The sequence below is a fragment of the Parazoarcus communis genome (assembly GCF_003111645.1).
GTDB lineage: Bacteria > Pseudomonadota > Gammaproteobacteria > Burkholderiales > Rhodocyclaceae > Parazoarcus > Parazoarcus communis_A.
Genome location: NZ_CP022187.1, coordinates 283,795 through 339,058 on the forward strand (window position 1 = coordinate 283,795; position 55,264 = coordinate 339,058).

The window sequence follows — 55,264 nt, forward strand, 5'->3', positions numbered from 1 at the left end:
GCGGATCTGTCGCGCAGCTTCAACGTCGGTTCCTTCCACGGCTTCTCGACCGAGCGCGCCACGCTGCGCGAGATCCTCGAAGCCGTGCGCCAGACGTATTGCGGCTCGATCGGCTCCGAGTACATGTACATCACGGACATCGCCCAGAAGCGCTGGATCCAGAGCCGTCTGGAAAGCGTGCGCGGCACGCCGAAGTTCTCCGCCGACATGAAGCGCCGCATCCTCGAGCGCACGACTGCGGCCGAGACGCTTGAGCGTTATCTGCATACCAAGTACGTCGGCCAGAAGCGCTTCTCGCTCGAAGGTGGTGAATCCACCATCGTCGCGATGGACGAACTGATCCGCGTTGCCGGCAGCCTTGGCGTTGCCGAGACCGTGATCGGCATGGCCCACCGCGGGCGTCTGAACGTGCTGGTCAACACCCTGGGCAAGTCGCCGTCGATGCTGTTCTCGGAATTCGAGGGCAAGGCCGCTTCGGACCTGACCGCGGGTGACGTGAAGTACCACATGGGTTTCTCGAGCGACGTCATGACGCCGGGCGGCCCGATGCACCTGACGCTGGCCTTCAACCCGTCCCACCTCGAGATCATCAATCCGGTGGTTGCGGGTTCGGTCTATGCACGCCAGGTGCGCCGCAAGGACAAGGAGAAGAACCAGGTGCTGGCCGTGCTGGTGCATGGCGACTCCGCCGTTGCCGGCCAGGGTGTCAACCAGGAGATGCTGAACTTCTCCCAGACCCGCGGCTACGGCACGGGCGGTACGGTTCACCTGGTGGTGAACAACCAGATCGGCTTCACCACGTCCGATCCGCGCGACTACCGTTCTTCGCTGTACTGCACCGACATCTTCAAGATGGTCGAAGCACCGATTTTCCACGTCAATGGTGACGATCCGGAGGCCGTGTCCTTCGTGACCGCGCTGGCGCTTGAGTTCCGCCAGGAGTTCAAGAAGGACGTGGTCATCGACATCGTCTGCTACCGCAAGCTCGGCCACAATGAGCAGGACGAGCCGATGGTCACCCAGCCGCTGATGTATCGCAAGATTCAGCAGCATCCGGGCACGCGCAAGATCTACGCCGATCGCCTGGTTGCCGAAGGCACGCTGGCGACTGACGAGCCGGAGAAGATGATCGCCGAGTACCGCGAACATCTGGACAAGGGCGAGCTCCTCTACAACCCGGTGCTGTCCGGTCACAACCGTCAGTTCTCGGTGGATTGGAGTCCCTATCTCAAGAAGCCCTACACCGACGAAGCGGTTACCTCGATTCCGGTGCAGGAAGTCAAGCGCCTGTCCGAGCGCCTGACGGCGATTCCGGACAATTTCACCCTGCAGTCGCGCGTCAAGAAGATCATCCAGGATCGCGCAGCGATGGGCCGCGGCGAGTTGCCGCTGGACTGGGGCATGGGCGAGAACCTCGCCTACGCCAGTCTGCTGGCGCAGGGCTTCGCTGTTCGCATCTCGGGTGAAGACGTCGGCCGCAGCACCTTCTTCCACCGTCATGCGGTGCTCCACGACCAGCTGCGCGAGCGTTGGGATGAAGGCACTTACATACCGCTGGCTCACATTCAGGAAGGCCAGGCCGGCTTCCAGTGTTTCGACTCCGTGCTGTCCGAAGAGGCGGTGCTCGGTTTCGAATATGGCTACTCCACTGCCGAGCCCAACGAGCTCGTGGTCTGGGAAGCGCAGTTCGGCGACTTCGTGAACGGTGCGCAGGTCGTGATCGACCAGTTCATCAGTTCTGGTGAGGCCAAGTGGGGGCGTCTGAGCGGTCTGGTAATGATGCTGCCGCACGGCTACGAAGGCCAGGGTCCGGAGCACTCGTCTGCACGTCCCGAGCGCTTCATGAACATGGCCGCCGAGAACAACTGGCAGGTCTGCGTTCCGACCACGCCGGCTCAGATCTTCCATCTGCTGCGTCGTCAGATGATTCGCAAGCTGCGCAAGCCGCTGATCATCATCACGCCGAAATCGCTGCTTCGTCACAAGGAAGCGATCTCGTCGATGGAAGAGCTCGCCAACGGCCACTTCCAGACCGTGATTCCCGAAGTGGAGAAGCTCGAGCCGAAGAAGGTGAAGCGCGTGGTGATCTGCCAGGGCAAGATCTACTACGAACTGCTTGCCTACCGTCGCGAACACAACATCACCGATACCGCACTGGTGCGTCTGGAGCAGCTGTATCCGTTCCCGGCCGAAGAGTTCGGCAAGGCGATCAATCAGTTCCCGAGCGCCAAGGAAGTGGTGTGGGTTCAGGAAGAGCCGCGTAACCAGGGGGCATGGTACTGGCTGGCTTCGCGTCAGCACCTGGTCAACGTGCTCGGCACCAAGCGCAAGCTGCTACTGGTGAGCCGACCGGCTGCCGCGTCGCCTGCCGTGGGTTACTACGCCAAGCACAACCAGCAACAGAAAGAAGTGATTGAGAACGCCTTTGGTCCGATTCAGGACGCCACGCCTCAGTCACCCAACGTATAAGCACAAAGGGGAGAAAACCACATGCTGATCGAAGTCAAAGTACCGCAACTGTCCGAGTCCGTTTCTGAAGCCACGCTGGTGACCTGGCACAAGAAGGAAGGCGAAGCGGTTTCACGCGACGAAAACCTGATCGACATCGAGACCGACAAGGTCGTGCTCGAAACGCCGGCGCCTGCTGATGGCGTGCTGGTCAAGATCATCAAGGGTGACGGTGATACCGTTGCTTCTGGTGACCTGATTGCCCAGATCGACACCGAAGCCAAGGCTTCAGCCGGTGCTGCGCCTGCCGCGGCAGCCGCCCCGGTTCAGCCGGTTACGCCGCCGCCCGCCGCTGCGACCTCAAGCGCTGCTGGTGCTGCAAGCCCGGCCGCACGCAAGATCCTCGACGAGAAAGGCGTGTCTGCTGCCGACGTGTCCGGTACCGGTCGCGGTGGTCGTGTGACCAAGGAAGACGCCGTTGGTGCTCAGCCCAAGGCCGCCGCCGCGGCTGCAGTTGCCCCGGCTGTCGTGGCGACTGGCGACCGTGCCGAAGAGCGCGTGCCGATGACGCGTCTGCGTGCTCGTATCGCCGAGCGCCTGCTGCAGTCGAAGAACGAAAATGCCATCCTGACCACGTTCAACGAAGTGAACATGGCGCCGGTGATGGCCCTGCGCAAGCAGTACGGCGAGAAGTTCGAGAAGGCGCACGGCGTGCGTCTGGGCTTCATGGGCTTCTTCGTCAAGGCCGCAGTGGCCGCACTGAAGAAGTACCCGATCCTGAACGCTTCGGTTGACGGTAACGACATCGTCTACCACGGCTACATCGACATCGGTATCGCTGTCGGTTCGCCGCGTGGCCTGGTTGTGCCGATCCTGCGCAACGTCGAGTCGATGTCGATCGCCGACATCGAGAAGAAGATTGCCGAGTTCGGCCAGAAGGCCAAGGACGGCAAGCTGTCGCTCGAGGAGCTGACCGGCGGCACGTTCTCGATCTCCAACGGTGGCGTGTTCGGTTCGATGATGTCGACCCCGATCATCAACCCGCCGCAGTCCGCCATCCTCGGCATCCACGCCACCAAGGATCGTGCCGTGGTCGAGAACGGGCAGGTTGTGGTGCGTCCGATCAACTACCTGGCCATGTCCTACGACCACCGCATCATCGACGGTCGCGAGGCCGTGCTGGGCCTGGTGGCGATGAAGGAAGCGATGGAAGATCCGGCTCGCCTGATCCTCGACGTATAACAACAACACGCTTCAGGGGCACATTCGAACCGGCCGTTTTCGCCGTGAGCGGGTGTGCCCCTTTTTGATTCTGCAAGGGAGATTTTCATGGCACATGAATACGATGTACTCGTCATCGGCGGTGGTCCCGGCGGTTACGTAGCGGCCATCCGCGCTGCTCAACTGGGTTTCAAGACCGCCTGCTGCGAGTCGAACCCCTATGCCGACCCCAAGGGCGAGCCGCGTCTTGGCGGTACCTGCCTGAACGTGGGCTGCATCCCCTCCAAGGCACTGCTGCACACCTCGCACCTGTTCGAAGAAGCCGGTCACAGCTTCGCAGCCCAAGGCATCAACGTCGGTACGCCCAAGATCGACGTCACCAAGATGGTCGCCCGCAAGAGCACCATCGTCGACCAGCTTACCGGCGGCATCAAGGGCCTGTTCAAGAAGAACAAGGTCACCCTGATCAACGGTCACGGCTCCTTCATCGGCAAGTCCGATGCAGGCTGGCAGGTCAAGGTTGGTGAAGAGCTGGTCGTGGCCAAGCAGGTCATCATCGCCACGGGTTCGTCGGCGCGTCACCTGCCGGGCATTCCGGTCGATAACAAGATCGTCTGCGACAACGTCGGTGCGCTCGATATCGATGCGGTACCGAAGAAGCTGGCAGTCATCGGGGCCGGCGTGATCGGCCTCGAAATGGGCTCGGTGTGGCGTCGTGTGGGTGCGGACGTGACGGTACTGGAAGCCATGCCCGACTTCCTTGCCGCAGCCGATCAGGATGTGGCCAAGGAAGCGCTCAAGGTCTTCACCAAGCAGGGGCTGAAGTTCAACTTCGGCGTCCAGATCGGTGAGGTCAAGGTTGGCAAGAAGGGCGTCGTCATTTCCTACAAGGACAAGGACGGCGCGGATCAGAAGCTCGAAGCCGATCGTCTGATCGTGTCAGTAGGTCGTGTGCCCAATACCGACGGTCTCAACGCCGAAGCGGTAGAGCTGAAGATTACCGAGCGTGGCATGATCGAAGTCGACGACCACTGCCGTACCAACCTGCCGGGCGTATGGGCGGTTGGCGACGTGGTGCGCGGCCCGATGCTGGCACACAAGGCAATGGAAGAAGCCGTGATGGTCGCCGAACTGATGGCGGGTCAGGCCGGTCACTGCAACTTCGACACCGTGCCCTGGGTCATCTACACCAGCCCGGAGATTGCCTGGGTGGGCAAGACCGAACAGCAACTCAAGGCTGCCGGTGTCGCATACAAGGTCGGCAAGATCCCGTTCCTCGCCAACGGCCGCGCGCTTGGCATGGGCGAGCCCACGGGCTTCGTCAAGATGCTGGCCGATGCCAACACCGACCGCATCCTCGGCGTGCATATCATTGGTGCCGGCGCTTCGGAGCTGATCTCCGAAGCAGTGGTGGCGATGGAGTTTGCCGGTTGCTCCGAAGATCTGGCGCGTATCTGCCACGCTCACCCGACGATGTCGGAAGTGGTGCACGAAGCAGCGCTCGCCTGCGACAAGCGCCCGCTGCACTTCTAAGCGTTCGCTTAAGCAAGCAGGGGGTGGGAAACAGGGGCGCTGTCCCTGTTTTTCACCCCTTGTGCTTTTTTACCCATGCACTCCGCTTCGCGGGCTGCATGATTGTGCTCATCATTCGTCAATCATTTAGCGGTCACTTCGATGCCTCACCGTACCCTCAATGTTCCCGAACGGGGCATGCTCGATGCCTACGATGCGCAGCTCAAGGCGCGGGGATACAAATCCGACCCGGCGCAACGCGCTGCCGTTCAGCGCCTGCAGCAGCTCTACACCGAGCTGGTGACTTTCAAGGCCGCACGACGCACGGCCCTGCGCAAGGTGTTCGCGCGGCCGCGCATGCCGCGCAGCGTGTATTTCTGGGGCGGCGTGGGGCGTGGCAAGAGCTTTCTGATGGATTGCTTCTACGACTCGGTTCCGTATCAGCGCAAACGCAGGGTGCACTTCCATGCGTTCATGCAGGAAGTGCAGAACGACCTGAAGGATCACAATCAGGAAGCGGATCCGCTGCAGAAGGTTGCCGACCGTATCGCCCGGCAGACACGCCTGCTGTGTTTCGACGAGTTCCACGTTTCCGACATTGCCGATGCAATGATTCTCGGCCGCTTGCTCGACGCCTTGTTCGCGCGTGGCGTGATCTTCGTCATGACCTCGAACTACCCGCCCGAGGGGCTTTACCCGAACGGTCTGATGCGGGTGAATTTCCTGCCCACCATCGAGATGATGAAGCGTCGCTTCGATGTGTTTGAAGTTGACCACGGCACCGATTACCGCCTGCGCACGCTGGAGAAGATCGAGATCTATCTGGTGCCTGCCGACGAGGCAGCGGATCAGAAGATGCGCGACGACTTCAAGCGACTCGCAGCGACCGACGTCGTGCCGGGCGAGATCGAAGTCTTCGGCCGCAGCCTGCCGGTGCTTGGAAGCGCGGCGGGCGTGATCTGGTTCGACTTCGCCACGCTGTGCCGTGGCAACCGCTCGCAGAACGACTATCTCGAGATCGCCCGCGAGCATCACACCGTGCTGCTCTCCGGTGTGCCACGGATGCGCGGTGGGGAGGCGTCCGAGGCGCGGCGTCTGACCTGGCTGATCGATGTGCTCTACGATCATCGGGTCAAGCTCATCATGAGCGCGGAGGTCGAAGCTCACGACCTGTACACCGAAGGGCACAACGCACATGAGTTCGTGCGTACCGTCAGTCGGCTGATGGAAATGCGGACCCGCGACTACCTCGCGGAACCGCACCGCGTGGAGTAAGCCGCGCGCGCTTGCGGGTCTGTCACGGTGATCTGATCCGCAGGCGTGTGCCATCGCGTTGCGCGATGCTGTTGATCAGCGGTGCGAGGCGGTCGATGATGGCCGGCTTGCCATCCAGGGTCAGGTCAAGCGCCGGTGACAGGCCTGCACTCAGGTCGATGTGGCCACTGATCTGGAGCGGGCTGCCTGCTGTGCTTGACAGTTGCAGGTTCAGCGACCTGCCGTCCGCGTCGACTTCGGCCCGGTAGTCACCCAGACGGGGTTCGAGCAGGATGTCGGTGCTGGCTGCGCGCCAGCTCAGGGCGAAATTGCCCGTGCACACGCTTTGCCAGTCGCATTCGAGACCCTTGCCGTCTGCCTCCAGCCACCCCTGCCATCCAAAATGAAAGGCGGGGTGGGCCAGTGCACTGAACAGGGGCTGCGCCGGCAAGGTGATCTCAAGCCCCTCCATTCGCCAGCCATCCAGGCCAAGTATGATGCGCGCGGCGGACTTCCCGTCGGCCTCCACGTCCCACGCGCCTTCACCGTGCACCAGGGCAGGCGGGTCAAAACGCCATCCGAGCTTGAGCCAGGGCTTGAATTGTTTGCCTTCGCCTGCTTGCGCAAGGTAGCCCTGCCCATGCCACAGGCTGCCAGCGGGCGATGCGAGCCGGACACGGCCTTCGCTTGCCGATGCCAGTGCAGCGTCCAGCAGCACGGACGGTGCGGCGGCGACAGTCATGCACAGGAGCGCAAGGACAAAGAGTGCAAACCGTTTCATCCGCCGTTCAGTCCTGCGTCGTCATACGCTTGCAGGACCACCTCGAACTGTCCGTCGCCACCGGGCGTCGTCTTCATGCGGATCGGGCGCAGGCGCAGGTCGGCCTGAATGCTTGCGAGCCAGTCCACCAGTGCGGGAAGTGTGGCGCTGCCTTTGACGACCACGCCTTCGGCGCTCATTGCGGCAGAGACACGCAGTCCGCGCGCTTCCGCTGCAGTGCTTGTCGCAGCAACAAGTGCAGCGGATGAGACGGCAGTGACCGGGGGCAGCGTGCGCAGACGGGCGAGCGCGGCTGCGTCCTCCTGCATGCGCTCGAAGCTGGCCCGTGCAGCGGGCAGACGCAGGGCAAGGCGCTGCTGTTCAGACCACGTCCAGTCGAACGTGGCCCACGCCGCGGCGAGCGGCAGGAGCAAGCCGGCCACCCGCATTAACTGACGTTCGCGCGGTGCGCGTGCTGCGAGCCACGCCTGAAGGGAGGCGTACAGGCGTGAGCGTGAGAGGTTGATCATGATCGGTCCGGAAGGTGTGTTTGCGGTTGCGGCGCTCAGGGCTGAGGTGCGGCGCTCAACAGCAGGCTGCCGTCGCGCGCCTGTGCATTGATGCCGTGCAGCGAGAGGCGGGTGAGCAGTACGCTGAGTTCGGTTTGGGGTGGCAGTGCAAGGCTCAGCGTGCCGGCTTCGTATGAGACCGTCAGCGGTGTCACGCCGGTGGCAACAAGGTGGCCGTGCAGCAGCGCAAGCAGATCGTCGGTGCCGAGCTGGCCCGCCTGCCTGCGCGCCCGGTCCAGTGCGCGGCCGAGCTGTGCCGCGGGCGCGACGGCCGGTGTGCCGGGCAGGGCTTGTTCAAACAGCCGCGCGCTGCGTGCTTCGAGTTCCGCCAGGGCCTGGCGCTGACCCAGAACGTGAGTGAGGTTGACGACGAACAGGGCGACTGCGCTGATGGCGACGATTGTTGCGGGCGCCCGAAACCGCCGCCACTGTGCGTCGTGACCCTGCCGTGAGGCGAACTCGCCGTGCAGCAGATTGCTGGTGGCATCGACGTGTTCCCACCAGTGCCAGGCCGGACCCGGTTCGATGCGCAGTGGGAGCGACGCAGTAGTGCCCGTATCGGGTGTGGTGCACCTGTCTGCGATACGGATTTGCAGTGCTGCCGGAAGCGCGGCGCTGGCACGACGGCGCGCGAGCGCGATGGGCAGAGCGGATGACAGCGCGGCCAGTAACGCCTCGGGCGTGGATCCGTCGAACGCAATCGCGGGTTCAAGGCCCGGACGCAGGATGGTGCAGTGTGCTTCGACCGCCAACACCCAGTGTGCTTCCGCAGCCGGAACCGTTTCCAGCGCACTGCAGAGGCGCCGCAGAGGACGACCGATCTGCGCGAACTGGGCGAGGACCTGCGTCATGCGTGCGCGTGCGACGGCGATGACCCCGGTGCGATTCAGCTTGTCTTCGGGCTGGCTGTGGGTCACGGTCAAATGCTGCGTGTCCGGGTCGCCAACCAGATGCTCCTCAAGCGCAAAGGACAGCAGGCGTGGGCGCTCGCGTCGCGGGCTTGCGGGCAGCAGCACTTCAAGCCAGGTGCTCTGCGCGCCGGCGAGCACGGCCTCGCACACATCCGCCACCGGCCAGTGCGCGGGGCCGCTGTGGCCTTGTTGCACTACCGTGTTTGCTGCGTCGAGCAGAACCCAGTGGGTAGCCGGGTCGCGTGGCCAGTGTTCATCGATGCGGATGCGCAGGCGTGTCGTCATGGGATGCGGTACCACAGGAGTTCGGGCCAGGGTTTCTGGCGATCGAGAAGGGCTTCGAGACGGGTGACGGAGATGCCGTAACTGGCGTGTATCGTGACCAGGAAGTGGCGGCTGCTGACACTGGCGAGCTGCGCCGCAGGCGGTGTTGTGCCTTGCGGCAGCCGCGCGTTGAAGTCGGCCAGGTCGCGGAACCATGCGCGCTCACGTTCGGCAACCAGCACTCGGGCAGAATCGATGCCGAGGCCCGGGACCAGGCTGGACAGAACCTCGGCCGCAGCCGTGTTCACATTCACGGGCGCCGGTGCCGGCACCGCGGTGACATAGGGTCTGAGCCGCGCCAGCAGCGCGTGATCGATGCCCGGAATGGAAGCCACTTCGTCGGCAACGACCAGTGCTGAGTGCGGGGCGTGGTCAGTGTCTCCACGCGGGGCTGTTGCGATCCATTCGGTCATTGCGATCACGCTTGCGCGCGCTGACTCGGGGGACGTGCCGAGCAGCTCCATCAGGCGCTGCAGTCGCGCGCCTGCCGCACTGCTGCGCAGGCCAGCGGGCGCGAGGTCGTTCAGATTGAAGCGCCCCGAGAGGTCGATGATCTCGCCTGCAATCGTCCCGTCTGCAGCGTCTTCGCCGAGTTGCGTCGGCGGAATCCTGATGGTCCAGTTTTCGCCACCGTGATCCACATTGCTTTCCAGCATGTCCAGGGCGAGGACCTGGCGTGCCCAGTCCACTGCGGCGCGGGCAAGCTGGCGTGACTGTGCCTGATCGCGGCGGCCGGTGACCGCTTCGAGGCCGCGCCCGAAATCGGCCAGCGCGGCGGCGGCCAGCATCGCGGCAAAGGTGACCGTGAGCAGGGCGAGCACGACGGCGGCGCCGCGCTGACGTTCAGCGCAGCGCGAACAGACGGGTGATCGTGCCGGCATCGGACAGGTCCAGTTCGAGTTCGATCGCGGCCGGCAAGGTGTCGCCCTTGCCGCCTGCGAGCGGCCAGTGCGCGCTTCGTGTTTGCGTGCTGCCCACGTCGGTGGTCAGGAAGTACCAGCGCACGGCTTGGACATCCTGTAGCAGGGGGTAGGTCTCGGGCGCGCCAAGGGCTTCACGGTCGGGCCAGATCAGCCATTCGAGCTGTGCGTTGCTGAAGCGGAATCCTACCCGGCGCGCACCTTCTCCCTCGCCGCCGAGCGCGATCAGCCGCAGCTCGCTGTCGGCCCCGTTTGCACTGCGCAGCAGCGCCAGTGCCGGCGATGCCGTGCTGGTAGCGGGGAGTGCAGGCGCGGCGACCTGAAGAATCTCGAGTTCAATCAGGTGTATCGCACGCGCGATGCTGCGCCAGCGCTCAACCTCGCTGCTGACCCGTGCCTGTGTGTCGATCATCTGCGCAGTGGCGCGCCAGGTCAGCATGCCGAGCACCGAGAACAGGGCGAGGGCGACCAGCAGTTCGATCAGGGTCATGCCGCGCGCGGCTTTGCGCAGGGGTGTGCTCATTGCGGCACCCGGGTGGTGTAGCCGGTGGCGCGGGCCAGGACATGGCCGCTTTCCGTGTCCATGACCTCGACGTCGATGCGGCGAAACGAGCGGTTCGATGCAGAGGCGATGCGCTCTCGCCACTGAAACTCCAGCGGCCCCTGGCGCGTCCGCCCGTGGTGCACACCGGTGGCAGGGAAGCTCGCGCTGGCACGATATGCTGCGAGCCGGTCGTGGGCCACCCAGTCGGCGAGGGTGCGATCGCGCAGCTCGGCGCTTGCCAGTGCCGTGCTGCCCATGGCGCGCAGCGCCGACACAAGGGCAATGGCGACAATGGCGAGGGCGACCAGGGTTTCGAGCAGCGTGAAGCCCCGTGCCGGGCGGGCTATCCGGTGTGTGGCAGCAGTCATCGCATCGCCTCGCCACGACGAATCCGCGTCACCTGGCCATTTGGCTGTCCGCGCAACAGTTCGCTGCCGTGTCCGGTGAGCACGACGAGATCGAAGCGCGGCGCGCGGGACCCGAAAATCAGGCGCCGGCGTTCCTGATCCGCGGGCTGGGTGTTCAGTGCGGGCACGCGCTGATGTACCTGCAGCGCGCCGAGACTGAGTGGATCGGGCAGCGTGCGCGGGGCGAAGAGCGGATCGCCGTCCACGACACGCCAGCGGCCATCCGCGTCTAGCTGTGCGAAGCGGTAGCCGTCGCTCAGAAACTCCACCGCGAGTGGGCGACCCTGGACCGCAGCGCGTTCGGCTCCGGCTTCGAGCACGCTGCGCAGGCGTTCGACGGCAAGATCCGCGTCGTTGGCGCGGAAGCCGTCGATTGCAAGGCTGGCGCCGCCGGTAATGATGCCGGCAATCGCGAGCACCACCATCAGTTCGACGAGCGAGAAGCCGCGTGCGAGGCGGCGGGTGTGGGTCAGAACTGCCACGACCCGATGTCTGCGTCGAATCCTTCGCCGCCGGTCTTGCCATCGGCACCGAAGCTCATGACGTCGACGTCGCCATTGATGCCCGGGTTGAGGTACTGGTAGTCACCGCCCCAGGGGTCGGCCGGCAGGCGCTCGAGATAGGGCTTCCAGTTGTCGGGGATCGGCGTCGTGTCCGGCTTCCTGACCAGGGCCGAGAGCCCCTGCGACGCCGTGGGGTAACGCCGGTTGTCAAGACGGTACAGTTTGAGCGCCTGCATGATGGAGGCGAGGTCCTGGCGGGCGGCAACCACGCGCGCTTCATCCGGCCGGCTCATGACGCGGGGCACGACGAGTGCGGCGAGCACACCGAGGATCACGATCACCACCATGACCTCGATCAGGGTGAAGCCGCGCTGGCGCAGTGTCTGCGGGCCGTTTGCGCGGCAGGACGGGGGGAGGGCTATCTTCATGGTCTTCACTTCATCAGGGTGTTGATTTCGATGATCGGCTGCATCACCGCCAGCACGATCACCAGCACGACGCCGCCCATTGCCAGCAGCAGTGCGGGTTCTAGCAGGCTCGCGAGCACGGCGCCGCGGCTTTCGAGTTCCTGTTGCTGAAGGCGGGCGGCACGCGCCAGCAGTTCGTCGAGCCGGCCGGTGGTCTCACCGCTGGCGATCATGTGCACCAGCAGCGGTGGAAAGGCGCGCGTGGCACCGAGCGCCCGCGCCAGGCTCTGTCCCTCGCGCACGCGGGCGGCCGCAGCCTCGACTGCATCGCGGATCGGCAGGCGCGCGATCACGCGGCCCCCGGCTTCGAGCGCGGTCAGCAGGGGCACGCCGCTGCCGGCGAGGATGGACAGCGTGCTGGCAAAGCGTGCCGCGTCCAGCGTGCGCAGGTGGCGGCCGATGACGGGAAGGGCGAGCAGGCGGGTTTCCCAGCGTCTGCGTACGGCGGTGTTGCGCAAGGCGAGATGGGCGCAGAGGCCGGCGCCGGCGAGCGCGAGCATCAGCAGCCAGCCCCAGTCGCGCAGAAGGTCAGAGACGGCGATCAGGCCGCGCGTCAGCGGCGGCAGCGCCTGTTTGGTCTGTGCGAATACGCCGACGACCTGGGGCACCACATGGGTCATCAGGCCGATCACCACCAGCAGGGCAACGGCGGCGACGATCAACGGATAGAGCAGGGCCTGCATCGTCTTCTGCTGCAGTTGCCCGTGCTGCTCCAGATAGTCGGCAAGCTGGTTCATGACCTCGGCAAGTTCGCCCGACTTCTCTCCGGCCGCAACCGAGGCGCGGTAGATCGCGGGGAAGGCGGCGGGGTAGCGGTCCAGCGCCGCTCGCAGGCTGTAGCCGGACAGGATCTCTGAGCGCAGGCCTGCAAGCAGCTGACGGGGACCTTCATCCTCGGCCTGCTCGATCAGCGCGGCGAGCGCCTGTTCCACGGTGAGGCCTGCGGCGAGCAGGGTGGCCCACTGACGGGTGAGCAGCGCGAGCGCAGCGTCCTTGAGCCGGCGCGGCCGCCGGCCACTGCCGGGTGTGGCAGACACGGTGACCACATCGAGCGGGAACAGCCCGCGTTCGCGCAGCAGGGTGCGCGCGGCACGGCCGCTCTCGGCCTCGATCACCCCCTGGGTGGATTGGCCGCTGGTATCGAGTGCGCTGTAGCGGAAGGCTGTCATCCGGGCCTCAGTCGCGGGTGGCGCGCAGCAGTTCTTCGACCGTGGTCGTGCCGTCGGCGAGCAGTCGAAGGCCGTCCTCGCGCAGTCCGCGGGCGCCACCCTTGCGCGCATGGGCGCGCAAGGCAGCTTCGCCGGCGTCGTCATGGATCAGGCGGGCAGCCTCGGCGTCCACCGTCAGCAACTCGTAGATGCCACTGCGGCGCTGATAGCCGGTATGCCCGCACTCGGCGCAGCCGCTGGCCTGCCACAGCGTCTCCGGGCAGTCGGCACCGATCAGGGTACGTTCGCTGTCGCTGGCAGACTGCGGACTGCGGCAGGTCGGGCACAGGCGCCGCACCAGTCGCTGCGCGAGCACGCCGCGGATGCTGGAAGCGAGCAGGAAAGGCTCGATGCCCATGTCGACCAGACGGGTGATGGCCGACGCCGCGTCGTTGGTGTGCAGCGTGGCGAGCACGAGGTGGCCGGTGAGGCTGGCCTGAACGGCGATGCGCGCGGTTTCGACGTCGCGGATTTCGCCGATCAGGATCACGTCCGGGTCCTGGCGAAGGATGGCGCGGAGGGCCCGCGCAAAGTCGAGTTCGATGCGTGGATTGACCTGGATCTGGGCGACGCCGGGGAGGTCGTATTCGACCGGATCCTCGACAGTGACGATGTTCTGGCGATCGCAGTCCATGGTCTGCAGTGCGGCGTACAGCGTGGTGCTCTTGCCCGAGCCGGTGGGGCCGGTGACGAGCAGGATGCCGTGGGGCTGCGTGAGCAGGTCCGCGAAGCGGGCGCGGATGTCGTCTGCCATGCCGATGCGTTCGAGCCCAATCAGCGCGTTGCCCTTGTCCAGCAGACGCAGCACCAGGCGTTCGCCGTGTGTGGTGGGCAGCGTGGAGACGCGCACGTCCACCTGGCGGCCTGCAAGGCGCAGCGTGATGCGGCCGTCCTGTGGCAGACGCTTCTCGGCGATGTCGAGGCTGGCCATGATCTTGATGCGCGAGGCCATCGCCGCATGCAGGCCACGGTGCGGGCGCGCGATGTCACGCAGCACGCCGTCTCGGCGCAGGCGCACCACCGAATGATGCTCGTAGGGTTCGATATGCACGTCCGAAGCCGCTTCGCGCACCGCTTGGGTCAGCAGCGCATTGATCATGCGGATCACCGGCGCATCGTCCTGCGATTCGAGCAGGTCTTCGACCGCGGGCAACTCAGTCATCAGCTGCGCAAGATCGACCTCGAGCCCGACGTCGGCAACGATCTCGGCGGCGCTGCCGTCTCCGGCGCTGTAGGTTTCCGCCAGATGCGTGTCGAAGCTCGCCTTTGGCACCGTCGCGAGCTGCAGCGGCAGGCCGAGGTGGCGGCGCACCTCGGCCACTGCGGCGAGGCTGGCGTCCTCGCGCAGCAGCACGTCGGCGTGTTCGGTGCCGATCGCGGTGACAAGCACGCCGTGGCGACGGGCAAAGGCGTAGGGCAGGTTGGGCGCCATGTTCATCGCCTAGTCGATGCGACGGACTTCGGCTTCCTCGACCGGTGCCGGCGCGGTGCGCGGAACAGCCGGGGCGGGGCTGTCGAAGGCGGGCAGCTCCGGCGTGCCGGGTTCGCCACGCAGCAGATCGCGCTTGCTGGCGGAGGCGCGTTGTTCGCCGATCACGTAGTCGTAGCGCGAGCGGGTGATGCCGGCGTAGTCCTCGCGCTCGCGCAGGATGACCGGACGCAGGAACACGACCAGGTTGGTCTTGGTGCGCTTGCGCGTGTCGTAGCGGAACAGGGCGCCGGCCACCGGCACGTCGCCCAGCAGCGGAATCTTCTCCTCTCCGCCGCTGTAGCTGTCCTCTACCAGCCCGCCGAGCGCGATGATGGCGCCGTCGTCGATCATGACCATGGACTCGATCGAACGTTTGGTGGTGGTGGGGCCGTTGCCGGTGTCGGTGCTGGCGACCACGGCCGAGGCTTCCTGGTAGATCGCCAGGCGGATCGAGCCCCCTTCCGAGATCTGCGGCTTGACCTTGAGCGTGAGACCGACGTCCTTGCGCTCGATGGTCTGGAACGGGTTGCTGACGGTGCTGCCTGAGCCGGTGTTGGTGTATTGGCCGGTGACGAAGGGCACGTTGCGGCCGACGACGATCTTGGCCTCCTCGTTGTCGAGGGTGACGATGTTGGGCGTGGACAGGATGTTGGCGCTCACTTCGTTTTCGAGGAAGCGGGCAAGCATGCCGAGGCGGATGATCTCGCCAACACCGGGAATGGTCACCTTGCCGTTGCCTACGGCGAGTGTCAGGCCGTTGCCGGGCGTGGCCATGGTGCCACTTGCTGCGCCGGTGATGAGTTGCATCAGGTTGTTGCCGCCGCTGCTGAACGAGGTGCCGCCGACAATGGCTGCGCTGCCGCTGTTGTCGCCCGCCGCCCACTGGATGCCGAACTCCGCGGCGCGCTCGGTCGAGATCTCGGCGATCAGCGCTTCGATGTACACCTGTGCGCGGCGACGGTCGAGCTGGTCGATCACCACTCTCAGATTGCGGTAGATGGCCTCAGGGGCGTTGATGATCAGCGCGTTGTTGACCGGGTCTGCCTGGACTGCGCCGCCCGTGCCGGTGTCACTTCGCGTGCGCTTGTTCGTCGAACTGCTGCGGGAGGCCGACGCGGCGATGCCCATCGCGTCGCCGCCCGCTGCTGCGCTGGCGCTGCTCGCACCCGTGCTGCTCAGCATGGCACTGCCCTGCGTATCGGTGACGCCGCTGCCGCTCAGCGTGGCATTGAGCGTGTCGGCGACCTGGACTGCGTCGGCGTTCTTCAGGTAGACGACATGGATGTTTCCTGCGGCGCCGGGGCGGTCGAGGCTCGCCACGAGCTGGCGCACTGCGGAGATGCGGCTGGGCGTGTCGGCGCGCACCAGCAGGCTGTTGCTGTTGGGTTCGGCGAGGATCTGCACTGCGCCGGCGCCGGCGCCGGTGCCGCTGGCCGCTGCGCCGCGTTCGGCGAGGAGACGTGACAGCAGGGGCGCGAGGTCGACGGCCGCAGCGTGCCGCAGTTCGATCACGCCGAGGTCGCCCTGCACGACGTCGAGCGATTCGATGACGCTGGCGATGCGGGCAATGTTGCCGGCGTAATCGGTGACCACGAGTACGTTGTTCGCGGGAAACGCGCTCACCGAATTGTTCGGCGCAACCAGCGGGCGAATGACCGACACCATCTGCGCTGCCGACTCATGGCGGAGTGCGAATACCTGTGTCACCAGGCGATCGCCCCCGGCTGCTGCGACGTCTCTGCCCACCGGTACGGCATGCAGCTTGGCATCGGCCTCGGGGACGATCTTGGTCACCCCCTTGTCCTCGACGGCGGTATAGCCCTGCAGGCGTAGCGCCGAGAGCAGGATCTGATACGCAAGCTCGCGTGCCACCGGCGTGTTGGTGACGATGTTGATCTTGCCTTTTACCCGGGGATCAACGAGGAAGTTCGTACCGGAGAGCTTGCCGATGGCCTGAATGACCGCATCGATGTCGGCGTTCTGGAAGTTGAGCGACACCGGGTCGTCGGCCGCGAACAATGGCAAGGGCAGAAAGGCGGCAAGCAGGACGAGACGACGCAGGCGGGAGACAAGCAGCATGGTGGTTTGGGTTCAATCCGTTGAGATGGCATCGGTGCGGGTGTCGCTGGTGGCGACCGGCGAGGTCGTGCTGTCCGCCCCTGTCATGTGCAACGCCACGGTGCGTCCGTCCGCAGCGAGTTCGATCCGGTCAGGCAGGATTCGCACCAGGCGCAGCCCGTCTGCCAGCGTTTCGTCCTGCAGGAGTGCAAGTGTTTCTCCGTCTGGTCTGCGCAGCAGGGCGAAGCCCGGTCGCTGGCCGAAGCCGGTCGCGAGGCCGATCAGCTGGTAGTCGGTGTGCACTTGCGTGTGGGGCGCGGGTTCGCTTTCGCCGCTGCCGAGCGCACGCACGATGTCGCGCGCCGCGCTTCTGGGGTCTGCAGTGTGCGACGGCAGTGCGCTGACCGGATCGGGTGCGGTGAGTTGCCAGAAGACCGTCGCGCACGTCCACGCCGCGACACTCAGCGCAAGGCCCCAGGCCAGCACAGGCAGCCAGGCCTCAAGGCGACGGACGATGGCGGGCAGGGAGATCATTGCGATGCATGGGGCTGCCGGGCTTGCAGCAGGGTGGAGCAAGCACATGAAGGCATGGGTTGAAAATGGGTTGAGAATGGGGGGGCGCCGGGCTGGGGTTCAGGAGCGCAGGAATACCCGGTGCTGCATCCCCTTCTTCGGGAATGCAGCACCGGGCTCGGCCCTTGGCCCTGCGGAGGCAAGGGAGCGGGCTGGGACGATCAGGTGCCGATCACGCCACCGTCGTTCTTGGTGATGATGATCGTGGCCGAACGCGGGCGTGCGCTGCCGCCCTCCGGCCAGTTGCTGTTGCCGCCTTCACCCGGATGCTGGATGTTGATGAACATGGTCTTGCTGTCCGGGGTGAAGGTGACGCCGGTGATCTCGCACTCCTTCGGGCCGGTGAAGAAGCGGCGGATCTCCTTGGTCGTGGGGTCGGCACACAGCATCTGGTTGTTGCCCTGGCCAGCGTACTCGCCGCTGTTGCTGTAGTTGCCGTCGGTCTGGATCCACAGGCGGCCGGCGTCGTCGAAGGCAAGGCCGTCCGGGCTGTTGAAGGTGTTATCGACGGTGACGTTGTCCGAGCCCGACTTGAGGTTGCTGCGATCGGGGTAGACGTTCGGATTGCCGGCCAGTACGAAGATGTCCCACTCGAAGGTCAGTGCGGCTGCGTCGCCACCGGTTTCGCGCCAGCGCACGATCTGGCCGTAGCGGTTGGCGGTACGGGGGTTGGCGTCGTCGGTGACGGAGCGGCCCGAGTTGTTGGTCAGGGTTGCATAGACTTCGCCGGTGCTCGGATGAACGGTGACCCATTCCGGGCGATCCATCTTGGTGGCGCCGACAGCGTCTGCAGCAAGCCGGGTATGAATCAGCACTTCGGCCTGGCTGGCAAAGCGTGCATCGGCGGCGAGGGTGGCATTGGCCGTCTTGTCGAGCAGGATCCACTCGCCATTGCCCATGAAGTCGCCCGTGGTCGAGCCATCGTTGAAGCGGGCAACATAGAGCTTGCCCGAGTCCAGCAGGTTGGCGTTGGCACGGTCGTTGCCCTTGGTGTAGACACCATCGGATACGAACTTGTAGATGTAGTCGTTGGCCTGGTCGTCACCCATGTACACCACGACATGATTGTCGGGGGTCAGGGTGTAGGCAGCATTCTCATGCTTGATGCGACCGAGTGCGGTGCGCTTCTTCGGTGTCGAATGACGGTCGAAGGGGTCGATCTCCACGATCCAGCCGAAACGGTTCGATTCGTTGGGCTCCTTCGCGTAGTCGAAACGGTCGATGTATTGCTCCCAGCCGTAGCCGGTGGTCTGACCGCTGACGCCATAGCGCTTCTGCGCAGTCGTGCGCGTGTCGCTGCCGCTGCGGGTGCCGAAGTACTGGTTGAAGTTTTCTTCACAGGTCAGGTAGGTGCCCCACGGCGTGTAACCGTTGCCGCAGTTGTTCAGCGTGCCGCGAACCAGGGTGCCCGACGCATCGGCGCTGGTCTTCATCAGCGCGTCGCCTGCAGCAGGTCCGGTGATCAGCATCGGCGTGTCGCCGGTGATGCGACGGTTGTACTGGGAGTCGATGACGATCTCCCACTTGCCGCTCCTGAGCTTGATGTGAATGACCGATACGCCGTGGGCGTGGATGGCCTTGTAGGCATCGTCAGCGCTGTTCGAAACGCCATCGGCAAACAGGTGGCGAGTGTTCACGTATTCGTGGTTCATCACCAGCAGGCCTTCCTTGCTGCCGTTGAGCGCAAAGTAGTGAATGCCGTCGTGGTTGTCGCCGACCTGACGAGCCTGGGCTGCGGCATCGTCGCTGGCGTCGCTGGCCCAGGTCGAACCTGGACCGGTGGAAAAGAGCGGCGTGCCCCACGGCGCGAACACGGTTGCCGTGTAACCCGGGGCGACGGCGACGCTGTCGTCGGTCGACGTCGGGATGGCGGTGAAGCCGAGGAGCGGGCCTGCCGGCGGCTTGGGATTGACCTCGATGATGCAGCCGCTCAGACCGCCTGACATGAAGGCAGCGGCCGACAGGCCGAGACCGGTCTTGAAGAAGCCACGGCGGCTGACGGCGCGATTCACGACCGACTGGAAGTGTTCGTTGCTGGAGGTATTGGTCGGCAGGTCTTCGGAATCGAGCGGCGTTGACTGAGACATTCATGTTCTCCGGGGGGATAAGAGACCCGGATTCTGGGCACGACATATTGCAATGGCGTGAAACGGAGCGCGGCGACCTCATCCGTGCCCCAATTAGTGTGTCTGGCGCCTGGTGACGCCGTGTCTGCGCGACGGTCCCGGCGCCCGGGGGCAGGGCCGGGTCTGCTCCACATTCGTGCGATTACGCGTGTGCCAACGGGCACCGGGCAGGACGCTTGGCTTAGAATGCCGCTTTGCCTGCGCTTTTCATGACCGACTTCGCCCATCTCTTTTCGTCCGATGGCCCGCTGGTGCAGGCGATTCCCGGCTATCGTCCGCGCCCGCAGCAGGTCGAGATGGCGCAGAAGATCGGTGAAGCCATTCGCGGCAACCGTGTGCTGGTGGCTGAGGCGGGGACGGGGACGGGCAAGACCTTCGCCTATCTCGTGCCAGCACTGATGTCGGGTGGCAAGGTGATCGTGTCCACCGGCACGAAGACGCTGCAGGATCAGCTCTTCAATCGCGACCTCCCGACGGTGCGGGCCGCGCTCAAGGTGCCGGTGTCGATTGCGCTGCTCAAGGGGCGCGCCAATTACGTGTGCCATTACCACCTCGAGCGTAACGAGCGCGACGGGCGCTTCCAGACGCCGCAGGACGCGGCCGACCTGCGCGCCATCTCGCGCTTTGCCCGCGTCACCCAGAGCGGCGACAAGGCCGAATGCACCGATGTGCGCGAAGACTCCGCAGCGTGGATCGCGGCGACCTCCACCCGCGACAACTGCCTCGGACAGGACTGCCCGCAGGTGAAGGAGTGCTTCGTCATGCAGGCGCGCCGCACAGCGATGGAAGCCGATGTAGTGGTGGTGAACCATCACCTCTTCTTTGCCGACGTGATGCTGCGCGACGAAGGCATGGGCGAATTGTTGCCTGCCTGCAATGCCGTGATCTTCGACGAGGCGCATCAGCTGCCGGAGACGGCCAGCCTGTTCTTTGGCGAAACGGTGTCGACTTCACAGGTGCTGGAGCTGGCGCGCGATACGCGCTCGGAGACCGTCTCCGGCGCGCGCGACTGCATCGCCCTGATCGACGAGACCCGGGCGCTCGAGAAAGCGGCACGTGACCTGCGATTGGTGTTCGGCACCGAGAGCACCCGCATGTCCGCGGCACAGGCGGCGGAGAAAGAGGACTTTACCGCGCAGGTGGACGCACTTGCAGCCGCGCTCGACAAGATGGAGGTCGTGCTCGATACACAGGCCGAACGTTCGGAGGGGCTCGCGAACTGCTTGCGCCGGGCGCAGGAAATGAGCGAGCGGCTGCGGCGCTGGCTCAGCCCTGAAGAGAAGGATCTGATCCGCTGGGTGGAGATCTTTGCCCAGTCGCTGGCGCTCAATGCCACGCCGCTGCATGTGTCCGACGTCTTCAAGCGTCAGCTCGAGGCGCAGCCGCGGGCCTGGGTGTTTACCTCGGCCACGCTCGCCGTCGGCAAGGCTGACTTCGGTCATTACAACCGCGAGCTCGGGCTGGCGTGGATGGACCCGCCGCCGATGACCGCGGTCTGGGGCAGCCCCTTCGACTACGCTACTCAGGCGCTCCTGTATGCGCCGCAAGGCATGCCCGACCCCAACTCGCCCGACTACATCGAGGCGGTTGCCCGTACCGCGCTGCCGCTGATCCGCGCCGCGCGCGGGCGCGCTTTCGTGCTGTGCACCTCCCTGCGTGCGATGCGCCGGGTGCACGAGCTGATCGCGGACGGGCTGCAGCAGGCCAATGATCCGCTGCCCTTGCTGCTGCAGGGTGAAGGTTCGCGTACCGAACTGTTGGACCGTTTCCGCAAGCTCGGCAATGCGGTGCTCGTGGCCAGCCAGAGCTTCTGGGAAGGCGTCGACGTGCCCGGCGACGCGCTGTCGCTGGTGGTGATCGACAAGCTGCCCTTTGCGCCGCCTGACGATCCGGTGCTTGCCGCCCGCGTTGAGCACATGCAGCGTCAGGGCTTGAGCCCTTTCATTCACCATCAGTTGCCACGCGCGGTCATCAGCATGAAGCAGGGCGCCGGGCGGCTGATCCGTACCGAGCGTGACAGCGGCGTGCTGTGCATCTGCGACCCGCGCATGATCGAGAAGTCCTACGGCAAGGTGGTGTGGCGCAGCCTGCCGCCGATGCGCCGGACCCGTGTCGAGGGCGAGGCGGTCGCCTTTCTCGAAAACCTGCCGCCTCCGCGAAGTGCCGACTGAATCCGGCTGCGCCGCACACCGTCACAGCCTGTTTGCGATCAAGTCCGGCCTGGACCGGCTTGTTGTATGCTCTTTGTCCCGAACAAAGAGACGTCGGTCAGACGCACAATGATGAAAGTATTTGGTATTGCCGGCTGGTCCGGCTCGGGCAAGACCACGCTGGTGGAGAAGCTGATCCCCGAGATCACCTCCCGCGGTCTGCGCGTATCGGTGATCAAGCACGCCCACCATGGTTTCGATCTCGACCGCCCGGGCAAGGACTCGTATCGACATCGCGAGGCGGGCGCCACCCAGGTGCTGATGCTGTCCAACGATCGCTGGGTGCTGATGCATGAACTGCGCGGGCGTGCCGAGCCGACGCTCGAGGAGCAGTTGCGCCTGCTCGCGCCCTGCGACGTGGTCCTGATCGAGGGTTACAAGGCCGCGGCCGTGCCCAAGATCGAGATTCACCGCCCGGCGCACGGCAAGCCGCCCTTGTGGCCGGAGAATCCGCATGTGGTGGCGGTGGCCAGCGATGCCGATATCGACTGTCCGATGCCGCGCCTGCCCCTGAATGATCCGGCGGTCGTGGTTCAATTCATTCTTGATTATCCGGAAGCCTCATGAACGCCAATATGCTCAGTTTTGATGAAGCGCTCGGCCGCATTGTCGGCTATGCACGACCGGTGCACGAGATCGACGAGATCGACACCATGATGGCCGCCGGCCGGGTGCTCGCCGTTGCCCAGCATTCGCCGATCTGCCAGCCGCCGATGGACAATTCCGCCATGGACGGCTATGCGCTGCGCGTGGCCGATGTGCCTGCGCCGGGCACGCGCCTGCCGGTGAGCCAGCGCATTCCGGCGGGTTCGGTTGGGACGACGCTCGAGCCCGGCACTGCGGCCCGCATCTTTACCGGCGCGCCACTGCCCGACGGGGCGGACGCGGTCGTGATGCAGGAGTTGTGCGAACACGACGGCGACTCGGTCATCGTCAATCACACGCCAAAGTCTGGCGAAGCCGTGCGGCGTGCGGGCGAAGACGTCGCGCTCGGCGCCGAAGTGCTGGCCGCAGGTACGCGCCTGCGTCCGCAGGATCTGGCGCTGGCCGCATCCGTGGGCCTGGCCCGCTTGCCGGTGCTGCGACGGATGAAGGTCGCGGTGTTTTCGACCGGCAGCGAGCTGGTGATGCCCGGCCAGCCCCTGCCGCCGGGTGGGATCTACAATTCCAACCGCTTCATGCTGCGCGCGCTGCTGACCCAGCTCGGGTGCGAGGTCGTTGATCTCGGCATCGTGCCGGACAATCTTGATGCCACGCGCAAGGTCTTGCGCGAGGCGGCCCAGGGCAATGACTTGATCGTCACCAGTGGCGGCGTGTCGGTGGGCGAGGAGGATCACGTCAAGCCTGCGGTCGAGGCCGAGGGCAGCCTGGACATGTGGAAGATCGCGATGAAGCCGGGCAAGCCGCTGGCCTACGGTCGGGTGCATGGCGCGGCCTTCATCGGTCTGCCGGGCAATCCGGTGTCGAGCTTCGTCACCTTCCTGCTGATGGTGCGGCCATTCATTCTTGCCACGCAGGGCGTGAGCGAAGTCGCGCCGCAGGATGTGACGCTCACTGCGGCCTTTGACTGGACCCGCCCCGACCGCCGGCGTGAGTTCCTGCGCGCACGCATGACCAGCGAGGGCACGGTCGAACTGTTTGCCAACCAGGGCGCTGCGGCGCTCAATTCAACGACCTGGGCCAATGGTCTGGTCGATATTCCGGCGGACACGAAGATCGCGCGTGGCGAAAAGGTCCGTTTCCTGCCTTACGGCGATTTGCTATGGTGAGTTCCATGAAAGTGAGAATTCTCTATTTCGCCAGCCTTCGAGAGGCCGTGGGCCGCGCCAGCGAGGAGCTCGACGTGCCCGCAGAGGTTGGCACGCTTGGGGCCTTGCGCGCGTTTCTGGCCGCACGCGGAGAGGGCTGGGAGGCGCTTGGTGTTGGGCGCAATGTGCGGGCGGCGCTCAATCAGCGCATGTCGGGGGCGGACACAGCACTGTCTGCGGGTGACGAGGTGGCGTTCTTTCCACCGGTTACCGGAGGCTGAGCCATGAGCGTGAGCGTGCAGGAGGCAGATTTCGATACGGGGGCAGAGATTGCCGCCTTGTCAGCCGGGCGCCCGGAAGTCGGGGCCGTCGCGAGTTTCGTCGGGCTGGTGCGCGACATCAGCGAGGGGAGCGAAGTGTCGGCGATGACGCTCGAGCATTACCCCGGCATGACTGAGCAGGCGCTGGAAGATATCGTGGCCGAAGCCAGACGGCGCTGGAAGCTGCATGGCGTGCGTGTCATTCACCGCTACGGGCCCTTGTTGCCCGGAGACCAGATCGTGTTTGTCGGCGTTGCCGGCGAACATCGCGGCGAATCCTTCGAGGCCTGCGCCTTCATCATGGATTACCTCAAGACGCGGGCGCCGTTCTGGAAACGGGAGGAAACGCCGGAAGGGGCACGCTGGGTGGATGCGCGCGAGAGCGATGACTCTGCTGCCGAGCGCTGGTCCGAAGACTGGGACGAAATCGAGCAGCGCCGTTGAGGCGGTGTGCTGTGATGGTCCGGGAACGCGGACCAACAGGAAAAACGGCGCCTGCGGGCGCCGTTTTGCTGCGGACCCGCTTGCGCCTTACTTGCGACCCTTGGAGGGCGGCTGGGCAAATGCCTGGAAGGCCTGAGTCGAGGCACGGGTCATCTGTTCGAAGGCGACGCGGGCCGTGTCCATGGCCGTCTGCATTGCGCTCATTGCATTCTGATCCGAGATCGGGATGCCCTGGAACATCTTCTGCATGGCCTCGAACACATCCTGGCTGCCGGTGCTCAGTTGCTCGCCGACCAGCTTGCCGACCTCGGCCTGGGTGCGCGAGGTGATCTCGGCCATGTCACGTGCGCAGGCGAGCATCTTTTCGGTTGTGGTCTGCGCGTACTGGGTGCGCAGTTCGACGGCCTGTTTGGGGTCCTTGATTGCTGCGAGCGCCTTGGCGTTCTGCACCCCTTCTTCGAACAGTGACTTGGCCGTGGCAACCTGAATCTCCATGACGCGCTGGGAATTCTCGATCGAGAGTTGTGCCAGGCGCATGGCAGCTTCAAGGTTTTTCTTCTGGAGTTCGTTGTACTGATCCTGTTGTTTCGTAGCCATGTGCAATCTCCTCGTTAGTGGTTTGCTTGCAGGAGGCGGTGTGCACAATGTTCGGCCCGGTGCGATGCCAATTGGCATGCCGTCGCCGCTCCCTCGCCTCTGATCAAACGATAGCACAGCAGTCATTCGTCCTGTTGCTCAGCGCTTCAACTGTCGAGCAGGGGCGGGGGCAGACAGCGGTCTGCGCGTTTGTCGTGGCGAAGCGGCTGCTGGCGTTCAGTTCTTCGCGGACGCCGACTTCGTCGTTGCCTTGGCCGGCTTTGTCGCAGCGGGTTTGGTCGCGGTCGGCTTTGCTGCGGCGGACTTGGCAGTAGTGGGCTTGGCAGTAGCGGACTTGGCGGTGGGCGCCGGTTTTGTTTTCGCCGTGCTCTTTGTTGCCGGCTGAGTCGCCCTGGAGGGTGTTTTTGCAGTGTTGTTCGTGCGCTTCGACGACTTGGCCGTGGCCTTTGCGGGCGTCTTTGCCTTCTTGCTGGGGACCGCGCTGGTGTTGAGCTTCACGGCCGGCGGGGCGGAGAGGCGGCTGTTGGCCGGCAGCAGGCGGCTGATTGCCAGGGCGCCGCTCGGATCGATGCCGTCAGGCACCAGCAGGGTGTGACCGGCGCTTAGCCGGCTGCCCGAGGCCAGGCCATTGAGCTGCATCAGTTGCGCGAGGGTGAGGCCGTGACGGTCGGCAATGGTGTTGAGCTTTTCGCCGGGCTCCAGATCATGCGTGCGCCAGCCCTTGCCCGACAGCGCGAACTCGCCGAGGCGGGCTTCGAAGCTGCTCGCACGGTCGGCAGGCACGACCAGGGTCTGTCCCGGCGAGGTGATGGCGGGACGGTTGTATCCAGGGTTGAGCGCAAGAAACTCTTCCAGCGACATGTCTGCAAACGTTGCCGCAGTTGCGAGGTCGATGCCGGGCGGTGCGTTGAGGGTGACGAAGTGCTGTACGTTGGCAACGTAGGGCAGTTCGAGATGGAACAGTTCCGGCTCGGCGACGATGTTCTTGATGGCCTGCAGCTTTGGAACGTAGTTGCGGGTCTCGTTGGGCATCTTCAGTTCGCTGTATTCGGCTGGCAGCCCGGCGTCGCGATTGCGCTGAATGGCGCGTCCGACTGCGCCTTCACCCCAGTTGTAGGAGGCGAGTGCAAGTTGCCAGTCGCCATGCATCTCGTAAATGGTCTGCAGGTAATCGAGTGCGGCGTTGGTGGACGCGATCACGTCGCGGCGCTCATCCACCCAGCTGTCCTGGGTGAGGTTGAAGTTGCGCCCGGTGGACGGGATGAACTGCCACAGCCCGGATGCGTGCGCCCGGGAGTAGGCAAGGGGGTTGTAGCTGCTCTCGACCATCGGCAGCAAGGCCAGCTCGGTGGGCATGCCGCGCCGTTCGAGCTCGTCGACGATGTAGTAGAGATAGCGCCCGCCGCGGGAGAACACCTGCTTGAGGAAGCCGGGGCGGTTCAGGTAGAAGATCTGCTGCTCGGCGACCAGTGGGCTGTCGAGATCGGGCATGCCAAAGCCACGCCGGATGCGGTCCCAGATATCGTTGGCGTCACGAGTCAGGTCGAGCGTCAGCACCCGTGCGGGGGGTGGTTCGGCAACAGGCGGGAGGCTCGGTGCCGGGGTGGATGGCAGCGTCGCAGACGTGTCCGTGCTGTCGGCAGCCTGAACGGGTGCGTACGCTTGCAGCGCAAAGACGAGGAAAAGCAGCGAAAAGAGCTTCGCCATCGGACCCAACCGGCGAAAAGCGAAGGAGTCTATCGGGCACCGGGAAGGGCGTCAAACGGACTTACACATGCGGAAAGACGCAACACTTTGGGTGTTCCCTTGGTAGGATTGCGGGATGCCCCTATTTCACGTCTTGCGGGAAACATGAAAGTTCTGGTTATCGAGGACACTGTCACCAGCGCGACGCTGGTCTGTCATCAGCTCACCAAGATGGGGCTGTCAGCGTCGCATGCGCGGGACGGGGCGAGCGGGATCGAAATGTTCAAGCGCGAACGCCCCGATCTCGTATTGCTGGACATCATCATGCCCGGCATGGATGGATTCGAGGTTGCGCACCGCATCCGTCAGCTCGAGCGGGACGGCGACTGGACGCCGATCATCTTTCTCACCGCGCGCGCGAGCGACGGCGACCTGCAGCGGGCCATCGAGGTCGGCGGAGACGACTATCTGGTCAAGCCGGTGTCCGAGGTCGTGCTCAAGGCCAAGGTCGGGGCGATGCAGCGGATCGCGCAGATGCGCTATTCGCTGCTGGTTCTCACACGCAAGCTCGATGATGCCAACCGGGAACTGACCCGCCTGTCCGCAGTCGATGGCCTGACCGGAATCGCCAACCGCCGTCGTTTTGACGAGAGTCTGCGACGTGAGTGGCGCCGTGCATCGCGCGCGGAGTCGCCGATGTCGTTGTTGATCGTCGATGTCGATTGCTTCAAGCTCTTCAATGACAACTACGGGCATCAGGTGGGCGACGAATGCCTCAAGGCGGTGGCGCGTACGCTTGAACAGAAGTTGCGCCGCCCCACCGATCTTGTGGCCCGTTACGGCGGCGAGGAGTTTGCTGCCGTCCTGCCCGAAACCGAGCTCGAAGGCGCGCTTGGGGTCGCCGAGCTGATGCGCGACGGTGTCGAGTCGCTTGCCATTACACACCGCTTTTCGGTGGCCGCAAACGTGGTGACGATCAGCGCGGGCGTGGCGAGCATGGTGCCTGCCCGGGGTGACGAGAACGGTTTTGAGCGTTTGCTGAAATCAGCGGACGATGCCTTGTACCGGGCCAAGAAGTCAGGCCGGAACCGGGTTGCAGCGGGTCTGCAAGATGGTATGGAAATCGGATTGCAAGCGTGAGGAGAGCGTCCAAGAAAATCATTGTTGTGGATGACAATGAAATCATCAGGATGGCGCTGCGTGCCATCCTGCGGCAGGCGGGCTTCAATGTCGTTGGCGAGGCCCGCGACGGCGAGGCGGTGATCGAGCTGGTCGAGAAAGTGGGGCCGGATCTGGTGTGCCTGGATGTGATGATGCCTGGGCGCAGCGGGCTTGAGGTCCTGGCCGAGCTGCGTGAGCGTTTCCCCACGCTGAAGGTGCTGATGATTACCGGTCTCAGCGATCGTGAGACGGTGGCCACGGTGGTCGATCAGGGGGCGGTGGGCATGGTGCTCAAGCCCTTCAACTCGGCGCGCGTGGTCGAGTCGGTGTCGCGCGTGCTCGGCCTGAGCATGCCGTAGCAGGACAGCGGGTGCTGCGGGCGCAAGGCGCCTGCAGCGGCGCGGCGGCCAGTGTGCGCCGACGCTGCCCGCATTGAGCCCAGGCCGGGCTCCGCGGCGCGCGATCCGGACTTGGGTGGCGTGGCGTTTCCCCCACCCTTTGGGATGTCAGAAGGTGTCTTTCCAGGCGCGCAGCGCGCGCAGGCAGGCCAGTGGGCTTTCCGGCGTCTTCCCCGTGTGTTCGCTTACCGCCTTGATCACGCTGGGCTCGCTCACGCGCAGAAAGGGGTTGATGTCCTTTTCGAGCGCGATCGTGCTCGGCAGCGTGGGGCGACCCTTTGCGCGCAAGGTTTCGCAATGCGCGGCGTAGCGGTCACGCTCGGGGTTGTCGGGGTCGGCCGCGCGGGCAAAGGCCAGGTTCGACAAGGTGTATTCGTGGGTGCAATAGACCCGGGTGTCGCCATCAAGGGCGGCGAGACGGGAGAGTGCCTTTTCGAGCTGTTCCGCCGTACCCTCGAAGAGGCGGCCGCAGCCCGCCGAGAACAGGGTGTCGCCGCAAAAGAGCAGGCCGGGGGCGTGATACGCGATATGTCCGGCCGTGTGCGCAGGGACATCGAGTACCGTCAGCTTGAGGCCGAGTCGAGGCAGCGTGACACTGTCGCCATCGGACAGCGGGTCGCTGACGCCGGCAATGCGTTCGCTGGCGGGGCCGAACACGGGTACGGGCCAGGCTTTCAGCAGCGCTGCGAGGCCGCCGACGTGGTCGGCGTGATGGTGGGTGACGAGCACGGCGGACAGCGTCAGGCCATGCGCCGAAAGATAGTCGAGGACGGGCGCGGCATCACCTGGATCGACAGCGACCGCGTGGCGATCGTCGTGAATTAGCCAGATGTAGTTATCGCGGAAGGCAGGAAGAGGGATAATGTGCATCTTCAGGATTTTGAAGCGCTGACGATTCGTGTCAATCCCCGGTTTGTCGGAATGGCTGGAAACACCCCCAGGACGCTATCTGCTTGAGTGGGAGCAGAAGCGGCTTGAGGCGGTGGTGGCGGATATCTTTGGCTACAACGCGGTCCAGCTCGGATTGCCCGGTCAGGATGTCCTGAGCGCGAACCGCATGCCGTTCCGTTTTCGCTGCGCGAGCCGCGGCGATGTCGCGGTTGTTGCCTCGCATGAAGACCTGCCCTTTGCCAGCGCCAGCCTCGATCTGGTCGTGCTGCCACACGTGCTCGAGTTTTCCGCTCGCCCTCATCAGGTGCTGCGCGAGGTCGAGCGCGTGCTGGTGCCGGAAGGCAGTGTCGTGATCAGTGGCTTCAATCCCTACAGCCTGTGGGGTGTGCGCCGGCTGGCGGCGCGCAAGGGCGGGGTCATGCCGTGGACCGGACAGTATCTGTCTGTGCCGCGGATCAGGGACTGGTTTTCGCTGCTCGGATTCGAAACCCAGGCAGGCGGTTTTGGCTGTTATGTACCCGCCGTCACCACGCCCGAATGGCTGGATCGGTGGCGCTTCATGGACAGGTTTGGACCCCGCTGGTGGCCGGTGTGCGGGGCGGCATATGTGGTTCAGGGCATCAAGCGCGTGCAGGGCACGCGGCTGATCATGCCCAACTGGAACGAGCGGCGTGCCCGTTCAAAACGTCTGTCGGCCGTGGCCCAGCGTGAAATTCATCCGGGAAGTACAAGGAAAACCCAATAGAAATGGAAGAAGTCGATATTTACACCGATGGTGCGTGCAGCGGCAATCCCGGTCCGGGCGGCTGGGGAGCGATTCTGCGCAGCGGTGGTCACGAGAAGGAAATCTGGGGCGGCGAGCTCCAGACCACCAACAACCGCATGGAGATGATGGCGGTGATCCGCGCTTTCGAACTCCTCAAGCGGCCGGTTACGGTGCGCGTGCATACCGACAGTCAGTACGTGCAGAAGGGCATTTCGGAGTGGATCAAGGGCTGGAAGGCGCGGGGCTGGAAAACGGCGTCCAAGGAGCCGGTCAAGAACGCAGACCTGTGGCGTACGCTGGATGCGGCGGTCGCCATGCACCAGGTGAAGTGGCTGTGGGTGAAGGGACACGCGGGCCATCCCGAGAACGAACGCGCCGACGAGCTCGCACGGCGCGGAGTCGAAGAGATACGCAAGACGGGCCGGACGGCGCAGGCATGAAGCAGGAGAAAAAGTACTGATGAGACAGATTGTTCTCGATACCGAAACCACCGGTCTGGACTGGCGCAACGGTGACCGGGTGATCGAAATCGGCTGTGTCGAGTTGCTCAACCGCAATCTGACCGGACGCCATTACCACGTCTTCATCAACCCCGAGCGCGCGATCGACGCCGAGGCTGAGGCGGTGCATGGCATTTCGCTGGAGTTCCTCGCGGACAAGCCGAAGTTCGCCGGCGTCGCGCAGAGCTTCGAGGAGTTTGTGCGCGATGCGGAACTGGTCATTCACAACGCCAGCTTTGACGTGGGCTTTCTCAATCACGAGCTGAACCTGCTGGGGCGGCCGCCTATCGACCAGTTGTGCTGCGGCGTGATCGACACGCTGAAGATGGCGAAAGAGCAGAATCCGGGCAAGAAGGCCTCGCTCGATGCCTTGTGCGACCGCTTTGCGATCGACAACGGCCATCGGACGCTGCATGGCGCATTGCTCGATGCGGAGTTGCTTGCCGAGGTCTATCTGGCAATGACGCGTGGTCAGGAGAGCCTGATCATGACGCTTGAGGAAGAGCCCGGTTCGGCGCAGTCCGACGCTGCCGGTGGCGGCTTCGAGCGGCCCCCGCAGCTGATTCAGCGTGCGTCTGTGGCCGAGCTTGAAGCCCACGATCAGTTGCTGGCCGATATTGCCAAGGCAAACAAGGGTTTGTGTCTGTGGTTGCCGCCGGAGCGGGCGGTTGAGGAAGCTGCCTGAGGACAGCGATCGCCGGCGTGCCCGCAATGGGCGCGCCGGGCAGATGTCAGCCGCGGATGCGGGTTGTCTTGTGGCTGATCCGGAGTTTTTCCAGACCTCTGAGAATGTCGCGACGCGAGATCTGTCCGATCAGACGCTGGCCCTCCACCACCGGCAGGCAGCGGTAGGTCTGTCCGAGAAAGAGTTCGATGGCGTCGATCAGACTGCTGTCGCCAGTGACTGACACCACGTTCTTGCTCATGTAGTCGCGGACGAGTCCGGCCTGTTGCTCGAAGTAGGAAGCATTGAGTGCGACCTTCAGGCAGTCCTTCTCCGACAGGAAACCGATCAGATGACCGTTGCTATTGGCCACCGGAGCACCGCTCAGACCGTGTTCAAGAAGAGTGTGGATGGCATGCAGAACCTCGTCTTCGGGATGAAGCGCCAGGTGGTCGCCGATCATGTAGTCCTTGACGAGCAGTGAATGGAGCATCGCGCCTCCTAAATGGTGATCAGGTTTGTTGTTGTTCGGCCTGTGCCTTCATGCGGGCCAGCCGTTTGGGGCAGGGTTTCTCGCAGCCGCCTTCGCAATCGAGGCCGACTGCGCCAAGCCCGCCGCAACTGCCGGCAATTGGCTTGCGCCCAAAAATGACGCCGATGGCCATCGCAGCAATCACGATGCCAACGACAAGCAGTGCAAGGATGAATGTACTCATGTCGGTTCCAGTTGAAGTCGCAATGATATACGGGGTGGACAATACCGCGAGCGGCTGCGTTCTTAAAGAACGAGTGTGCCGCCCGGCAGGCTGCCGGCTTGCTCAAGGCGCGTGACAGTGGGCAGCAGATCGAGACCTGTCGCTGCTTTCAGCAGACTGGCGCGTTCTCGCAACTCTGCGATCGGGCGGCGCAGACTGTCGCCAGCGGCGCCAAAAGCGACCACATTCCCGCTGTCGCAGGACGGGAAGGCAATGGCGCGATCGTCGAAAGCCGTCAGGATGCGCTCGAGGCTGGCCTTGTAGCCACGGGAGCGGCCGAAAAGGTTCACCGACATCAGGCCCTGGTCCGTCAGTCGAGCCCGCACCGCCTGGTAGAAGGGCAGGGTGTCGAGCACGCCGGCACGGGCGTTGCGGTCAAAGCCGTCAACCAGGATGTAATCGTAACGGGTGTTCTTTTCCAGCACATACTGGGCGCCGTCACCAATGTGGATCGAGAAGCGCGCATCTTCCTGCGGCAGGCGGAAGAACTGACGGGCTGCGGCCACCACTGACGGGGCGATCTCGACCACCTGAATCCGGCTCTGCGGTAGATGATGATGGATGAAACGGGTCAGCGAGGCCGCGCCCAGTCCGATGAGCAGCACTCGTCGCGGCCACTCGCCCGCATCCTCGCTCAGGCCGTCGCGCAGCAGCAGGCCCGCCATCATCTCGCGGGTATAGGCAAGTTCGAGCGCATTGGGCTTGCGGATACGCATGGCGCCCTGCACCCACTCCGAGCCGAAATGAAGATAGCGGACGCCGGCTTCTTCGGAAATGTCGATCGGCGTGCTCATGTACTCATCCGTTTCAGTGCATACAGTTGTTCGAGGGCCTCGCGCGGGCTGAGACTGTCCGGGTCGACGTCGGCCAGCGCGGTGAGCACCGGGTGCGACAGCGGGGCCGTCTCGGGTTCGGGAAGGGTGGCAAAGAGGTCGGCCTGGGGGCCGTTGCCGATCTCGCGATTCTCCAGTGCGCGCAGGCGGCGCTTGGCGTCGCGGATGACCGTGGCGGGAATGCCGGCCAGCGCGGCGACCTCGATTCCGTAACTCTGGCTTGCCGGGCCTTCTTCCAGTGCATGGAGGAAGACGATGCGATGGCCGTGCTCGACCGCGTCCAGGTGCACGTTGGCGCACTCAGGGTATTCGGCGTTGAGTCGCGTGAGCTCGAAGTAGTGGGTGGCGAACAGCGTGAGGCTGCGGTTCTTCTCCAGCAGGTGACGGGCGATGGAGAAGGCCAGCGCGAGACCGTCGAAGGTGGAGGTGCCACGGCCGATCTCGTCCATCAGCACCAGGCTGTGTTCGGTGGCGCCGTGCAGGATGGCCGAGGCTTCGGTCATCTCGACCATGAAGGTGGAGCGGCCCGAGGCGAGATCGTCCGAGGCGCCGATGCGGGTGAAGATCGCATCGAGCGGCCCGAGGGTGGCGCTTTGGGCCGGGACGAAGCTGCCGACGTGCGCGAGCAGGCAGATCAGCGCGACCTGACGCATGAAGGTGGACTTACCACCCATGTTGGGGCCGGTGATCATCAGCATGCGCCGGGTGGGTGCGAGCCGGGCGTCGTTCTGGATGAAGTCCTCGACCTGGCGCTCGACCACCGGGTGGCGTCCGCCTGCAATCGCAATGCCGGGTTGCTCGGAGAACACCGGGGCGACATAGCCGTAGCGCAGCGCGGCATCGGCAAAGGCGGCGAGCCCGTCGAGCGTGGCCAGCGCGCGGGCGATGGCCTGCAGCGGCGGGATGTGCTGGGCGAGGACGTCGAGGATCTGTTCGTAGAGCAGCTTCTCGCGCGCAAGTGCGCGCTCCTGCGCAGACAAGGCCTTGTCCTCGAAGGTCTTGAGCTCGGGGGTGATGTAGCGCTCGGCGTTCTTCAGCGTCTGGCGGCGGCGATAGTCTTCCGGCACCTTGTCTGCGTGCAGGCGGCTGACTTCGATGTAGAAGCCATGCACACGGTTGAATTCAACCTTGAGGCTGGCAATGCCACTGCGTTCGCGTTCGCGCACCTCGAGCGCCATCAGGAACTCGCCGCAGTTGGTCTGGATGTTGCGTAATTCGTCGAGTTCCGCATCGAAGCCGGTCGCGATCACGCCGCCGTCGCGCACCATGGCTGCCGGTTCGTCGGTGATCGCGCGGGCAAGGAGGTCGAGTGCGTCAGGCGAGATCGCCAGCCCGCCGGCGATGCCCGCCAGCAGTTCGCTGCGGGTCGAGGCCAGCGCTTCAGCAAGCTCGGGCAAGCGCACCAGGCTCTCGCGCAGGGCCGACAGATCGCGCGGCCGTGCGCTGCGCAGGGCGATGCGGGCGGTGATGCGATCCACGTCGGCCACGCCGCGCAAGGCGCCGCGCACGGCGGATGCGATCTGGCCATCACCCTCGCCGACGAGTTCGGCAACCGCATGGTGGCGGGCCGCGGGCAGCCTGCGGTCGCGCAGCGGATGATGCAGCGCGTGCCGCATCCAGCGCGAGCCCATGCTGGTGACGCAGGTGTCGAGCAGCGACAGCAGGGTGGGCGCGCTTTCGCCGCGCAGGGTTTCGGTGAGCTCCAGATTGCGCCGGGTCGCGGCGTCGAGGCGGAGGTATTCCGACTCGCGCTCCACGGTGAGGCCGGTGATGTGGGTCAGGCTCTGGCGTTGGGTGGTCTTGGCGTAGTCGTAGAGTGCGGCCGCAGCGCCGAGCGCCACCGGCAGTTCGTCCACGCCGAAGCCGGCGAGGTCGCGGGTGGCGAAATGGCCGGTGAGCAGTCGCACGCCGGTTTCGGCATCGAACTGCCAGTCGGCGAGGCGGCGCAGCGCGGGGGACAGGCTCTCGATCAGGGGCAGGGCGAGGCCGTCGGGAATCAACACTTCGGCCGGACGCAGGCGCTCAAACTGGGCCTGCAGCGATTCGGCCGGACACTCCATCAGGCGCAGATCGCCATTGGCGAGGTTGAGCCAGGCCAGACCAAGCACGCCACGATGCATGTTGGCCGACAGCAGCAGCGCGTCGCGGCGATCGTCGAGCAGCGCCGCGTCGGTGAGCGTGCCGGGCGTGACGATGCGGCTGACGGCGCGCTCCATCGGGCCCTTGGTGGCGCCGGGCTCGCCAACCTGCTCGGCGATCACCACGGATTCACCGAGCTTGACCAGGCGCGTCAGGTATTGCTCGACTGCATGGAAGGGCACGCCGGCCATCTTGATCGGCTTGCCGGCGGACTGGCCGCGGGTGGTCAGCGTGATGTCGAGCAGGCGCGCGGCCTTCTCGGCATCGTCGAAAAAGAGCTCGTAGAAGTCGCCCATGCGGTAGAAGAGCAGCGTGTCCGGGTGCTGCGTCTTGATGCGCAGATATTGGACCATCATCGGCGTGTGGCCGGGGAAGTCGTCTGCAGTGGGCGCGGTGTCTTGCCGGGTTTTCAAGGTCTGTATTCTTCCGTTGTGGTCCGGTCGGACGTCGAGTGCGACAAACCCGGCAGTTTACCGCATCACCGACCAAGTCCCGGCATTCGTCCCGGAAATCGGATGCCGGCGTGTGTGATGCAGGCTGCGACCCGTCATTGCCCCGGTCGCCAGTGTCGCCTGTCTGAGGCACTGCGGGCGTGACCGGCGCAGTCGGGCTGACGTGGATATAATCCGGATGTCATTATCTGAAGGCCGGAAAATGGAGCTCGAAATTCTTCTTCGTCCGCTGGCGGGGCAATCGCGCTGCGGCCAGGACATGATGTTCTCGCCCGAATTTGACAGTGTTCAGGAGGCGCGTCGTTTCGATGACCCGTCCTTGAACCAGGGCGAGTGGGTGACGGCGCGCAAGGAGGCCGACTGGCCTGCGGTCGTGTCCTCGTGCACGCAATTGCTCGCTGTGCGCACCAAGGATCTCAGGGTTGCTGTGTGGCTGGTGGAGGGGCTTGCGAAAACCCGGGGCGTCGCCGGACTTGCCGATGGCTACAGCCTTCTTGCGCAGTTGTGCGAAGTGTACTGGTCCGACATCCATCCGCTGCCGGATGAGGGGGACCAGGCCTTGCGTGTGGGGAGTCTGGCCTGGTTGCTCGCTCAGTCGGTGCGGATGGTCGCAGAACTGCCGCTGACGGCGTCCGGGCCTGAGGCCTGTACGGGGATCGATCTCGAACGTGTCCGTGCAGTGAGCCGTGAGATTGAGCGCACTCCCGCTCAGGCCGAGGCGATCCTGCGCGATGCGCCGCTGACCCCTGCCGCATTCGATGCCGCACGAAGCGAAACGCCCGCAGCGTTCTATCGCAGCAGCCGAGATCATGCAGTGCGTGCGCTGGACGGGCTCGATGCACTGCAGCGGGTGATCGACGGCCACCTGGGCGCGGAGGGGCCGAGCTTCGAGCCCGCCCGGGAGGCGCTGCAGACGCTGATCGCCACCCTGCGCCGGTTTGCACTGGAAGCGGGTGATGGGGAAGCGGCTGAAACCGGGCAGGCGGAAGCTGGCGGCAACGGGGCTGCGGAGGGGGGGGCGCCGCTGACACCACTGACGCCTGCCTCGTCTGTGGCCGGCGGATCGCCCATCCGCAACCGGACGCAGGCGCTCGCTCAACTGCGCGAGGTGGCGTCCTTCTTCCGTCATACCGAGCCCCATAGTCCGGTGGCCTATCTCGCGGACAAGGCCGCGCACTGGGGCGAGATGTCCCTGCTGGAATGGTTGCGGGCGGTTGTCAGTGACGACGGGACCCTGTGTCGGGTCGAGGAACTGCTCGGGGTGAGAGAGGGTGGCGCGACGACCGACGGCAGAGGCTGATCAGCGGCCGATCCTGAACTCGATGCGCCGGTTCCGCGCCCGCCCCTCCGGGCTTGCATTGTCCGCAACCGGCCGGTCCGGGCCTGCGCCCAGCGCGGCGATGCAATCCGCTGCAACACCCTTCATCACAAGGTAATCGCGCACGGCGTTGGCACGCTCCAGACTCAGGCCGATGTTGGCAAGCCGATTGCCTGCACTGTCGGTATGCCCGACCACCTGAACGAGCGGCGTATCGAGGCTCACGATGCTGGCCGCCATCTCGTCGAGCAGCAGACGGCCTTGGGCCGTCAGTACAGCCGATCCGCTCTCGAACTCGACGACACGGTCGGCAAGGGTCCGATCGAGCACGGCCTGAGCGTTGGCGCCCACCTCCAGTGCGTTATTGACGACATAGGCCGGGGTAAGCGAGGCTGCCGTGGTGCTGACGACCTGTTGTCGCAGGGCTTCGTTGGCGACCTTGCCACGCAGCGTGACGCGTGTGCCGACGACCTGCAGTTCTCCCTGGTGAACATGTTTGAGATCCGGGCCCAGCAAGCGCTGGACGTGAGTGCTCCAGTTGGGTGGGGGCGTGACCCCGCCCACCTGCAAGCGATCGACGACCCGCTCCGTACCGTAGAGGGTGCGCGCACTTGCCACAATGGCGGCACGCGAGGATTCATCGGGGACGGTGCCGCTGAGTATCACCGGTGCGGGCAGTGCTGACTGTGCGAGGCAGGAGAGCGGGTAGGAGAGCGCGAGCGCGAAGCCGATGCCGGCGAGCCGTCTGGTGATCGTGTTCATGATCCGGTAAAGACCTCCTTGAACGTGATCAGCGCGGATTCAAGCGTGATCGCGGGTTGCGCAAGATAGGTGGAGAGCCGGGCGACCCCGCGATCCACCGCGAGGTCGGGATGCCGTTCTATCCATTCGGGGTCGTCGAGGACAATCATGTGTTCCTCGAGACTCAGAGGTGAGAGCAGGCTCAGCAGTGGCCGTGGCGACGCACCGGTAAAGCCGATCAGCATCCGCTCCTGGCCATTGATTCGACCCAGCAGCAGTTGCAGTTCGCACGGCGTGTCGCTCAGCACCAAGGTGACGAGGAACAGCCATAGCGCAGCGACGCGGTTGCGCTCGCAAACATTGGCGGGCAATGGGAGGCAAAGCCCTTTTTCGACCTTGAGGGTGTTGCGACCGAGCAGGGGCCGCATCAGCAGGCCGATGGCAAGAATCTGGCGCCGCACGGATTGTGGCGATGCGTGGGCGCCGAGGCTTGCGGTGAGCTGGCCGAGGGTGGTGCTGCGCACATAGGTGTCGAGCGGCCGGCGCTTGAGTGCGTGCTCGATGCTGGCGGCGCAATCGAGGGAGGCGAGTTCTCCAAGCGCATCGATGGGCGTGGCAGCGTTGCATGCCTGACCAACGACGCGGCGCAGGATGCCCCATAGCGCGGTGAAGCCGACCGGGCCGCAGCGAAAGGGGAGCGGGTCGTTGCGTTCGACTGCTGCCGCAGCAATGAACGGGAAGCGCCGTCCGGCTGCGTCGCGGCTCGGCTTGAGGTGCCCGACGACGGACAGTCGGCTGTGAGCCCCGACAAAGGCAAAGTCCAGCGCCGGGGCGCTGTCGAACAGCAGCTTCCAGCGCGGGTTCTCCGCAAAAGCTTCCATGCAGGCGGAGGTCCAGCGGTCGAGCAGCCCGATCAACTGCATCTGGTTGCCACCTCTGAGAAAATCGCCGCGCGCGGGCAGTTTGCCGAAATAGCTGACGCCGCAGGCCGGTTCGACGCTCATTTCAGGACCACCCGTGCAACGGCGGCGCGGTCTGTGGAGGGAGACTCAGGCGCTGCCACCGGATCGAGGCCGGCAACACGTTGCGGCAAGTGTTCGCCCAGCCCTTCCCGCGGCGTCGCGCCATTACCGGCCTGTGCCTGAGCACTGCTGATGATGCGCAAACCAACGCTGAGCTGCAGTTCGTCTGCGCCCCATGACAGCGTGAACGAGCCGTCGGGCTTGCGAATCCGTTGTGCGGAGTTGATCAGCTTTTCGAGACCGAAGCGGCCGGCAAAGGCTGCGACTTCGACCGTGCTGCCGTCGAAACGCGTGAGCACGATGCGCGCGCCCGGGTTGGCGTCGGGGTTGGGCCAGATGAAGGTCGCCCACTGCGCAGCGCCGTTGCGGTACTGCAGGCGCTGCCCGTCGATCTCGATCAGGTATCCGGTCGTGCCGGACACGGGGTGCGGCATCAGCATGAAGGTGGTTTGCGGGGCGTTGTTGGTGGAAGAGGCTGCAGCACCTTCAAGCGCGCCGACCCAGCGCGGAAAGCCTGCGACCAGGTCGGGCTGCAGGCGAATGCCGAGATCCCCCCATGTGCGTGGTGCAATCGTGTTGCCCCTGCGCACCACGAGCGCAGCCATCGCGCCGTCGAAGTAGTGCGCAATCGCCCCCTCGGGGCCGAATATCTGCGCAATCTCCGCCGGTGTGGCCTCGATATCGGCTTCAGCGGAGAACGGGTACTTGAGCGCGAGGCGGCGGGTGAATGGCTCATGGACCTGCGCCAGCCAGATGCGGTTGAGCTCGTCTTCCGCAGGCCTGGCACTGGCGTCAAAGGTCTGCAGCAGCGGGCGGATCAGCAACGGCCGAAGCACCGCGCGCTGGGCATCTTCCATGCCTGCGAGCATCTGCTCATCCACGAAGCGCAGCGTGGCGGCGAGTTCCGAGTCTCCGTCATCGAGGGTGTCGCGAATGAGTTTGATCGAACCCGGTCCGGGGTCGCCCTGATTGGCGATCTGGTTCAGCCTCGAGCGAAGCTGTGACAGTTGCAGCAGATAGCGCTCAAGCAGGCTTCCGCCGTCATCGCGCGGGGCCTGCAGCCTGTCGACGCCGGCAAACGCCTCTCCGAGCTCACCTCGCGATAGCGGCATGCCCGCAGGCGGGGCCAGCGCATCGATCGCGTCGCTGGCGACGGGTGTGCGCAGAATCGTGCGTCTGAACCACTCGCCGAGCCCGCGGGCTGCCTGCGTCTGACCCTGACCCTGACCCGCTCCGGCAGCGGGTGGGTTGTCCCATGCGGTCTGAGCGTGGACTGTGCGCATCAGCTGTCCGATTGGCGAGCGCTGGGGATCGCCAAGGCGGTCCATTGCCGCAACGGCCATGGGAAAGCTGTCGAAACTGCTGATGCTGACGCCTTGCAGCAATTGCGCCCACGCCGCCGCATACTCCTGCTTGTACATCGTGGTGAGGGTGTTGCGGATCTGTGCGGGGCTGCCCTGGAGGGTAAGGTCGTCATGGCGGGCGCTCTGCAATACCCAGTCCGTGCTTTGCAACTCGCCTGTCGCTGCATCGTCAATGGCCTGTCTGACGTATGCCTTCCACGCATCATGCGTGAATGCACCCGACACGACGTGGCTGCCGGTGAGCAGACTGTCTTTGCCCGCCCCGGTCAGGCCGGCGATGCTGACCGCCGGAAAGCGAGTCGACGCGCGCGTCCTGATGTCCGCATAGATGCGTTCGGTCGCTGGCAGCCCGCGGACGACCTTGCGCAGTCGTTCGCGCACCTGATCAGCCAGCGCCAGATTGTTTTCGATCAGCGGCCATTCGGGTTTGCCGGTGTGGGCGAGATGAAACGAAAGGATCTTCCCCGCCCTGCGGATCATCTCTTCACGCCCCATTGTCCCGCGGTTTGCCTCCAGCCATTCGCGCCAGATCCGGGTCAGATGGTCCGAGAGATGACCTGCGTCGAGGTGCGCCCGGTCTGCGAGCATGAGATAGGTCTTCAGTGCCTTGTAGGCGTCTTCGACGCTGGACGGACTTGCGCTCACATATGGACCTCCGCCGCGGGGCGCGGGACTTGCTGCGGGATCGTGCGCGACCTGTCCCGGCTCGCCCTGGAAGGTGCTGACCTCGGTGAGGAAGGCTTCAAGCTGCTCGCGCACCGGTGTCAGCAGGATGCTGCGAATGCCGGCGTGATACTCGTCGAAAAGTTTGGCCTTCAGTGCCTCGCCCTGATAGAGACCCAGCCCAAGTGAAAGCGGGCGGTCGTGGTCGAAGTCCTCAAGCTGGGCGATGCGGTCCTGGATGAGCTCGAGCGCGGCCAGGCGGGATTGCAGGCCGGTATTGTCAGCCTGCATGGCTGCGGCGCTTTCGAGATCGGCGGTGACACCAGCGACCAGACTGCGGTTGTTCGAGTACGACCAGCTCCAGCCGCCAAACATCACGCCGAGCGCTGCGATGGCCCCGATGATCGCGACCTGACGCATCCGGGCTTGCCGCGTTACCGAATACTGGCGTACGAGCTGTCTGTCGGCGAAGATCACCTGCGAGAACAGGTCGCGGAGAAAGAATCCGTTGCGCGATCCGACGCGTTCGGGCAGCGGGCCTTCGCCCTTGAGTGAAAAGCGTGTTTCGATCTTGCGATCGGAAAGGCTCTGCGCCTCGCCGTTTTGCAGGGCGGAGGTGAAATAGAAACCGCGGAATACCGGCTCGAACTGATAGGGGTTGTCCTCGAACAGTGTCGCGATGAACACCCTCAGTGCAGGCTTCACCGCGGCAAATTCCAGCGGGAAGGCGAGCATGCCCGGTGGCATGCGCTCACCCTGGGCGCGCGCCATCTGGGCCACGCCGAGTTCGCGAAGCCCTTCGTGAAGGATGTCGAAGTGGCGGTCGAAGAGGTCGATGGCGCTGTCGCGCCCCGTCCTGTTGCAGGGCAGGGTGGCGCCCCACACCCTGTCGCGTTCGTTCCAGTCCAGATCCTGAAAGAAGTCGTTGAAGCCTGCGATCAGGTCCGCCTTGGAGAACATGACGTAGGCCGGCGCAAAAACCTGCAGACGCTCGGTAAGCTCCTGTACCCGCTGCCTCAGGCTGCGGGCAAGGGAAATGGCGAACTCGGGCGGGTTCGAGCTGAGTTCGGCAATGCTTGCGGTGATGATGATGCCGTTGATCGGCGCAAGCGGGCGATGCTTCCTGAGCTGCGAAAGGAAGTACAGCCATTCCTGCCTGTCGTCCTCGTAGACCGAGTAGCGCCCTGCGGTGTCGAGCAGGATGCCCTCTGTGGTGAAGAACCAGTCGCAGTTGCGGGTGCCGCCGATGCCCTTGACCACGCTGCCGGTACCGTCCTCGAACGGAAACTGAAGCCCGGAGTTGATGATGGCCGAGCTCTTTCCGGCAGCGGGATTCCCGATCGTGACGTACCACGGAAGCTCATACAGCGCCGAGCGACCCGACGCGCGACCCAGTTTCGAGCGCTTGATGGTGGTCACGGCCTCCTGCATGCGCTGGCGCAGGGTTTCCTGCTCGAGCCGGGCCGCTGCAGTCGTACCGGCCTGCCTCTCGACCGGCTGATCGAGCATCTCGTGCAAGGCGTCAGCGTGCTGGCGTGCCTTTCGCCTGTGCAGGAACGTGGCCAGAACCCAGGCTGAGACGAGCAAGATGCCCGCTGCAATCGCCCAGGATGCAGGAATTCCGAACATGTTGGTGGCGAAGACGAGGAAAGCGGCCAGGGCGACAAACCCGAGCAGGGTGAGAAATCGTGCGTCTGTGAGGGGGGCGCGCAATCGGGACATGGATTCAGCTTTGGTCGTCCGTGGGGAGGTGAAGGGTGTTGCCGGCGGTGCGCGGCCTGCGGTCGTGCGCGGACGGATGGCGTAATTCGACATGGCCGAAGTCCTGCAGGGTCCAGCGCCCGCCCCAGGTGAGTCCGAGTTCCTCCGCGATGCGACCCAAGCGTTCGTAGGCCTGCATTGCCCATGGGTCACGCTCGGATATCACGAGGCGGCCTTCGCGCAGAAATGCGCAGTCGGCAGCCAGTCCGTACTGGTGGTAGCTCTGGTGTGCCGATGCCCGGGTGACACTGTCGCCGAGGGCTGCCAGCTGATTCTGTCGGGCGGGGCTCCGGTAGCCTTCGATCAGCACCGTTTCGTAGCCATGCCGGTCGCGCATGAGCGTGAATGCGGCGAGCAGGCGCTGGCGAAACTCGGTGTCGAGGCGCATCCAGTCGCGGTTCGCGTCCGGGGTGGCCGGCCGCAGGTGCTCGACCTCGCGGGTCGCGAAGATGTCGGGCGGCAATGGCGGGGGTGGAGAGAGTTGCTCACCTTCGAGAAGCGCTGCAATTCGGCTTCCGGATGTCGGGCCTCCGACCTGTTCAGGGTGCGGAAACGGCGCAATGAAGTGCGGGATGAGGAGGGCGGGGGCACTCATCAGCACGAGTGCTGCGAGCGTGAAAGTCATGCGGCGTCGGATCAGCCTGCCCGCTGCGAGGAATCCTTCGGTGGCGAATCGCCATGCGTCCCGGGCCTTCGCGCACCCGATCTGCCATGGTCCGCTCATTCCTCGCATCAGTGGCGGCACCCAGCCGAACAGCGCGCGTCGAAGCGAGGCGAATCCAAGCAGGCTGACTGCAGCGGCAATGCTCAGGAAACAGGCGGACAGGACCAGGGTCATTGCGTGTTTGGCGGCTGGTTGCGCCAGAACGACTGGCGCGAGGGCTAGGGAAAAAATCTTCTGCTGCGATGGGTGGAACCGGATTTTAAGACATTAGAATGTGCAAATGGCATACTCGGGTGCAAAAAAATGACAAAGAAATGGATCGGGGGTGGCGAATCCGGCCCGGCACTGGTCGCGAGCGGCACGAGGGCATCGAGCGCCGCCCCTTTCAGCATTCTCGACGGCCTGTCGCCGCCTCCCCGGGTGTCCGCTTGCGAGGCGCGCTGGCGTGTGTTGCCGGGCGCCGCACGGGGCCTGTTGGCGCTCGTACTTCTGGCGCTCGCCTTCTGGCTGGGGATGATCTACGTGGTGAGCGGGGATGAGGGGACGCGACTACCCGATGAGGGCGCAGCCGCTGCGGATCGCGTGGTGAGCGCTGTGGCGGGGGATGATTGCCGGACTACAGTGCCCGCAGGCGCTGCGCGAATCGCGGGTGCGACGGCCGCATGCGCCCCGGCGGCGACCTGCGATCCGCAAAGCCCTGTCGTCGATGGCGGTGTGGCCACGATCCGCGCCTTGCCAGTAACGCCAGCAGTCGACGACACGCGGCTGCCGGGGGCTTCCGCGGTCAGCGGATTGAAGGCCGCTGCAGCGACAGAAAACGGATCAGCGGCGAAACGGGCGCGGCAGGGCGCCGAACAGAAGCGGAGTGCAGGGAAAAAGGCGGAAAAAAAGACGGACAAAAAGGCAGTGGCCGGTGCCCGAGCAAGCCGGCGCGATCACGATGTCGACATCATTGTCGCGATCGTTGAGGCGACAAGGCCGGCGCGGTGAATGCAAGTTCCGGCGCTACGGCCTTGTCCCGAATGCACCAGATGCGCGGCTGCGCATCTGGTGTGGCAACCCGTCCGTCTTACTCGAAGCTCGGCAGTTCCGGCTTTGCGACAGGCTTTCCTGCCGCCGCCCAGGCATCGAATCCGCCTGCGATCGATTTCACGTCAAGATAGCCCATGTCCGCAAGCGCACACGCAGCGAGCGCGGCGCGGCCGCTGGTCTTGCAGTAAACGACAATTCTGAGGTCGCGGGACGCGAGCTCGGGCATGTTGCTGAGCTTGAATTCGAGCATGCCGCGAGAGATGTGAACCGCGCCCGGGATGTGGCCGGATGCGTATTCCTCAGTCTCACGGACGTCGATCAGAATGTCCGCGTCCCGAATCGCCTGATCGGCCTTCTCAAGCGGGGTTTCCTGAACTCTGGCCTTGGCTGCGGTGACGAGGTCGTGCGCGGTTTTCATGGTGATTTATTCCGGTATTTGGGGGATGTCGCAGGGTTGCGTGCCTGCCAGACGCGAGGGCTGGCGGGCGCGGGGCGTCTGGTCAGGCATGTGTTCAGAGGGGCGCATTCTTGTCCGGCAGGGTGTAGCCGTCGGCAATGTAGCCTGGGCCCTTCATGACGAAAACAATGAAACAGAAGATGGCGACGGTCAGCACGACGGTCCAGTGCAGCACGACAGCGGCGATCACCCAGATGTCGATCATCTGTAATGCACGGAGCGTGTCGTCGGTCTTGTCGCCCCACCAGGCCAGACGTGCGAGGAGTGAAACGCTCACGCATGCGGCAGTGCCGGCGAGTGCAATCATTGGCAGTTTGCGCAAGACCTTGCGCTCCTGACCTGCAGGCTCGGTGCGCGATCCGGGCAGGCGCTTCCAGTTTTTGGTCGTCATGGTCTGTCCTGTTCAAGTGCGGACGTTTCAAACGCGGCGCGTTTCAGCCTTTCGGTATTATATAAGCAAACGATGATTGTCGTTGGCCGAGAAGACCGCCCTATACTCAAGAGAGGGTGCAGAGCGATCAAAAGTTCTGTGCTGTGCATCACACTGCGTCGAGCGCTTGAAGCGAACGCGGTATTGTCGGCAATCGGGCACCCTGCGGCGTAGCTCGGGTAGAATGCAGTCTTCAAGCCGAACAGTCCGCTGCGTCATGACAACCGAAACGCCCTCCGCGAAACCCGCCCTCGAACCCCGTGCCCTGTTGCAGAAGCTGCAGGAGCAGTCGCCGACGTTCCGCGATTGCAAGCCGCTGGCCATTCGCATCGATACCAATATTCTCGAACGCTTCCCGGAGTTCGAGAAAAAGACCCTGCGCAGTGCGCTGCGCATGCACACGGCGTCCACGCGGTATCTGAAGGCAATGGAAAAGGCGACAGAGCGCTTCGACTTTGAAGGCAACGTTGCCGGAGAGGTGACCGAGGAGCAGCGCGCTCACGCTTCGGCGACGCTCAAGGAGCGTTTTGCTGCAGCTGCCAAGCAGCAACGTGCGAAGCGCGAAGCCGAAGAGGTCGAGCGCAAGCGTGAAGAAGCTGAGCGTCGTCGCGGCGAGAAGCTTCAGCAGCTGATGACGAAATTCGGAAAATGATGTCACCTGGCCGGCTTCTTCCCGCTGCAGCCATGGTCGCCGTGCTCGTCGCGAGCGCGCCGGCCAATGCGGAGCGGGTCGGGGAAGTGTCTACGGTGTGGAAGCTGATCGGCCCCAACCACAAGGTGGTTGTCGAAGCCTACGATGACCCGCGTGTGGAAGGCGTGACCTGCTACGTCTCCCGCGCCAAGACCGGTGGTCTCTCTGGCGCAGTCGGGCTCGCGGAAGATCTGTCCGAGGCCTCGATCGCCTGCAGGCAGGTTGGTACGATTCGCTTCCGTGAGCCAATCCCTCAGAAGGAAGAGGTGTTCTCCGAGCGGCTGTCTGTGCTCTTCAAGCGCCTGCAGGTAGTACGAATGGTCGATGCCCGCCGCAACGTGCTGGTGTATCTTACCTACTCGGACAAGCTGGTCGATGGCAGCCCCAAGAACAGCGTGACCGCTGTTGCCGTCGATGGCAGCACGCCAATTCCATTGAGTCGCTGAACCCGCCTTTCTTCGGCGGGCTTCCTCAGCTTTACCACAGGCTGCGTTCCTGACCGGGACGCGTGCGCAACAGCCATGCGCCTGTGGCACCTGCCAGCGCCATCGCGATTGCACCGCCGGTGTTTCCGGTTCCCAGCATCAGTCCGGCCAGCAGACCAAAGCTCATCAACAGTCGATTGATTTTCGGTTCCATCGTCTCTCTCCTTGTGGGGAAATGAGACAGGGCTGAGCGCTGTCTCGATAGCTGTAAGTTTATACAGTTAGTCGAAAAATGGAAGTGCTTTCTGTCGTCTGAGGCATGCGCGCCACTGGCGCTGCGCGCGAGTTCGGCTATAATCCGCGACCTGGTGTGTTGCCCTTGTAGCTCAGTTGGTAGAGCAGCGGTTTTGTAAACCGAAGGTCGCGGGTTCGACTCCTGCCGGGGGCACCAATAGATTCAAGCGCTTAAGCCAGTTCTGTGGAGCTGGCTTTTTTGCGTCCTGCGCCCGTGGGCGGGTGCGAAGCGCGTCGCGCTCGCTGTAAGAATGGTGGTTTGGCCCTGTCGAACCGGTTCCCTGCCAGGCGAACGACACCCGTACGATGCGTCGTCCCCATACCCCGTCAGCGAAACACGCACCGCCTCCCCTCCGCGCTCTCCGCGCCTCCGCGTGAGTCATGCTCTTCCGGTGGTCTGAAGCATCTCCCGGCAGAAACATTCTGCACGAGGAGCCGCGGAGGGCGCGGAGGGGCAGTGTTGATCGTGCTTGCTACTTGCGCAGCAGCCGCAAACCGTTGCCGACGACCAGCAGGCTGGCGCCCATGTCGGCGAAGACGGCCATCCACATGGTGCTCATGCCGACGACGGTGAGTGCCAGAAACACGGCCTTGATGCCCAGCGCCAGCGCGATGTTCTGCACCAGCAAGGTGTGGGTGGATTGCGACAGGCGGACGAAGGTCGCGATCTTGCTCAGGTTGTCGTCCATCAGCGCAACGTCGGCGGTCTCGATCGCGGCGTCGGTGCCCATCGCGCCCATCGCAAAGCCGATGTCGGCGCGCGCCAGTGCGGGTGCGTCGTTGATGCCGTCACCAACCATGCCCACGGTGCCCCTCGCGGCGAGTTCTTCCACGGCCTTGAGTTTGTCCTCGGGGAGCTGGTTGCCGCGAGCTTCGTCGATGCCGACCTGTTGTGCGATTGTGCTGGCGGTGTGCGGGTTGTCGCCGGTGAGCATCACGGTTTTCACGCCGAGACGGTGAAGTGCGTCGATGGCGGCGCGGCTGCTGTCTTTCACCGTGTCTGCGACAGCGAGCAGGGCGAGTACCTGAAGATCGTCGAACAGTACGACCACCGACTTTCCGGCTTGCTCAAGTGCTTCGAGCCGGGCTTCCAGTGCAGGCGAGCAGCGTCCGAGGTCGCGCACCAGACGATGATTGCCCAGCACGTAGCGCGAGCCGTCGATCATGCCGCGAACGCCTCGACCGGGAAGGGCCTCAAACGATTCGACGTCCATGAGTGCGATATTGTCGTCTTCGGCGGCCTTTGCGAGCGCTTGCGAGACCGGGTGGTCCGAGCGTGCTGCCAGACTCGCAGCCAGGCGGCGGCAGCTTTCGCGATCGATCGTGCCAAGGCGTTCGAAGTCCGTCTGCACTGGCTTGCCGTGAGTGAGGGTGCCCGTCTTGTCGAGTGCGAGCCACTTCAGTTTGCGCCCTTCCTCCAGATATACGCCGCCCTTGATCAGGATGCCGTGACGCGCTGCTGCGGCGAGTCCGCTGACGATGGTGACCGGGGTCGAGATCACCAGTGCGCAGGGGCAGGCAATGACAAGCATCACCAGCGCCTTGTAGACCCAGTCGTACCAGCCTCCGCCCATCAGCAGCGGGGGCAGGATCGCGACGCCGATGGCAATCGCAAACACGATTGGCGTATAGACGCGTGCAAACCGGTCGACGAAGCGCTGCGTCGGTGCTCTGGCGCCCTGGGCTTCCTCGACCGCGTGAACGATGCGGGCGAGGGTGGTGTTGTTCGCGGCTGCGCTGACCCGGTATTCGAAGCCACCGGATTCGTTGATGGTGCCGGCGAAGACGCTGTCGCCGACGGACTTGTCCACCGGCAGGCTCTCGCCGGTGATGGGCGCCTGATTGACCGTCGAGCGCCCGGTGATGATGTCGCCGTCGAGCCCGATGCGCTCGCCCGGCCGGACGCGGACCACACAGCCCACGGAAGCGGCAGATGCTGCCACCTGCTGCCAGCTGCCGTCGGCCTGCTGCACGGTCACGGTGTCCGGCGTGAGTTGCATCAGGCCCTTGATGGCGTTGCGCGCCCGGTCGAGCGAGCGGGCCTCGATCAGTTCGGCAATCGTGAACAGCACCATCACCATCGCCGCTTCCGGCCATTCGCCCAGAAGGAGGGCGCCGGTGACTGCAATGCTCATCAGGGCGTTGATGTTCAGGTTGCCGTTGCGAATTGCGACCCAGCCCTTTTTGTACGTGTCCAGGCCGCAAACGGCGATGGCGGCAATCGCAAGCACAGCCGGCACAGGGCCGGGCAGACTCATCCAGTCGGCGATCTCAGACGCGAGTGCCGCAGCGCCTGCGAGTGCCAGCGGCCACCAGGGGGCGCGTGGCGTTTCCGGAACCGGCGCGGGCTGCTCGCCCGTGGCGGGCAGCTCCGGTTCGAAACCGAGCGAGCGGATGGCCTCCATGACCGGATCAAGCGTGTTCGGCGCGTGCACCACGGTCAGTACGCGCTGCATCAGGTTGAACTCCATGGTGCTGACGCTCGCCATGGCGCCCAGCTTCTTGCGGATCATCGCCTCTTCGGTGGGGCAGTCCATCTGCATGATGCGGATCGACGTGCGGATGCCTTCAGCAGTGGCTGCAGGCGCAGACAGCGCGCCGAGCTGGACGAGGGCGGGTGCGCAGCAATCGGCACCTTCCGTGCAATGACCGTGGGCATTTCCGTGAGCATGTTCGTGCTCATGCGCGTGTGCGCGCTCAGTGGGTTTTTCCGGTTTGTGGTCGCAGCAGCTCGACATGGCTGAGCCTCATCATTCGTCGTATGCTTGCATTCGACACCTTGAAGCCACTTCAGGGTCAAGCGTTTTGAGGAGGTCGCATGAAGATTGGCGAACTGGCGAGTGCGGCGAACTGCACAACCGAAACCATCCGCTATTACGAGAAGGAAGGTCTGCTTCTGGAGGCCGAACGCAGCGCAAGCAACTACCGCAGCTATGGTTCGGCTCACCTCGAGCGCTTGCGCTTCATCCGCAACTGTCGTGCGCTCGACATGACGCACGATGAGATTCGGGCCCTGCTCACGCTGATGGACGGTCCGCTGGATGGCTGTGGTGCAGTCAATACCCTGCTCGACGAGCACATCGGTCATGTGGAAGCCCGCATCGAGGAGTTGCAGCAACTGAAGCAGCAACTGAGCACGCTCCGACAACAATGCCAGACCGAGCAGGGGCTGGACGCCTGCGGCATCCTGCGCGGGTTGGCGGCGATGGAGACGACGCCAACCGGCAAGCGGCACACCCACCTGGGATAGCCTTTTCAGGCCGGTGTTGAGCGCGGTCCGCACCTGGCCCGAGCGCGGTGCGGACGGCAGCCAGTGCGGGGTGCGTACAATGCGCTGTATCACTCCCGACTTTCGAGGTGCCGGTCATGTCGATTCATTCTTTCCGTGCGTCCTGGTCCTGGCTGCATCTTGCGCTCGTCCTGCTGCTCGCGCTGTCGATCGGTGGTTGCGCCAGCGTGGTGGATCGTGATCCGGTGCGGATCAACGTGGTGGGGATGGAGTCGCTGCCCGGGGTGGGAATGGAGATCCGTTTCGGCCTCAAGCTGCGGGTGCAGAACCCCAACGACGATGCGATCGATTTCGATGGCGTGGCGCTCGAGCTAGAGCTTAACGGCAAGCCGTTTGCGACCGGCGTGAGCGACGCGCAGGGCAGTGTGCCGCGCTATGGGGAAACGGTGATCGTGGTGCCGGTGACGGTGTCGGCGATTTCCTTCGTGCGTCAGGCAATGGGCATGGTTGAGGACGAACCGGCTGACAGCGTGCCATACGTGCTGAGCGGCAAGCTGGGCGGCGGCCTGTTTCGCGGCATGCGGTTTCGCGACGAGGGCAAGCTGAGCCTGCCAGGAACCGGGACACCACCCAAGCCCAACTAGTTGGCAGCAAGCTCCTCAGCGCACCACTTCGCCGGCCTTCAATGCTTCCACGATCTCTGCGGCGGCTACCGGCTTCTGGAAATAGTAGCCCTGCACCTCGTCACATCCGGCGGCGCGCAGATAGATGAGCTGTTCGCGGGTCTCTACGCCTTCGGCGATCACGGTCAGGCCCAGGTTGTGGCCGAGCGCGATGGTCGACGCGACAATGGCGGCGTCGTTGCTCTGGTTGCGGATGTCGCTGATGAAGCTGCGATCGATCTTGATGACGTTGATCGGCAAGCGCTTGAGGAAGCTCAGGCTGGAGAAGCCGGTGCCATAGTCATCGAGTGCGATCTTCAGTCCGAGCCCGGACAATGCCTCAAGAGCCTGGCGAGGGCGTTCAAAGTCCTCGACCACGCAGCGTTCGGTGATTTCGATCTCGAGCAGGCTCGCAGAAATGCCGTAGTCGCTCACGACCTCGCGGATGTAATTGACAAAGGTCTGGTCGCGCAACTGTTTGGGTGATACGTTGATCGCCACGGGTACCACCGTGATGCCCTCAGCCAGCCATGCTGCAATCTGGCGGCAGGTCTCGCGCAACACCCAGTTGCCGAGCTCGACCACGAGGCCCTCCTGCTCGGCGTAGTCGATGAATTCACCGGGAAAAACCATCCCGCGCTCCGGGTGCTGCCAGCGGATCAGGGCTTCCAGGCTGGTAATGCGATAACCGTTGAGCGAAATGCGTGGCTGATAGTGGAGAACGAACTCGTCCCCCATGATCGCGCGTCTGAAGCGGCTGCTCAGGTCGGCCTGCAGGATGGAGCGTGAGTTCAGCGACGGGTCGTAGAAGCGGAAGCACCCGCGCCCGGCACGCTTGGCTTCATACATCGCCGAGTCGGCATTGCGCATCAGCGCGTCAAGGTCGAGCCCGTCGCGGGGGTGCACCGCGATGCCGATGCTTGGCCGCATCTCGAGTTCGTTCCCCTCGATCTGCATTGGAGACCCGATCTCCTCGATCAGTTTGTTTGCCACCCTCGCTGCGTCGTCGATGGACTCCAGTTCGGTCAGCAGCACCACGAACTCATCGTCGCCAAGACGGGCAACGATGTCCGCCTCGCGCACCGTGCCGATCAGGCGCTGTCCCACGCCATGCAACAGCAGGTCTCCTATGCGGTGCCCGAGCGTGTCGTTGATGAGCTTGAAGCGGTCGAGGTCGAGAAACATCATCACGAATGGCGCGTGGCTTCTCCGTGTTCTCGACAGGTGGCTGTTCGCCAGTTCGGTAAACAGCATGCGGTTGGGCAGGCCGGTGAGGTGGTCGAAGGATGCGAGCTGGTAGACAGCCCCCTTTTCTTCACGCAACTGGGCGTTCATCCGGGTGGTTTGCAGCAGCACTGCGCACTGCTCGAAATGGCGTCTGCGCCAGCGATCCACCAGGGCCACCATAACGGCCGTGCCTGCAAGCAGCATCAGGGTCAAGGCGCGCGCCAGTCCTGAGTGCGCTTCGCCCTGTCCGGCGACATGAAGTTCCCACACGCCAAGGATCTGCATGGCGCAGAAGACGACGAGCCCGAGGCTCGTCAGCGACCACTCGTTGAACAGGCGGCGCCAGGTGGGCGCAGGACGGACGTCTGCGCACCCGGCTCCCGAGGTGGTCGGCTGCGCGGGCGTGGCGAGGAACTGATGTGGCTCGGGCGAAGTGGTTTTGGTCACGTAGTACGACTAAAGAATCAGGTGATGATGTTGCGTGCGCTGTTGCACGAAGGCCCTGATCCTCCGCCATCAAGATTGCACTTTCGTTAAACGTAACCACACTGACACACAAACCGGATTTTCCTGTGATGATGGCGTGCTATCGCCGACTCAGCGTCTCAGCAGCGCCTCAATGCTTTTCGGGTGAGGCTGTGCTCTGCAACGCGATGCCGACGGCCTGCCGCATTCTTTGGTACATTCGCCTAAAAACCGCAATTCAGGGCGCACTGCGTCCGCGCGATGGACGTCATGCGAAGGGTTGCAGCGAGGAGAGCGAGAAATGAACGAGTTCGAACAACAGGCACGCGCGTTTACCGACACGATCAATGCCGAGTTGAATGACGGGCGCCTGGTCTTTCCGGTGTCGATGGAGGTGACGCTGCGCATCAAGCGCCTTGCCGATGACCCCGATTCCAGTCTCGACGAGATTGTCGCCGTCGTTCAGGCAGAGCCGGTGCTGGCCGCGAAGACCATCCGCATGGCCAACACGGTGGCGCTCAACCCCTACGGCGCGCTGGTCGATTCGGTGGGCGTGGCGGTGCGGCGGATCGGGCTGTCGTCGCTGCGCAGCCTGGCGTTTGCGGTCGCATCCGAGCAGCTCGCCGGGGATCACCGCTCGCCCAACATGCGGACGCTGGCGCAGGGCCTGTGGATGCGCTCGCTGGATGTCGCCTCCTGGTGCTTCGCCCTGGCCCGCAGGACCCAGGCAAGCAACCCGGATACCGCGCTGATGGCCGGCATGCTGACCCAGATCGGGCAGTTCTTCCTGATTGCGCGGGCGTCCGATTACCCGGCGATGGAGCGCAATATCGACCGCTTCGCCGAGCTCGTGGATCGACTGCACGTCGAGGTCGGGCGGGCCGTGCTCGACGTGTTCGACGTGCCGGAGTCCATTCTCGACGGCCTGGATGCGGAAGACGGTTACACCGGAGCATGGCCGCCGGCTGACCTGCACCACATCGTGCAGATTGCATCCATGGTGTCCGAATTTCCCGATCCGTTCGACGGCCTGCTCGGCCGCCATCCGCAGCGCGGGCCTGCGACTACGGACGGGTTTGGCATCGATCCGGCCGAGCTCCAGTCCTTGCTGCATGATTCGCAGGATGAGCGGCGGCAGATTCTGGATGCCGTCAGGGCCTAGGTCGAAAGCGCTAAACTTTTTCCGACATGCGCCGTTAATCCTGGTTCCAGGACCGAGATACGCCCATGATCAACAACCTCACACTCAGAACCCGGATTGGCTTGCTCATCCTCGCAGCCTTTCTAGGCATTACGCTCACCGACGCAATCGCTGCGTTTCAGGTCAAGCGTGAGCTCATGGAAGGGCACAAGCTGCAGATCAGCGCGACGATCCAGTCGGCGGTCCAGCTCGTTGCCGGGTTCCACGATCAGGTCGCAAAGGGGGAACTCCCGGAGGATGAGGGCAAGCGCCTGGCGCTACAGGTGCTGAGCACGATGCGCTACGGCGGTGAGGACGGAAAGACCGAGTACCTCTACGTTTGGTCGACCGGGGGGGCGTCTGTCATGCACCCGTTCCGTCCGGAGTGGCGCGGCAAGAACATGACCGAGGAGATCCGCGACGGGCAGGGGCGCTACACGATCAAGGACATTCTGGCCGTTGCCAAATCGAGTGGTGGCGGCTTCGTTGATACCTCGTTTCCCCGCCCGGGGCAGAAGGAGGCGGTCGACAAGCTGCAGTACGTGATGGTCTTCCAGCCTTGGGACTGGATCATCGGCACCGGCGTCTACGTCGACAGCGTGGAGGCTGAGTTCAACAACCGCATGATGCGCGATCTCGGCATCGCGGCCCTGATCATGGCTTTCATCGTCAGTTTCGGGTTCCTGGTTGCGCGTTCGATTCTGCGCCAGATTGGCGGCGAACCGGCAGAGGCCGTGCGCTTGATGTCACGTGCGGCAGGGGGGGATCTGACTGTCGAGGTCGGGGCTGCGCCCGAGGGCAGCATGCTGGCGGCACTGTCGGGGATGTTGCGCGCGTTTCGCGAAATGATCGGCCAGATCTCGGGCGAAGCGAGCCGGCTTGCGAGCACGGCCGAAGGCATCACGCATGCCTCTGACCAGGTCGCGATTGCGGCACACAGGCAGGCCGACTCGACCTCGTCGATGGCTGCGGCAATCGAGCAGATGACGGTTTCGATCAACCACATCTCCGACAACGCCAAGGACAACGAACGCGACTCGAACGCCGCGTCCGAGATGGCTGAAAGTGGCGAAAAAAAGGTGGCGAACGCCACCAGCGAGATGCATCACATCAGGGCGTCGGTTTCGGCCGCGGCAGATCAGTTGCGTTCGCTCGAGAGCCAGACCAACCAGATTTCGTCGATTGCGAACGTGATCAAGGAGATCGCCGCGCAGACCAACCTGCTTGCCCTGAACGCGGCGATCGAGGCTGCACGGGCAGGCGAGCAGGGTCGCGGGTTTGCGGTGGTGGCCGACGAGGTGCGCAAGCTGGCCGAGCGTACGTCGAGTGCAACCGAGGAGATCGGTGGCATGATCGGCGCGATTCAGGCCGATACCAGTCGGGCAGTGGGAACGATGGAGCAGGTGCTGCCGCAGGTCGAGCACGGCGTGGGCCTTGCGCAGGACGCAGGGCAGTCGCTGCGTGACATCCGGCATGGCGCGGACAACATGGTCAACCGCTTGCGCGATGTCGCCACAGCAACGCAGGAGCAGAGCGCCGCGAGCGATGCGATCGCGCAGCAGGTCGAGGCCATCGCCCAGATGGTCGAGGAGACCAGCGTATCGATGCAGAACACCTCGGAGTCGGCTCATACGCTGGAACGTGTTGCCAAGGATCTGAGCGCCATGGTTTCGCGCTTCAAGCACTGAGGCTGCCATTGCAGCGCGGGAAGTGTCCCGCGGCTCGACCTGTCCCGTCGCACGCCTCAGCCTTGGGCTGCGGTTGCGGAAGGCTGCGCTTCGAAATGAAGTGCGATGTCGCAGGTTCGCCCACCGCCAAACCAGCGGGCGACTGCGCGGGCGCCGCCTGCGAAACGGTAGGAATACTCGTCTGAAACGGGTTTCTGCATGTGGACGGCAGACTCGAAGGGGCCGAGACGTTCGCGCAGCGACGCTGCAAAGTCGCCTCCCAGTGCCTCGCAGGCGGCTGCACTCCCTGCCTTGGGCAGAGGCCCAAGCGGCACGGCGACAATCTCCTCGATGCGACCATCGGTGCCGGCCATGGACATCACGCTCAACGCGCGATGACCGACTGTCAGCTGCACGGTGACCTGGTCGCGGGCATCGCAGCCCGGTCCGACATGGGCGGCGGCAGGGTCGAAGCGGAGCGCGTCGGCGGCTGCGTCGCGAAGCGGACGCTTCAGCAGGAAGGGGCTAACGCCTTGCGCCTGAAAATCCGGTGCTCGCCCCTCCATTTTTGCCACCGACATGCCGCTACCCGTCATCAGCAGGCAGGAAGCTGTCACGCAAGCGGCCGGCAGCAGCACATGCCGGCGCATCATCCTGCTATTCGGCCTTGACCACGCCGCAGGCGATGCGCGCGCCAGCACCCCCGATCGGCTGGGTCACGTGGTCGTCCCTGTTCTCGTGGATGACAATCGCTGCGCCGTCGGCGTCGAGCAGGGCCGGCCTGTCGCCTGCGCCGCGCAGGCTGGCAAGCGAGGTGAACATTTCGGCCTCGACCGAGCCGTCCGCGTGCACGAAAATGACCGGGAGGTCGCCTGAGTCCGGTCCCTCGGGGTTCATCAGACCGTGTTTCTTGCCGGTCGGGTTGAGGTGCCCCTTTGAAGCGACAAAGCCCTTGTCCGGGTCTTCGCAGGTGCCAACGCTGTGGATGTGAATACCCTTCGCGCCCGGCGCAAGACCCTTCGCAGACACCTGGATAAGGATTCCGGTGGGCGCTTCGGTCAGGGTGATGCTTCCGGTCGTCTTGCCGCTGCGGTCGATCAACTCGGCACTGGCGCGGTCGGCAGCACCTGCT

Annotated in this window: 53 protein-coding genes and 1 tRNA gene (2 of these 54 running past the window's edge); 23 read left to right on the forward strand and 31 right to left on the reverse strand. The window is 64.5% G+C overall.

The features are described 5' to 3' along the window. The 4 genes from CEW83_RS01395 to zapE all read left to right on the forward strand — a co-directional run. Positions 1-2,469, forward strand: partial view of a 2-oxoglutarate dehydrogenase E1 component gene (locus CEW83_RS01395; RefSeq protein WP_420094087.1) — the 3' portion only. Its footprint begins 384 nt before the window's first position; 2,469 of the gene's 2,853 nt are visible here — the last part of the coding sequence; the start codon falls outside the window, past its left edge; it ends in the stop codon at positions 2,467-2,469. 21 nt (positions 2,470-2,490) lie between these two features. Further along, positions 2,491-3,690 carry a 2-oxoglutarate dehydrogenase complex dihydrolipoyllysine-residue succinyltransferase gene (gene odhB, locus CEW83_RS01400; RefSeq protein WP_108947748.1) on the forward strand — a complete coding sequence of 400 codons (1,200 nt, stop codon included), beginning with the start codon at positions 2,491-2,493 and terminating at the stop codon, positions 3,688-3,690. Positions 3,691-3,777: 87 nt separating this feature from the next. Continuing rightward, positions 3,778-5,202, forward strand: coding sequence for a dihydrolipoyl dehydrogenase (gene lpdA, locus CEW83_RS01405; RefSeq protein ID WP_108947749.1), 1,425 nt, complete (start codon positions 3,778-3,780; stop codon positions 5,200-5,202). 141 nt (positions 5,203-5,343) lie between these two features. Next, positions 5,344-6,456 (forward strand): cell division protein ZapE, encoded by a 1,113-nt coding sequence (zapE, locus tag CEW83_RS01410; RefSeq protein WP_108947750.1) that lies wholly within the window; start codon positions 5,344-5,346, stop codon positions 6,454-6,456. A gap of 22 nt (positions 6,457-6,478) precedes the next feature. Here zapE and gspN read toward each other — a convergent pair whose 3' ends face one another. The 13 genes from gspN to CEW83_RS01475 form a co-directional block, all read right to left on the reverse strand. Then, positions 6,479-7,216, reverse strand: a complete 738-nt coding sequence (gspN, locus tag CEW83_RS01415) for a type II secretion system protein N (RefSeq protein ID WP_108947751.1) — start codon at positions 7,214-7,216, stop codon at positions 6,479-6,481. After that, entirely contained in the window at positions 7,213-7,725 is a 513-nt protein-coding gene (gene gspM / locus CEW83_RS01420; RefSeq protein WP_108947752.1) for a type II secretion system protein GspM, read from the reverse strand. Before gspM ends, gspN begins: the two co-directional genes overlap by 4 nt. A 35-nt stretch (positions 7,726-7,760) precedes the next feature. Beyond that, the gene (gspL, locus tag CEW83_RS01425; RefSeq protein WP_108947753.1) at positions 7,761-8,960 is read right to left on the reverse strand and encodes a type II secretion system protein GspL; all 1,200 of its coding nucleotides are present in this window, start codon (positions 8,958-8,960) and stop codon (positions 7,761-7,763) included. Further along, a complete protein-coding gene (gspK, locus tag CEW83_RS01430) occupies positions 8,957-9,880 on the reverse strand; it encodes a type II secretion system minor pseudopilin GspK (protein WP_108947754.1) in 924 nt (307 codons plus the stop codon). The genes gspL and gspK overlap by 4 nt, the downstream gene beginning before the upstream one ends. Further along, the gene (gene gspJ / locus CEW83_RS01435; protein ID WP_108947755.1) at positions 9,843-10,442 is read right to left on the reverse strand and encodes a type II secretion system minor pseudopilin GspJ; all 600 of its coding nucleotides are present in this window, start codon (positions 10,440-10,442) and stop codon (positions 9,843-9,845) included. The genes gspK and gspJ overlap by 38 nt, the downstream gene beginning before the upstream one ends. Next, positions 10,439-10,831 (reverse strand): type II secretion system minor pseudopilin GspI, encoded by a 393-nt coding sequence (gspI, locus tag CEW83_RS01440; protein WP_108947756.1) that lies wholly within the window; start codon positions 10,829-10,831, stop codon positions 10,439-10,441. The genes gspJ and gspI overlap by 4 nt, the downstream gene beginning before the upstream one ends. Continuing rightward, on the reverse strand, positions 10,828-11,352 hold the full coding sequence (locus CEW83_RS01445) for a prepilin-type N-terminal cleavage/methylation domain-containing protein (protein ID WP_108947757.1): 525 nt from the start codon (positions 11,350-11,352) through the stop codon (positions 10,828-10,830). Before CEW83_RS01445 ends, gspI begins: the two co-directional genes overlap by 4 nt. Beyond that, positions 11,340-11,801 carry a type II secretion system major pseudopilin GspG gene (gene gspG / locus CEW83_RS01450; protein ID WP_108951122.1) on the reverse strand — a complete coding sequence of 154 codons (462 nt, stop codon included), beginning with the start codon at positions 11,799-11,801 and terminating at the stop codon, positions 11,340-11,342. The genes CEW83_RS01445 and gspG overlap by 13 nt, the downstream gene beginning before the upstream one ends. A 5-nt stretch (positions 11,802-11,806) precedes the next feature. Next, on the reverse strand, positions 11,807-13,009 hold the full coding sequence (gene gspF, locus CEW83_RS01455; protein WP_108947758.1) for a type II secretion system inner membrane protein GspF: 1,203 nt from the start codon (positions 13,007-13,009) through the stop codon (positions 11,807-11,809). Positions 13,010-13,016: 7 nt separating this feature from the next. Further along, positions 13,017-14,480 carry a type II secretion system ATPase GspE gene (gene gspE, locus CEW83_RS01460; protein ID WP_108951123.1) on the reverse strand — a complete coding sequence of 488 codons (1,464 nt, stop codon included), beginning with the start codon at positions 14,478-14,480 and terminating at the stop codon, positions 13,017-13,019. 9 nt (positions 14,481-14,489) lie between these two features. Then, the gene (gspD, locus tag CEW83_RS01465; RefSeq protein WP_108947759.1) at positions 14,490-16,598 is read right to left on the reverse strand and encodes a type II secretion system secretin GspD; all 2,109 of its coding nucleotides are present in this window, start codon (positions 16,596-16,598) and stop codon (positions 14,490-14,492) included. Between the two features lie 12 nt (positions 16,599-16,610). Further along, positions 16,611-17,111, reverse strand: a complete 501-nt coding sequence (locus CEW83_RS01470; RefSeq protein ID WP_108947760.1) for an alpha-1,2-mannosidase — start codon at positions 17,109-17,111, stop codon at positions 16,611-16,613. Between the two features lie 200 nt (positions 17,112-17,311). Further along, positions 17,312-19,237 (reverse strand): PhoX family protein, encoded by a 1,926-nt coding sequence (locus tag CEW83_RS01475; protein ID WP_108947761.1) that lies wholly within the window; start codon positions 19,235-19,237, stop codon positions 17,312-17,314. A 248-nt stretch (positions 19,238-19,485) separates the two neighbouring features. Between CEW83_RS01475 and CEW83_RS01480 the strand changes: the two genes are divergently transcribed. The 5 genes from CEW83_RS01480 to moaE all read left to right on the forward strand — a co-directional run bounded on the left by CEW83_RS01480 (position 19,486) and on the right by moaE (position 23,998). After that, positions 19,486-21,447: an ATP-dependent DNA helicase gene (locus CEW83_RS01480; RefSeq protein ID WP_108947762.1), complete on the forward strand. Its 1,962-nt coding sequence runs from the start codon at positions 19,486-19,488 to the stop codon at positions 21,445-21,447. A 111-nt stretch (positions 21,448-21,558) separates the two neighbouring features. After that, positions 21,559-22,053 (forward strand): molybdopterin-guanine dinucleotide biosynthesis protein B, encoded by a 495-nt coding sequence (mobB, locus tag CEW83_RS01485; RefSeq protein ID WP_108951124.1) that lies wholly within the window; start codon positions 21,559-21,561, stop codon positions 22,051-22,053. Beyond that, positions 22,050-23,255 carry a gephyrin-like molybdotransferase Glp gene (gene glp, locus CEW83_RS01490; RefSeq protein WP_108947763.1) on the forward strand — a complete coding sequence of 402 codons (1,206 nt, stop codon included), beginning with the start codon at positions 22,050-22,052 and terminating at the stop codon, positions 23,253-23,255. Before mobB ends, glp begins: the two co-directional genes overlap by 4 nt. Before the next feature lie 5 nt (positions 23,256-23,260). After that, positions 23,261-23,515 (forward strand): molybdopterin converting factor subunit 1, encoded by a 255-nt coding sequence (gene moaD, locus CEW83_RS01495; protein WP_108951125.1) that lies wholly within the window; start codon positions 23,261-23,263, stop codon positions 23,513-23,515. Between the two features lie 3 nt (positions 23,516-23,518). Beyond that, entirely contained in the window at positions 23,519-23,998 is a 480-nt protein-coding gene (gene moaE, locus CEW83_RS01500; protein WP_108947764.1) for a molybdopterin synthase catalytic subunit MoaE, read from the forward strand. A gap of 87 nt (positions 23,999-24,085) precedes the next feature. Here the strand turns inward: moaE and CEW83_RS01505 are convergent, their stop codons facing one another. Both CEW83_RS01505 and CEW83_RS01510 read right to left on the reverse strand, forming a co-directional pair. After that, complete coding sequence (locus tag CEW83_RS01505; RefSeq protein ID WP_108947765.1) at positions 24,086-24,595, reverse strand: phasin family protein; 510 nt, start codon at positions 24,593-24,595, stop codon at positions 24,086-24,088. Between the two features lie 216 nt (positions 24,596-24,811). Further along, positions 24,812-26,302 (reverse strand): transglycosylase SLT domain-containing protein, encoded by a 1,491-nt coding sequence (locus CEW83_RS01510; RefSeq protein WP_108947766.1) that lies wholly within the window; start codon positions 26,300-26,302, stop codon positions 24,812-24,814. A gap of 144 nt (positions 26,303-26,446) precedes the next feature. On the opposite strand from CEW83_RS01510, the gene CEW83_RS01515 reads away from it, so the two are divergent. Together CEW83_RS01515 and CEW83_RS01520 are read left to right on the forward strand one after the other, a co-directional pair. Beyond that, the gene (locus tag CEW83_RS01515; RefSeq protein WP_108947767.1) at positions 26,447-27,421 is read left to right on the forward strand and encodes a diguanylate cyclase; all 975 of its coding nucleotides are present in this window, start codon (positions 26,447-26,449) and stop codon (positions 27,419-27,421) included. Between the two features lie 26 nt (positions 27,422-27,447). Continuing rightward, positions 27,448-27,801 carry a response regulator transcription factor gene (locus CEW83_RS01520; RefSeq protein WP_234418951.1) on the forward strand — a complete coding sequence of 118 codons (354 nt, stop codon included), beginning with the start codon at positions 27,448-27,450 and terminating at the stop codon, positions 27,799-27,801. Positions 27,802-27,948: 147 nt separating this feature from the next. Here the strand turns inward: CEW83_RS01520 and gloB are convergent, their stop codons facing one another. Beyond that, the gene (gene gloB, locus CEW83_RS01525; protein ID WP_108947769.1) at positions 27,949-28,710 is read right to left on the reverse strand and encodes a hydroxyacylglutathione hydrolase; all 762 of its coding nucleotides are present in this window, start codon (positions 28,708-28,710) and stop codon (positions 27,949-27,951) included. Between the two features lie 28 nt (positions 28,711-28,738). Between gloB and CEW83_RS01530 the strand changes: the two genes are divergently transcribed. The 3 genes from CEW83_RS01530 to dnaQ are packed head-to-tail and all read left to right on the forward strand — an operon-like array spanning position 28,739 to position 30,682. Then, entirely contained in the window at positions 28,739-29,476 is a 738-nt protein-coding gene (locus tag CEW83_RS01530; RefSeq protein WP_108947770.1) for a class I SAM-dependent methyltransferase, read from the forward strand. Between the two features lie 2 nt (positions 29,477-29,478). Beyond that, positions 29,479-29,937 (forward strand): ribonuclease HI, encoded by a 459-nt coding sequence (rnhA, locus tag CEW83_RS01535; protein WP_108947771.1) that lies wholly within the window; start codon positions 29,479-29,481, stop codon positions 29,935-29,937. 19 nt (positions 29,938-29,956) lie between these two features. Then, on the forward strand, positions 29,957-30,682 hold the full coding sequence (gene dnaQ / locus CEW83_RS01540) for a DNA polymerase III subunit epsilon (RefSeq protein WP_108947772.1): 726 nt from the start codon (positions 29,957-29,959) through the stop codon (positions 30,680-30,682). Positions 30,683-30,728: 46 nt separating this feature from the next. On the opposite strand, the gene CEW83_RS01545 is transcribed toward dnaQ, so the two are convergent. The 4 genes from CEW83_RS01545 to mutS form a co-directional block, all read right to left on the reverse strand. Then, positions 30,729-31,154, reverse strand: a complete 426-nt coding sequence (locus tag CEW83_RS01545; RefSeq protein WP_108947773.1) for a CBS domain-containing protein — start codon at positions 31,152-31,154, stop codon at positions 30,729-30,731. A 19-nt stretch (positions 31,155-31,173) separates the two neighbouring features. After that, the gene (gene nqrM / locus CEW83_RS01550; protein ID WP_108947774.1) at positions 31,174-31,377 is read right to left on the reverse strand and encodes a (Na+)-NQR maturation NqrM; all 204 of its coding nucleotides are present in this window, start codon (positions 31,375-31,377) and stop codon (positions 31,174-31,176) included. Between the two features lie 62 nt (positions 31,378-31,439). Continuing rightward, the gene (locus CEW83_RS01555) at positions 31,440-32,210 is read right to left on the reverse strand and encodes a fused MFS/spermidine synthase (protein ID WP_108947775.1); all 771 of its coding nucleotides are present in this window, start codon (positions 32,208-32,210) and stop codon (positions 31,440-31,442) included. Next, a complete protein-coding gene (gene mutS / locus CEW83_RS01560; RefSeq protein WP_420094112.1) occupies positions 32,207-34,741 on the reverse strand; it encodes a DNA mismatch repair protein MutS in 2,535 nt (844 codons plus the stop codon). The genes CEW83_RS01555 and mutS overlap by 4 nt, the downstream gene beginning before the upstream one ends. Before the next feature lie 301 nt (positions 34,742-35,042). Between mutS and tssA the strand changes: the two genes are divergently transcribed. Beyond that, positions 35,043-36,140, forward strand: coding sequence for a type VI secretion system protein TssA (tssA, locus tag CEW83_RS01565; protein WP_108947777.1), 1,098 nt, complete (start codon positions 35,043-35,045; stop codon positions 36,138-36,140). On the opposite strand, the gene CEW83_RS01570 is transcribed toward tssA, so the two are convergent. Genes CEW83_RS01570 through CEW83_RS01585 form a run of 4 tightly spaced genes read right to left on the reverse strand, consistent with a single transcriptional unit; the run spans position 36,141 to position 42,547 of the window. Further along, a complete protein-coding gene (locus CEW83_RS01570) occupies positions 36,141-36,920 on the reverse strand; it encodes an OmpA family protein (protein WP_108947778.1) in 780 nt (259 codons plus the stop codon). Further along, complete coding sequence (tagF, locus tag CEW83_RS01575; RefSeq protein WP_108947779.1) at positions 36,917-37,903, reverse strand: type VI secretion system-associated protein TagF; 987 nt, start codon at positions 37,901-37,903, stop codon at positions 36,917-36,919. The genes CEW83_RS01570 and tagF overlap by 4 nt, the downstream gene beginning before the upstream one ends. Beyond that, complete coding sequence (gene tssM, locus CEW83_RS01580; RefSeq protein ID WP_108947780.1) at positions 37,900-41,670, reverse strand: type VI secretion system membrane subunit TssM; 3,771 nt, start codon at positions 41,668-41,670, stop codon at positions 37,900-37,902. Before tssM ends, tagF begins: the two co-directional genes overlap by 4 nt. A 4-nt stretch (positions 41,671-41,674) precedes the next feature. Beyond that, positions 41,675-42,547 carry a M15 family metallopeptidase gene (locus CEW83_RS01585; protein ID WP_108947781.1) on the reverse strand — a complete coding sequence of 291 codons (873 nt, stop codon included), beginning with the start codon at positions 42,545-42,547 and terminating at the stop codon, positions 41,675-41,677. 129 nt (positions 42,548-42,676) lie between these two features. Between CEW83_RS01585 and CEW83_RS01590 the strand changes: the two genes are divergently transcribed. After that, complete coding sequence (locus tag CEW83_RS01590; RefSeq protein ID WP_108947782.1) at positions 42,677-43,363, forward strand: hypothetical protein; 687 nt, start codon at positions 42,677-42,679, stop codon at positions 43,361-43,363. Positions 43,364-43,442: 79 nt separating this feature from the next. Here CEW83_RS01590 and CEW83_RS01595 read toward each other — a convergent pair whose 3' ends face one another. Next, positions 43,443-43,823: a rhodanese-like domain-containing protein gene (locus CEW83_RS01595; RefSeq protein ID WP_108947783.1), complete on the reverse strand. Its 381-nt coding sequence runs from the start codon at positions 43,821-43,823 to the stop codon at positions 43,443-43,445. 94 nt (positions 43,824-43,917) lie between these two features. Continuing rightward, positions 43,918-44,253 (reverse strand): hypothetical protein, encoded by a 336-nt coding sequence (locus CEW83_RS01600; protein WP_108947784.1) that lies wholly within the window; start codon positions 44,251-44,253, stop codon positions 43,918-43,920. 256 nt (positions 44,254-44,509) lie between these two features. On the opposite strand from CEW83_RS01600, the gene CEW83_RS01605 reads away from it, so the two are divergent. Together CEW83_RS01605 and CEW83_RS01610 are read left to right on the forward strand one after the other, a co-directional pair. Further along, positions 44,510-44,944, forward strand: coding sequence for a ProQ/FINO family protein (locus CEW83_RS01605; protein WP_108947785.1), 435 nt, complete (start codon positions 44,510-44,512; stop codon positions 44,942-44,944). A 32-nt stretch (positions 44,945-44,976) separates the two neighbouring features. Further along, positions 44,977-45,429: a CreA family protein gene (locus tag CEW83_RS01610; protein ID WP_234419109.1), complete on the forward strand. Its 453-nt coding sequence runs from the start codon at positions 44,977-44,979 to the stop codon at positions 45,427-45,429. Positions 45,430-45,460: 31 nt separating this feature from the next. On the opposite strand, the gene CEW83_RS20940 is transcribed toward CEW83_RS01610, so the two are convergent. Next, positions 45,461-45,622, reverse strand: a complete 162-nt coding sequence (locus CEW83_RS20940) for a hypothetical protein (protein ID WP_159099354.1) — start codon at positions 45,620-45,622, stop codon at positions 45,461-45,463. Between the two features lie 161 nt (positions 45,623-45,783). Between CEW83_RS20940 and CEW83_RS01615 the strand changes: the two genes are divergently transcribed. Further along, positions 45,784-45,859 (forward strand) — tRNA-Thr (locus CEW83_RS01615). Between the two features lie 316 nt (positions 45,860-46,175). Here the strand turns inward: CEW83_RS01615 and CEW83_RS01620 are convergent. After that, on the reverse strand, positions 46,176-48,245 hold the full coding sequence (locus CEW83_RS01620) for a heavy metal translocating P-type ATPase (RefSeq protein WP_234419110.1): 2,070 nt from the start codon (positions 48,243-48,245) through the stop codon (positions 46,176-46,178). Between the two features lie 275 nt (positions 48,246-48,520). On the opposite strand from CEW83_RS01620, the gene cadR reads away from it, so the two are divergent. Both cadR and CEW83_RS01630 read left to right on the forward strand, forming a co-directional pair. Next, positions 48,521-48,952, forward strand: coding sequence for a Cd(II)/Pb(II)-responsive transcriptional regulator (cadR, locus tag CEW83_RS01625; protein WP_108947788.1), 432 nt, complete (start codon positions 48,521-48,523; stop codon positions 48,950-48,952). Between the two features lie 116 nt (positions 48,953-49,068). Next, on the forward strand, positions 49,069-49,575 hold the full coding sequence (locus CEW83_RS01630) for an LEA type 2 family protein (RefSeq protein WP_108947789.1): 507 nt from the start codon (positions 49,069-49,071) through the stop codon (positions 49,573-49,575). Between the two features lie 15 nt (positions 49,576-49,590). On the opposite strand, the gene CEW83_RS01635 is transcribed toward CEW83_RS01630, so the two are convergent. Then, positions 49,591-51,267, reverse strand: coding sequence for a putative bifunctional diguanylate cyclase/phosphodiesterase (locus CEW83_RS01635; protein ID WP_108947790.1), 1,677 nt, complete (start codon positions 51,265-51,267; stop codon positions 49,591-49,593). A 319-nt stretch (positions 51,268-51,586) separates the two neighbouring features. On the opposite strand from CEW83_RS01635, the gene CEW83_RS01640 reads away from it, so the two are divergent. Together CEW83_RS01640 and CEW83_RS01645 are read left to right on the forward strand one after the other, a co-directional pair. Further along, a complete protein-coding gene (locus tag CEW83_RS01640) occupies positions 51,587-52,447 on the forward strand; it encodes an HDOD domain-containing protein (protein ID WP_108947791.1) in 861 nt (286 codons plus the stop codon). A gap of 65 nt (positions 52,448-52,512) precedes the next feature. After that, positions 52,513-54,153 carry a methyl-accepting chemotaxis protein gene (locus tag CEW83_RS01645; protein ID WP_108947792.1) on the forward strand — a complete coding sequence of 547 codons (1,641 nt, stop codon included), beginning with the start codon at positions 52,513-52,515 and terminating at the stop codon, positions 54,151-54,153. Positions 54,154-54,209: 56 nt separating this feature from the next. Here the strand turns inward: CEW83_RS01645 and CEW83_RS01650 are convergent, their stop codons facing one another. Together CEW83_RS01650 and CEW83_RS01655 are read right to left on the reverse strand one after the other, a co-directional pair. After that, complete coding sequence (locus tag CEW83_RS01650) at positions 54,210-54,785, reverse strand: hypothetical protein (protein WP_108947793.1); 576 nt, start codon at positions 54,783-54,785, stop codon at positions 54,210-54,212. Between the two features lie 4 nt (positions 54,786-54,789). Further along, positions 54,790-55,264: the 3' portion of a superoxide dismutase family protein gene (locus CEW83_RS01655; protein ID WP_108947794.1), read on the reverse strand. It continues 56 nt past the right edge of the window; 475 of the gene's 531 nt are visible here — the last part of the coding sequence; its start codon lies off the right edge, out of view — the gene reads right to left on this strand; it ends in the stop codon at positions 54,790-54,792.

Bases quoted from the DNA above. Each gene is read 5' to 3' on its own strand.
- glp (WP_108947763.1), top strand. From the start codon at position 22,050: ATGAACGCCAATATGCTCAGTTTTGATGAAGCGCTCGGCCGCATTGTC.
- CEW83_RS20940 (WP_159099354.1), bottom strand. From the start codon at position 45,622: ATGGAACCGAAAATCAATCGACTGTTGATGAGCTTTGGTCTGCTGGCC.
- CEW83_RS01645 (WP_108947792.1), top strand. From the start codon at position 52,513: ATGATCAACAACCTCACACTCAGAACCCGGATTGGCTTGCTCATCCTC.
- CEW83_RS01600 (WP_108947784.1), bottom strand. From the start codon at position 44,253: ATGACGACCAAAAACTGGAAGCGCCTGCCCGGATCGCGCACCGAGCCT.
- odhB (WP_108947748.1), top strand. From the start codon at position 2,491: ATGCTGATCGAAGTCAAAGTACCGCAACTGTCCGAGTCCGTTTCTGAA.
- gspF (WP_108947758.1), bottom strand. From the start codon at position 13,009: ATGACAGCCTTCCGCTACAGCGCACTCGATACCAGCGGCCAATCCACC.
- gspN (WP_108947751.1), bottom strand. From the start codon at position 7,216: ATGAAACGGTTTGCACTCTTTGTCCTTGCGCTCCTGTGCATGACTGTC.
- CEW83_RS01505 (WP_108947765.1), bottom strand. From the start codon at position 24,595: ATGGCTACGAAACAACAGGATCAGTACAACGAACTCCAGAAGAAAAAC.
- CEW83_RS01510 (WP_108947766.1), bottom strand. From the start codon at position 26,302: ATGGCGAAGCTCTTTTCGCTGCTTTTCCTCGTCTTTGCGCTGCAAGCG.
- dnaQ (WP_108947772.1), top strand. From the start codon at position 29,957: ATGAGACAGATTGTTCTCGATACCGAAACCACCGGTCTGGACTGGCGC.
- gspD (WP_108947759.1), bottom strand. From the start codon at position 16,598: ATGCTGCTTGTCTCCCGCCTGCGTCGTCTCGTCCTGCTTGCCGCCTTT.
- tssM (WP_108947780.1), bottom strand. From the start codon at position 41,670: ATGTCCCGATTGCGCGCCCCCCTCACAGACGCACGATTTCTCACCCTG.
- CEW83_RS01640 (WP_108947791.1), top strand. From the start codon at position 51,587: ATGAACGAGTTCGAACAACAGGCACGCGCGTTTACCGACACGATCAAT.
- tssA (WP_108947777.1), top strand. From the start codon at position 35,043: ATGGAGCTCGAAATTCTTCTTCGTCCGCTGGCGGGGCAATCGCGCTGC.
- CEW83_RS01555 (WP_108947775.1), bottom strand. From the start codon at position 32,210: ATGAGCACGCCGATCGACATTTCCGAAGAAGCCGGCGTCCGCTATCTT.
- gspI (WP_108947756.1), bottom strand. From the start codon at position 10,831: ATGACTGCTGCCACACACCGGATAGCCCGCCCGGCACGGGGCTTCACG.
- gspL (WP_108947753.1), bottom strand. From the start codon at position 8,960: ATGACGACACGCCTGCGCATCCGCATCGATGAACACTGGCCACGCGAC.
- CEW83_RS01595 (WP_108947783.1), bottom strand. From the start codon at position 43,823: ATGAAAACCGCGCACGACCTCGTCACCGCAGCCAAGGCCAGAGTTCAG.
- rnhA (WP_108947771.1), top strand. From the start codon at position 29,479: ATGGAAGAAGTCGATATTTACACCGATGGTGCGTGCAGCGGCAATCCC.
- gspJ (WP_108947755.1), bottom strand. From the start codon at position 10,442: ATGAGCACACCCCTGCGCAAAGCCGCGCGCGGCATGACCCTGATCGAA.
- tagF (WP_108947779.1), bottom strand. From the start codon at position 37,903: ATGAGCGTCGAACCGGCCTGCGGCGTCAGCTATTTCGGCAAACTGCCC.
- CEW83_RS01610 (WP_234419109.1), top strand. From the start codon at position 44,977: ATGGTCGCCGTGCTCGTCGCGAGCGCGCCGGCCAATGCGGAGCGGGTC.
- gspE (WP_108951123.1), bottom strand. From the start codon at position 14,480: ATGGCGCCCAACCTGCCCTACGCCTTTGCCCGTCGCCACGGCGTGCTT.
- CEW83_RS01475 (WP_108947761.1), bottom strand. From the start codon at position 19,237: ATGTCTCAGTCAACGCCGCTCGATTCCGAAGACCTGCCGACCAATACC.
- cadR (WP_108947788.1), top strand. From the start codon at position 48,521: ATGAAGATTGGCGAACTGGCGAGTGCGGCGAACTGCACAACCGAAACC.
- moaD (WP_108951125.1), top strand. From the start codon at position 23,261: ATGAAAGTGAGAATTCTCTATTTCGCCAGCCTTCGAGAGGCCGTGGGC.
- gloB (WP_108947769.1), bottom strand. From the start codon at position 28,710: ATGCACATTATCCCTCTTCCTGCCTTCCGCGATAACTACATCTGGCTA.
- CEW83_RS01590 (WP_108947782.1), top strand. From the start codon at position 42,677: ATGACAAAGAAATGGATCGGGGGTGGCGAATCCGGCCCGGCACTGGTC.
- zapE (WP_108947750.1), top strand. From the start codon at position 5,344: ATGCCTCACCGTACCCTCAATGTTCCCGAACGGGGCATGCTCGATGCC.
- mutS (WP_420094112.1), bottom strand. From the start codon at position 34,741: ATGGTCCAATATCTGCGCATCAAGACGCAGCACCCGGACACGCTGCTC.
- moaE (WP_108947764.1), top strand. From the start codon at position 23,519: ATGAGCGTGAGCGTGCAGGAGGCAGATTTCGATACGGGGGCAGAGATT.
- CEW83_RS01570 (WP_108947778.1), bottom strand. From the start codon at position 36,920: ATGAACACGATCACCAGACGGCTCGCCGGCATCGGCTTCGCGCTCGCG.
- CEW83_RS01585 (WP_108947781.1), bottom strand. From the start codon at position 42,547: ATGACCCTGGTCCTGTCCGCCTGTTTCCTGAGCATTGCCGCTGCAGTC.
- lpdA (WP_108947749.1), top strand. From the start codon at position 3,778: ATGGCACATGAATACGATGTACTCGTCATCGGCGGTGGTCCCGGCGGT.
- CEW83_RS01515 (WP_108947767.1), top strand. From the start codon at position 26,447: ATGAAAGTTCTGGTTATCGAGGACACTGTCACCAGCGCGACGCTGGTC.
- CEW83_RS01650 (WP_108947793.1), bottom strand. From the start codon at position 54,785: ATGATGCGCCGGCATGTGCTGCTGCCGGCCGCTTGCGTGACAGCTTCC.
- CEW83_RS01470 (WP_108947760.1), bottom strand. From the start codon at position 17,111: ATGATCTCCCTGCCCGCCATCGTCCGTCGCCTTGAGGCCTGGCTGCCT.
- gspG (WP_108951122.1), bottom strand. From the start codon at position 11,801: ATGAAGATAGCCCTCCCCCCGTCCTGCCGCGCAAACGGCCCGCAGACA.
- CEW83_RS01605 (WP_108947785.1), top strand. From the start codon at position 44,510: ATGACAACCGAAACGCCCTCCGCGAAACCCGCCCTCGAACCCCGTGCC.
- gspM (WP_108947752.1), bottom strand. From the start codon at position 7,725: ATGATCAACCTCTCACGCTCACGCCTGTACGCCTCCCTTCAGGCGTGG.
- CEW83_RS01545 (WP_108947773.1), bottom strand. From the start codon at position 31,154: ATGCTCCATTCACTGCTCGTCAAGGACTACATGATCGGCGACCACCTG.
- mobB (WP_108951124.1), top strand. From the start codon at position 21,559: ATGAAAGTATTTGGTATTGCCGGCTGGTCCGGCTCGGGCAAGACCACG.
- CEW83_RS01630 (WP_108947789.1), top strand. From the start codon at position 49,069: ATGTCGATTCATTCTTTCCGTGCGTCCTGGTCCTGGCTGCATCTTGCG.
- CEW83_RS01480 (WP_108947762.1), top strand. From the start codon at position 19,486: ATGACCGACTTCGCCCATCTCTTTTCGTCCGATGGCCCGCTGGTGCAG.
- CEW83_RS01620 (WP_234419110.1), bottom strand. From the start codon at position 48,245: ATGCAGATGGACTGCCCCACCGAAGAGGCGATGATCCGCAAGAAGCTG.
- gspK (WP_108947754.1), bottom strand. From the start codon at position 9,880: ATGCCGGCACGATCACCCGTCTGTTCGCGCTGCGCTGAACGTCAGCGC.
- nqrM (WP_108947774.1), bottom strand. From the start codon at position 31,377: ATGAGTACATTCATCCTTGCACTGCTTGTCGTTGGCATCGTGATTGCT.